This window comes from Novosphingobium resinovorum (genome assembly GCF_027922145.1).
GTDB lineage: Bacteria > Pseudomonadota > Alphaproteobacteria > Sphingomonadales > Sphingomonadaceae > Novosphingobium > Novosphingobium resinovorum.
Window position 1 is genome coordinate 346,030 of sequence record NZ_BSFC01000030.1, and the last position, 57,671, is coordinate 403,700.

41 protein-coding genes and 1 pseudogene (2 of these 42 only partly in view) are annotated in these 57,671 nt (G+C 64.2%); 16 read left to right on the plus strand and 26 right to left on the minus strand.

Features of this window, described 5'->3' with window-relative positions:
- From PKE80_RS19545 to PKE80_RS19570, 6 genes are all read left to right on the plus strand, one after another.
- Positions 1 to 367, plus strand: partial view of a membrane-bound PQQ-dependent dehydrogenase, glucose/quinate/shikimate family gene (locus tag PKE80_RS19545; RefSeq protein ID WP_271183945.1) — the final stretch only. 1,967 nt of this gene lie to the left of the window's left edge; the window shows 367 of its 2,334 coding nt (coding positions 1,968-2,334); its start codon lies off the left edge, out of view; it ends in the stop codon at positions 365 to 367.
- Between the two features lie 273 nt (positions 368 to 640).
- On the plus strand, positions 641 to 1,816 hold the full coding sequence (locus PKE80_RS19550; RefSeq protein ID WP_271183946.1) for a TetR family transcriptional regulator: 1,176 nt from the start codon (positions 641 to 643) through the stop codon (positions 1,814 to 1,816).
- Positions 1,817 to 1,942: 126 nt separating this feature from the next.
- The gene (locus PKE80_RS19555) at positions 1,943 to 4,228 is read left to right on the plus strand and encodes a TonB-dependent receptor (RefSeq protein ID WP_271183947.1); all 2,286 of its coding nucleotides are present in this window, start codon (positions 1,943 to 1,945) and stop codon (positions 4,226 to 4,228) included.
- Positions 4,229 to 4,283: 55 nt separating this feature from the next.
- Entirely contained in the window at positions 4,284 to 5,096 is an 813-nt protein-coding gene (locus tag PKE80_RS19560) for a hypothetical protein (protein ID WP_271183948.1), read from the plus strand.
- A gap of 375 nt (positions 5,097 to 5,471) precedes the next feature.
- Positions 5,472 to 7,031 (plus strand): inorganic phosphate transporter, encoded by a 1,560-nt coding sequence (locus tag PKE80_RS19565; protein WP_271184017.1) that lies wholly within the window; start codon positions 5,472 to 5,474, stop codon positions 7,029 to 7,031.
- Positions 7,031 to 8,017, plus strand: a complete 987-nt coding sequence (locus tag PKE80_RS19570) for a CorA family divalent cation transporter (RefSeq protein WP_271183949.1) — start codon at positions 7,031 to 7,033, stop codon at positions 8,015 to 8,017. Before PKE80_RS19565 ends, PKE80_RS19570 begins: the two co-directional genes overlap by 1 nt.
- 3 nt (positions 8,018 to 8,020) lie before the next feature.
- Here PKE80_RS19570 and ppk2 read toward each other — a convergent pair whose 3' ends face one another.
- Together ppk2 and PKE80_RS19580 are read right to left on the minus strand one after the other, a co-directional pair.
- Positions 8,021 to 8,935 (minus strand): polyphosphate kinase 2, encoded by a 915-nt coding sequence (ppk2, locus tag PKE80_RS19575; protein WP_271183950.1) that lies wholly within the window; start codon positions 8,933 to 8,935, stop codon positions 8,021 to 8,023.
- Positions 8,936 to 9,293: 358 nt separating this feature from the next.
- On the minus strand, positions 9,294 to 10,430 hold the full coding sequence (locus PKE80_RS19580) for a DUF2252 family protein (RefSeq protein WP_271183951.1): 1,137 nt from the start codon (positions 10,428 to 10,430) through the stop codon (positions 9,294 to 9,296).
- Between the two features lie 195 nt (positions 10,431 to 10,625).
- Here PKE80_RS19580 and PKE80_RS19585 point away from each other — a divergent pair, with 195 nt between their 5' ends.
- Entirely contained in the window at positions 10,626 to 12,335 is a 1,710-nt protein-coding gene (locus tag PKE80_RS19585) for a thiamine pyrophosphate-dependent enzyme (protein WP_271184018.1), read from the plus strand.
- Complete coding sequence (locus PKE80_RS19590) at positions 12,332 to 13,984, plus strand: FMN-binding glutamate synthase family protein (RefSeq protein WP_271183952.1); 1,653 nt, start codon at positions 12,332 to 12,334, stop codon at positions 13,982 to 13,984. The genes PKE80_RS19585 and PKE80_RS19590 overlap by 4 nt, the downstream gene beginning before the upstream one ends.
- Positions 13,985 to 14,207: 223 nt before the next feature.
- On the opposite strand, the gene PKE80_RS19595 is transcribed toward PKE80_RS19590, so the two are convergent.
- From PKE80_RS19595 to PKE80_RS19615, 5 genes are all read right to left on the minus strand, one after another.
- Positions 14,208 to 15,083 (minus strand): phytanoyl-CoA dioxygenase family protein, encoded by an 876-nt coding sequence (locus tag PKE80_RS19595; protein ID WP_271183953.1) that lies wholly within the window; start codon positions 15,081 to 15,083, stop codon positions 14,208 to 14,210.
- Positions 15,084 to 15,159: 76 nt separating this feature from the next.
- The gene (locus PKE80_RS19600; protein ID WP_271183954.1) at positions 15,160 to 15,612 is read right to left on the minus strand and encodes a nuclear transport factor 2 family protein; all 453 of its coding nucleotides are present in this window, start codon (positions 15,610 to 15,612) and stop codon (positions 15,160 to 15,162) included.
- 32 nt (positions 15,613 to 15,644) lie between these two features.
- Positions 15,645 to 17,267, minus strand: a complete 1,623-nt coding sequence (locus PKE80_RS19605; protein ID WP_271183955.1) for a GMC family oxidoreductase — start codon at positions 17,265 to 17,267, stop codon at positions 15,645 to 15,647.
- A 28-nt stretch (positions 17,268 to 17,295) separates the two neighbouring features.
- Positions 17,296 to 19,593: a TonB-dependent receptor gene (locus PKE80_RS19610; RefSeq protein WP_271183956.1), complete on the minus strand. Its 2,298-nt coding sequence runs from the start codon at positions 19,591 to 19,593 to the stop codon at positions 17,296 to 17,298.
- Between the two features lie 221 nt (positions 19,594 to 19,814).
- Entirely contained in the window at positions 19,815 to 20,402 is a 588-nt protein-coding gene (locus tag PKE80_RS19615) for a TetR/AcrR family transcriptional regulator (RefSeq protein ID WP_271183957.1), read from the minus strand.
- Positions 20,403 to 20,679: 277 nt separating this feature from the next.
- Between PKE80_RS19615 and PKE80_RS19620 the strand changes: the two are divergent.
- Positions 20,680 to 20,814 (plus strand): annotated as a pseudogene (locus tag PKE80_RS19620) (transposase); the annotation flags it as partial.
- A gap of 469 nt (positions 20,815 to 21,283) precedes the next feature.
- Here PKE80_RS19620 and PKE80_RS19625 read toward each other — a convergent pair.
- Entirely contained in the window at positions 21,284 to 22,120 is an 837-nt protein-coding gene (locus PKE80_RS19625; RefSeq protein WP_271183958.1) for a nitroreductase family protein, read from the minus strand.
- 209 nt (positions 22,121 to 22,329) lie between these two features.
- On the opposite strand from PKE80_RS19625, the gene PKE80_RS19630 reads away from it, so the two are divergent.
- Positions 22,330 to 23,379 carry an NADP(H)-dependent aldo-keto reductase gene (locus tag PKE80_RS19630; RefSeq protein WP_271183959.1) on the plus strand — a complete coding sequence of 350 codons (1,050 nt, stop codon included), beginning with the start codon at positions 22,330 to 22,332 and terminating at the stop codon, positions 23,377 to 23,379.
- Positions 23,380 to 23,521: 142 nt separating this feature from the next.
- Here the strand turns inward: PKE80_RS19630 and PKE80_RS19635 are convergent, their stop codons facing one another.
- Positions 23,522 to 25,069, minus strand: coding sequence for a transferrin-binding protein-like solute binding protein (locus tag PKE80_RS19635; protein ID WP_271183960.1), 1,548 nt, complete (start codon positions 25,067 to 25,069; stop codon positions 23,522 to 23,524).
- Positions 25,070 to 25,322: 253 nt separating this feature from the next.
- Complete coding sequence (locus PKE80_RS19640) at positions 25,323 to 26,633, minus strand: surface lipoprotein assembly modifier (RefSeq protein WP_271183961.1); 1,311 nt, start codon at positions 26,631 to 26,633, stop codon at positions 25,323 to 25,325.
- Positions 26,634 to 27,061: 428 nt separating this feature from the next.
- On the opposite strand from PKE80_RS19640, the gene PKE80_RS19645 reads away from it, so the two are divergent.
- The 3 genes from PKE80_RS19645 (at position 27,062) to PKE80_RS19655 (ending at position 29,846) form a co-directional block, all read left to right on the plus strand.
- Positions 27,062 to 29,140 carry a TonB-dependent siderophore receptor gene (locus PKE80_RS19645; RefSeq protein ID WP_271183962.1) on the plus strand — a complete coding sequence of 693 codons (2,079 nt, stop codon included), beginning with the start codon at positions 27,062 to 27,064 and terminating at the stop codon, positions 29,138 to 29,140.
- 285 nt (positions 29,141 to 29,425) lie between these two features.
- Positions 29,426 to 29,593: a hypothetical protein gene (locus PKE80_RS19650; protein WP_271183963.1), complete on the plus strand. Its 168-nt coding sequence runs from the start codon at positions 29,426 to 29,428 to the stop codon at positions 29,591 to 29,593.
- Positions 29,583 to 29,846, plus strand: a complete 264-nt coding sequence (locus tag PKE80_RS19655) for a CBS domain-containing protein (protein ID WP_271183964.1) — start codon at positions 29,583 to 29,585, stop codon at positions 29,844 to 29,846. Before PKE80_RS19650 ends, PKE80_RS19655 begins: the two co-directional genes overlap by 11 nt.
- Before the next feature lie 686 nt (positions 29,847 to 30,532).
- Here the strand turns inward: PKE80_RS19655 and ligD are convergent.
- From ligD to PKE80_RS19730, 15 genes are all read right to left on the minus strand, one after another.
- Positions 30,533 to 33,079 carry a DNA ligase D gene (gene ligD, locus PKE80_RS19660; RefSeq protein WP_271183965.1) on the minus strand — a complete coding sequence of 849 codons (2,547 nt, stop codon included), beginning with the start codon at positions 33,077 to 33,079 and terminating at the stop codon, positions 30,533 to 30,535.
- The gene (ku, locus tag PKE80_RS19665) at positions 33,051 to 33,932 is read right to left on the minus strand and encodes a non-homologous end joining protein Ku (RefSeq protein WP_271183966.1); all 882 of its coding nucleotides are present in this window, start codon (positions 33,930 to 33,932) and stop codon (positions 33,051 to 33,053) included. The genes ligD and ku overlap by 29 nt, the downstream gene beginning before the upstream one ends.
- Positions 33,933 to 33,964: 32 nt before the next feature.
- Positions 33,965 to 35,011, minus strand: a complete 1,047-nt coding sequence (locus PKE80_RS19670; RefSeq protein WP_271183967.1) for a c-type cytochrome — start codon at positions 35,009 to 35,011, stop codon at positions 33,965 to 33,967.
- Positions 35,008 to 35,598 carry a cytochrome c oxidase assembly protein gene (locus PKE80_RS19675; RefSeq protein ID WP_271183968.1) on the minus strand — a complete coding sequence of 197 codons (591 nt, stop codon included), beginning with the start codon at positions 35,596 to 35,598 and terminating at the stop codon, positions 35,008 to 35,010. Before PKE80_RS19675 ends, PKE80_RS19670 begins: the two co-directional genes overlap by 4 nt.
- Complete coding sequence (locus PKE80_RS19680) at positions 35,595 to 35,972, minus strand: hypothetical protein (RefSeq protein WP_271183969.1); 378 nt, start codon at positions 35,970 to 35,972, stop codon at positions 35,595 to 35,597. The genes PKE80_RS19675 and PKE80_RS19680 overlap by 4 nt, the downstream gene beginning before the upstream one ends.
- Complete coding sequence (gene ctaD / locus PKE80_RS19685; protein ID WP_271183970.1) at positions 35,972 to 38,494, minus strand: cytochrome c oxidase subunit I; 2,523 nt, start codon at positions 38,492 to 38,494, stop codon at positions 35,972 to 35,974. The genes PKE80_RS19680 and ctaD overlap by 1 nt, the downstream gene beginning before the upstream one ends.
- A complete protein-coding gene (gene coxB / locus PKE80_RS19690) occupies positions 38,491 to 39,441 on the minus strand; it encodes a cytochrome c oxidase subunit II (RefSeq protein ID WP_271183971.1) in 951 nt (316 codons plus the stop codon). Before coxB ends, ctaD begins: the two co-directional genes overlap by 4 nt.
- Before the next feature lie 85 nt (positions 39,442 to 39,526).
- Positions 39,527 to 40,831 (minus strand): PQQ-dependent sugar dehydrogenase, encoded by a 1,305-nt coding sequence (locus PKE80_RS19695; protein WP_271183972.1) that lies wholly within the window; start codon positions 40,829 to 40,831, stop codon positions 39,527 to 39,529.
- The gene (locus PKE80_RS19700; RefSeq protein ID WP_271183973.1) at positions 40,828 to 41,217 is read right to left on the minus strand and encodes a DUF2231 domain-containing protein; all 390 of its coding nucleotides are present in this window, start codon (positions 41,215 to 41,217) and stop codon (positions 40,828 to 40,830) included. Before PKE80_RS19700 ends, PKE80_RS19695 begins: the two co-directional genes overlap by 4 nt.
- A gap of 316 nt (positions 41,218 to 41,533) precedes the next feature.
- Positions 41,534 to 42,880, minus strand: a complete 1,347-nt coding sequence (locus PKE80_RS19705; RefSeq protein ID WP_271183974.1) for an MFS transporter — start codon at positions 42,878 to 42,880, stop codon at positions 41,534 to 41,536.
- A 187-nt stretch (positions 42,881 to 43,067) separates the two neighbouring features.
- The gene (locus tag PKE80_RS19710; RefSeq protein WP_271183975.1) at positions 43,068 to 44,366 is read right to left on the minus strand and encodes an APC family permease; all 1,299 of its coding nucleotides are present in this window, start codon (positions 44,364 to 44,366) and stop codon (positions 43,068 to 43,070) included.
- Positions 44,363 to 45,829 carry a S10 family serine carboxypeptidase-like protein gene (locus tag PKE80_RS19715; protein WP_271183976.1) on the minus strand — a complete coding sequence of 489 codons (1,467 nt, stop codon included), beginning with the start codon at positions 45,827 to 45,829 and terminating at the stop codon, positions 44,363 to 44,365. Before PKE80_RS19715 ends, PKE80_RS19710 begins: the two co-directional genes overlap by 4 nt.
- A gap of 2 nt (positions 45,830 to 45,831) precedes the next feature.
- Positions 45,832 to 47,022 (minus strand): pyridoxal phosphate-dependent aminotransferase, encoded by a 1,191-nt coding sequence (locus PKE80_RS19720; RefSeq protein WP_271183977.1) that lies wholly within the window; start codon positions 47,020 to 47,022, stop codon positions 45,832 to 45,834.
- Between the two features lie 78 nt (positions 47,023 to 47,100).
- Positions 47,101 to 50,154 carry a TonB-dependent receptor domain-containing protein gene (locus tag PKE80_RS19725; RefSeq protein ID WP_271183978.1) on the minus strand — a complete coding sequence of 1,018 codons (3,054 nt, stop codon included), beginning with the start codon at positions 50,152 to 50,154 and terminating at the stop codon, positions 47,101 to 47,103.
- Between the two features lie 168 nt (positions 50,155 to 50,322).
- Positions 50,323 to 51,729, minus strand: coding sequence for a S10 family serine carboxypeptidase-like protein (locus PKE80_RS19730; protein ID WP_271183979.1), 1,407 nt, complete (start codon positions 51,727 to 51,729; stop codon positions 50,323 to 50,325).
- Positions 51,730 to 51,906: 177 nt separating this feature from the next.
- Here PKE80_RS19730 and PKE80_RS19735 point away from each other — a divergent pair, with 177 nt between their 5' ends.
- Both PKE80_RS19735 and PKE80_RS19740 read left to right on the plus strand, forming a co-directional pair.
- On the plus strand, positions 51,907 to 53,136 hold the full coding sequence (locus PKE80_RS19735; protein WP_271183980.1) for an aminotransferase class V-fold PLP-dependent enzyme: 1,230 nt from the start codon (positions 51,907 to 51,909) through the stop codon (positions 53,134 to 53,136).
- Between the two features lie 17 nt (positions 53,137 to 53,153).
- Positions 53,154 to 54,656: a S10 family serine carboxypeptidase-like protein gene (locus PKE80_RS19740; RefSeq protein ID WP_271183981.1), complete on the plus strand. Its 1,503-nt coding sequence runs from the start codon at positions 53,154 to 53,156 to the stop codon at positions 54,654 to 54,656.
- Between the two features lie 114 nt (positions 54,657 to 54,770).
- Here PKE80_RS19740 and PKE80_RS19745 read toward each other — a convergent pair whose 3' ends face one another.
- A complete protein-coding gene (locus PKE80_RS19745) occupies positions 54,771 to 56,105 on the minus strand; it encodes a family 1 glycosylhydrolase (RefSeq protein ID WP_271183982.1) in 1,335 nt (444 codons plus the stop codon).
- Positions 56,106 to 56,231: 126 nt separating this feature from the next.
- On the opposite strand from PKE80_RS19745, the gene PKE80_RS19750 reads away from it, so the two are divergent.
- Positions 56,232 to 57,671 carry the 5' portion of a TonB-dependent receptor gene (locus tag PKE80_RS19750; protein ID WP_271183983.1) on the plus strand. 750 nt of this gene lie beyond the right edge of the window, so 1,440 of the gene's 2,190 nt are visible here — the first part of the coding sequence; the start codon lies at positions 56,232 to 56,234; the stop codon falls past the right edge of the window.

Consider the following 57,671-nt stretch of genomic DNA (forward strand, 5'->3'; position numbering starts at 1 on the left):
ATGGGGGAAGCTTGCGGCGGTCGATCTCGCGACTGGCAAGATCGCCTGGAGTCGGACTTTCGGCACGTCTGCGGACACGGCGCCACTCGGCATACCATTGCCCGGCGCATTCAACCTAGGTGGATCGGCTAATACGGCAGGTGGCGTTACCTTCATAGGCGCGGCGATGGACAATTATCTACGAGCATTCGACACGACGACGGGAAGGGAAATCTGGAAGGGGCGTCTCCCAGCGGGCGGGCAAGCCACCCCGATAACTTATGTGTCAAGAAAAACGGGAAAGCAGTATGTAGTGATTGCGGCAGGCGGGCACGCGTACATGCAGACCACATCAGGTGATTCTGTAGTGGCCTTTACTTTGCCATAGTCCATTAGAAGGTAGGTTGGCTGTCTGGTTACGACGCAACTTTGAGACATGGTAAGGGGCGCCATCGCGGATCATGTGTGGTGCCTTGCCACTTCGCTGATGAGGTTCATGACGGTGCAGATATGTAATTAAACGCGAAAACATCATGATGGGGCGCGGCTATTGTATTGAAGATATGACCCGATTTTCGCGTTTGCTGTCCCGAAACAACGTCCGGGTGTCGGCTGGAAAAGGGCGGTAGACTACAGTGTAAATGGCGATATGCCATGTGCTATGGCCTCGGAAAACATATCAAAGTCAGTTGCAAAACAGTTGGAAACGCAGCGCGTTGTCGACGCAGCACGTAGCGTGATCGCTACGAAGGGCATCGCAGGAATGAGCTTGCGCAGCGTCGCAGAAGCCGCTGCTACTTCGGTCGGTTCGATCAGCTATCGCATCGGTGATCGTGCGGCATTGATCGCCGCCGTGCTGGATCGTGAGATCGAACTGGCTGCCGCAGCGCGCATGGAATGGCGGGATCGGATTGGCAATCACGATCCGGTGGCGAGCGGTATCCTGCCGGACCTCATCTGCGAATGGCTGGACCAGGGTGCTGGATCACGGCGTACGTCTGCGATCGTCGTGTGTGAACTGGCCTTGACGGCTGGACGTGAGCCGTACGCGCTACCCGCTATTGCGACGTTGTTCGAAGAGGGGGAGGGACTGTGGCGCGATCTGCTGGCCTCTTCGGCGCAAGGGCAGAGGCTGGCGCGCCTCATCACCCGCTACTGTCTCGATGAACAGGTCTTTTCCATTCTCTTTGCGGATGAGCCGGATTATCGGCTGCTGCGGCATTCAACCGTGAGAGGCATGCTGCGCAGCGGCTCCTTACCTGCTGATCCGGCGGTGACCCGATGGCACATGGCACTGGTCGAGCGGCTGGCGATACCGGCCGCAGCGGCCTTTGATGAAGTGTCGCCCGTCCTGCTCGGCCCCAAGGGCGTCATCGCCGAAAAAATCGCTGATATCATCGTGGAGCAGGGAGTGGGCGCTTTGTCTCACCGCACCGTCGCCCAGGCGACCGGCATCGCGGCGTCCAGCGTGGCGCATCACTTCCCGACGCATCGCGATGTCCTCTTCGCGGGCGTGGAAGCGGTATACCGGCGCTTGCGCAGCCAGATCCACGCCACTGGCGCACGCCTGGGCAATGGCGATATCATCCGTCTGACTCACGAATGCGCACTGTCGGCTCTGGGCGACCCGGCGTTTCGTCCTTTCGCCATCGATATGCGCCGCCGCCGCGCGGAAAACGTCCATGCGCTTTATGCGCAGTGGCTAGGCATCGCGGTGAATTCCGACCGCGCGCGCGTGCAGGCCATGGTCATGGCCTCGATCGGCAATGGCCTGCGGGTATTGGCGGAACGGGCGGAATGGCCTGATATGCGCGACCTGTTAGTCACTTTAGTTTGAGCCGTACATTAGTTTTGAAATTGCATATAATAGCGAAAAAAATACCATACGATTGTCTCAAAAGAGTCATCGGCGAACTCTAGAGGCGCGTCCTGAAGACCCCGGTCAACAGGACGGAACCCTCCCATGTCTGCTATTCAGCGCAAGCGTACGATCCACCTTCTCTCGACGATTCTGGCCAGTGCGGTTGCACCCTGCTGGGCATTCGCTGCGCAGGCCGAGGAAGCCCCCGCTGCGGACGACGCGCTTCCCGAGATCACCGTCACCGCAGAGCGCCGTGCGGAGAGCAGCCAGAAGGTGCCGCTGGCGATCCAGTCGATCGACGGCGAGACCCTGGCCAAGACCGGGTATACGTCGGTCACCGACCTGCAGTACACGATGCCGGGGGTGCAGTACGATCCCACCCAGGGCGCCGCGTTCCAGATTCGCGGTGTCGGCAGCACGTCGTTCGACTTCTCGAACGCCAAGTCGGTTAGCGTCGTCGTCGATGACGTGGTGATGGACGGTCAGCGCGCCAATGGCCTGACCGGCCTCGTTGACATCGACCGCGTCGACGTCCTGATGGGCCCGCAAGGAACACTGTTCGGCAAGAACGCCACCTCGGGCGTCATCGCGGTGAGCACCACGAAGCCCAAGCTGGACGAGTGGTCCCTGCGTGCCAGCGCCAGCTTCGGCGAGCATGACGAGCGTATCCTCAACGCCACCGCCAACGTCCCGCTCGGCCCGATCGCGGCTTTGCGCGTATCCGGCTTCGACCAGGCTTTCGACGGTTTCGGCCGCAATGTGACGTTGAACCGCAAGGTCGGCTCGCAGCACGAGTACGGCGGCCGCGCGCGGCTCTATCTGGAGCCTTCGGACAGCTTCAACCTGATCCTTTCGGGCGACTATGCCTATCACTGGGATAGCAGTGTTCGTACGCCCGTTTCCGGCCAGTCTGCGGCAGTCACCGCGATCCTCAACGAACTGGGCGTCTATCCCGGGCCGCAGAGCGCAGACACGGCGGATTCATCTTTCGGCCAGATCGTCACCGAGGAATGGGGCACTTCCCTGCGGGCCAATGCCAGGCTGGGCGATCACGACCTGACCTCGATCACCGCCTACCGTGCCACCCGCTACGACAACTGGACGCCGGCAAGCCTGACGCCTTACGATCGCTATGCGTATATCCCCTTCAATCTGGGCCAGCTCGATACGGACAAGTTCAGCCAGGAAATCCATCTGGCATCGCCCACCGGCGGCTTCGTGGAATATCTGGTCGGCGCCTTCTATAACCGCCTGCATGCGCGCCAGACGCAGCTGCAGTGGTCCACCGGCGGGCAGCCGCTCTACGACAGTGCAGGTACGCCGCTGCCCACGCTTATCGCGTTGACGGGCGCCATCGGCGAGGACGGCAATACCTCGCTGTTCGACTCGGTGAATGAGACGATGGCCGCCTTCGGCCAGCTCAAGTTCAACTTCACCCCGCGCTTCGCCCTCACGCTGGGCGGCCGTTACACGCACGACAACAATTCGCAGAGCATCGACTACGTCACTATCAACCCCGAGCCGATCGCGGGATACACGCCCGCCTTCACCGCTTCGAGCGCGGCGCCCGCCTACGAATTCGGCCGTGTGAAAGGCGACAATTTCTCGTTCCGCATCGCGCCCACGTATCAGGTGGCGGACAACGTCATGCTCTACGCGACCTATTCGACCGGCTACAAGCCCGCGGGCATCGCCTTCGTCGGCAACAAGTACGCGCCTTATGAGGACGAGACGGTGAAGGCCTGGGAAGCCGGCATAAAGTCCGAATGGTTCGGCCGACGCCTGCGTTTCAACCTCGATGCGTTCCGTTCGGACTTCAAGGACTTCCAGGCGACGATCCTGACGCAGATCCCCGATGGTGCGGGCGGAACGATCAACGCCACCGTGATCGGCAATGCCGGCGGCCTGCGCACCCAGGGTATCGAAGGCAGCCTGGTGGTTCAGCCCATGCGCGGCCTGCAGCTGTCGGGCGCGGTGACCTACACCGACGCCAAGTTCACCAATTACGTCTACAATGCCACGACCAACTACACCGGTTCGCGGCTGACCAATGCGCCGGAATGGTCGGGTACGGCGGCGATCGACTACGATCACGAATTCGGCTCGGGCCTCGGCTTCAAGGCGCATGCGGATTATGCCTATCGCAGCGAATACTGGACCGTCGTGGGCCAGCCCGCCTACTCGCATGTGTCCGGCTATGGTCTGGTGAACGGCCGTCTCAGCTTCACCTTGCCCAACCGCCCGATCGAGGTCGGCGTCTACGCACGCAACCTGTTCGACAAGTACTTCTCGACCGGATGGCAGCAGTACGGCGTGCTTGGCCTGCTCCACTACACCTCGCCCAACGCGCGCCGGACGGTCGGCGGCTTCGTCAACGTCAGCTTCTGAAGCCAGACGGCCGGGCCGGGCGACCGACCCGGCCTTTCAATCACGGGAGACTTTCATGACCACACGCCGCGCGTTGCTGATCGGTGCGCCGACCGGTTTGCTGGCTGCTAAGGGCGCCTTCGCCCCTTCCGCCCTGGGGGCTGCTTTTGGCGGCCCGGGCGTAGGGGGCGACATAGAAGCCCTGGAGCGCCTAATGGTGAAGACGCTGGATGGCGAACTGGGCGACCAGGCGGTTGCACGGCAACTGGCCGCGCATATCACCGAAGCGGGATTTCACTGGGAATATCCGACGTGCCCACTGCGCGAAGCCGACAGCGTGGTCGCCTACAGCTTCGGCTATCGGTCGCAGACCGGAAAGGTCGATCCCAACACCGGACTTTCCGATGGCGCGGAGACGCCGGAGCCGGGGCCGATCAATGCGCTGCTGGCGGAAGCCGTCCATGCCATCGCGCGCGCTCGGCGCGTGCGTGTCTATGCGCAGTGGGAGATCGCGCAGGTCCTGACGCAAAAGCATGGCATGACGGACGTCGTGTCCATCCATCCCACCAAGGGAGCGGACGGCAAGACGATCTACCTGAGCACCGATGGCGTCGCCAAGGCGGCGGTCGCCCACGCTGGTTCCGCGCAGGCGCTGGGCAAGGTCGCCGTCGTGGGGCACCGCGACCATGTGAAGCGCTGCGTGATCGTCTCTCGCGATAATGGCATGAACGCGTCCGTCGCGCGCGAGGTGCCGCTGCCGGTTCAGTACGATCCCCAGTCTGCCCAGCCATGGACGCGCCGCCGCGATGCCTATCTGCTGACCGACCTCGTCGCGCAGTTGTCCATGACGCGCAACCGCGTCATCGCCGAACTCGGCGGCGGCCGTTGACGGGGAGACCTGCCATGCGGTGATTGGGCAGGGCTTTCCGCACGGGCGCCATGCCGCTGCTGGCGCCGCAGGCTGATCGGGGAAGAGGGCGCGGTGCTGTATCGCTTCTCCGTCGACCCGCAGGAAAAGGAGCCGAGCCGTCATTCGCTTTTCAGGTGGCCGTCGCCGGGCCGGCCGGGATCGCTACGAGGGGTGGGTTCAAGATTGCCGCTCCAATGTCCGAACGGCAGTCTCTTTCCCGGTTTCGAAGTTTGTTATGGATCGTTGCGGGTTGCAACACCGATGTCACGAAATCTCCTTAACCAAATCAGGAATTCTGAAGGGGAAAGCTCCGTGAACGCAACTGCTGCGGTCGGCGATTATGCGCGGCCTGAAATGGACAAGGGGCTGGGCGTTGCCGGCCAGCTGGGCTTCGGCGCGGCGATCGTCGCCGCCCTCGTCTATGTCGGCTGCAGTGTCTGGTCGGACGCCAGTGCATCCGGCATGAGCGCGATCGCGCTGTTGCCGTTCCTGCTGCTGTTTCTGGCCCTGCTGATCGCCCTCGGGTTTGAGTTCGTAAACGGCTTTCACGATACGGCCAATGCCGTTGCCACGGTGATCTATACCAACGCCATGCCCGCCAACGTCGCAGTGGTATGGTCAGGGTTCTTCAACTTCCTGGGCGTGCTGCTTTCGACCGGCGCGGTGGCGTTCGGGATCGTATCGCTGCTGCCGGTGGAGTTGATCCTGCAGGTCGGCTCCAGCGCCGGCTTCGCGATGGTCTTCGCGTTACTGATCGCGGCCATCTTGTGGAACCTTGCCACCTGGTGGCTGGGCATCCCTTCGTCCAGCTCGCACACGCTGATCGGCTCGATCATCGGCGTGGGTGTGGCAAATGCGATGATGCACGGCAAGAGCGGCACCGCAGGCGTTGACTGGAGCAAGGCGACCGAGATCGGTCAAGCGCTGCTGGTCTCCCCTTTGATCGGCTTCGGCCTTGCCGCGCTACTTTTCCTTGCGATGAAGGTGCTGGTCCGCAGCGAGGAACTCTATCAGGAACCCAAGGGCGATGCGCCGCCGCCGCTGTGGATTCGCGCGCTGCTGATCTTCACTTGTACCGGTGTCAGCTTCGCGCACGGGTCGAACGACGGCCAGAAGGGGATGGGTCTGATCATGCTGATCCTGATCGGCACCGTGCCCACGGCTTACGCGCTGAACCGCGCCGTGCCGGAAAGCTACACCCGGGAATTCCATGTAGGCGCCGACGCCGCCTATGCCGCGCTTACCGGCGGCAATGCGCCTATCATGCGTCCGGGTGAGGCGCGCCGCGCCGTTACCGCCTATATCGCCGACAAGGCCTACAAGCCCGAAACCGTGCCTGCGCTGGCGGTGCTGGTCAGGAACATCGACCGCCAGGTCGACGAATACGGTTCGCTCGCCAAGGTCCCTGCCGCTGCGACCGAGAACGTGCGCAACGACATGTACCTCGCCTCCGAAGCGATCAAGCGGCTGGGCAAGGATAAGGCCGCAGGCCTCGACGACGGGCGCAAAGGTGCGCTGGACGGGTTCAAGAAGTCGCTCGATGCCGGCACCCGCTTCATTCCCACCTGGGTCAAGGTGGCGGTCGCCTTTGCGCTGGGACTCGGCACGATGGTCGGATGGAAGCGCATCGTCGTGACGGTGGGCGAGAAGATCGGCAAGTCGCACCTTACCTATGCGCAGGGCGCATCTGCCGAACTGGTGGCGATGGGCACGATCTTCGCCGCCGACCACCTTGGCCTGCCGGTCTCGACCACGCACGTCCTCTCTTCCGGCGTGGCGGGGACCATGGCCGCCAACGGGTCCGGCCTGCAGATGGGCACCCTGCGTAACATGCTGATGGCATGGGTGCTGACGCTGCCGGTGTCCATCCTGCTGGCGGGCGGCCTGTACGCGGTATTCTCGATGCTGCTGTGATGGGTGACACCCGGCCTGTCGATTTCAATGCGGGTCCAGGCCTCATATGGGGTCTGGACTTTGCTGCGGACGGGGCTGCTCATGAAGTCGCCCGGTGTGACAGCGCGCACGACGGGCAGTTCCGCTGGTTGCACCTGAGCCTGGCCGATCAGGGCACGCGCACATGGATCGAAAACGCGCCTGGCCTTTCGCCTTCCACCCGTGAATTGTTGCTTTCCTCAGACTCGCACCAGCGCGCGCTGGTGGACGGTGATGCGGTGTGCTGCATCCTGCACGATCTGGAACGCGATTTCGACGTTGGAGATACCGCCCGTGTCGGCGCGCTGCGCGTCATGGTCACGCCGGGATTGATCATTACCGCCCGCCGTCATCCCCTCGGCTCGGCCGACATCGTGCGCCAGCGCATCGACAGCGGCGTGCGTATCGCCGGTCCCGCCAATGCGCTTGATCTGCTCACCAGCGGCCTCAGCCAGAACATCGATGCGGTGATACGCCGGCTTTCAGCCGATGTGCAGTCTGCCGAGGATGACTTTCTCGAGGGACACCGCCCGCCCACCAGCCAGCAACTGCTGGGCATCCGGCGGCGGCTGGCGCAGATCCACCGCATGCTGGAAGGCACCCAGCGGGTCTTCCGCCGTCTGGAGCAGGACGAGGACCTGCCCGAAAGCCTGCTGCCGACAGTGGAGAAGCTCTCGCAGCGATTGCAGGGCCTCGATGCCGATGCCCTGGCGGTACAGGGGCAATTGCGCCTGCTGCGCGATGAACTCGACCTGCAGTCCAGCCAGCGAACCAATCAGAACCTCTACCTGCTTTCCGTCATGACCGCATTGATGCTGCCAGCCACGCTGGTGACGGGCCTGTTCGGCATGAATACCGGAAGCCTTCCGTTCACCGGCCCCTACGGCACCCTTGCGGCCACATTAGTGGCGGCAGGTACCGCGCTGGCCACTTACCTGTTCCTGAGAAGCCGGGGCTTCTTTCGTTGACCCTCAGATGACCTGCGGTACGATCATTTCAGGCGGAACCGGGTTGCGGATATAGTCCGCGTTGCGCACGCGGTCGGGTAGCACCACTTCCGGCCGTGGCACGTCCTCATAGGGAATCTGGTCCAGGAGGTGCGAAATGCAGTTGAGCCGCGCGCGTTTCTTGTCGACGGCTTCCACCACCCACCACGGGGCCTCGGGAATATGCGTGCGTTCCAGCATCGCTTCCTTGGCGCGGGTATAGTCTTCCCAGCGGCGGCGTGATTCCACGTCCATGGGGGAAAGCTTCCACTGCTTGAGCGGGTCGTGGATGCGCATGTTGAAGCGGAACTGCTGCTCCTCGTCGGTGATCGAGAACCAGTATTTCAGCAGAATGATGCCCGAGCGCACGAGCATCCGTTCGAATTCCGGCACCGAGCGGAAGAATTCCTCCACCTCATCCTCGGTGCAGAAGCCCATCACCCGTTCCACCCCGGCGCGGTTGTACCAGCTGCGGTCGAACAGAACGATCTCGCCGGCGCCGGGCAAGTGCTGGACATAGCGCTGGAAATACCATTGCGTGCGCTCGCGCTCGTTCGGCGCAGGCAGCGCCGCGACCCGGCATACGCGCGGATTGAGCCGCTGGGTGATGCGCTTGATCGCGCCGCCCTTTCCGGCCGAATCGCGCCCTTCGAAAACGACGACGACTTTCAGTCCCTTGTGCTGCACCCATTCCTGCAACCGCACCAGTTCGTGCTGCAGGCGGAACAGTTCGCGAAAATAGAGGCGACGTTCGATCTGGGCGCGGTCCGGGTGGTCCGCCATGTCGTCCATCAAGGCTTCGAGTCGGCTTTCGTCGATCTCCATTTCCAGCTCTTCGTCGAAGCTGTCGGCGATCTCGTCCTTGATCCGGTGCATTTCGAAAGCGTCGGTCAGCGACATGCCGGAAATTCCTTTTCACCCAAAGTGACTTTTCGCAATGCAGCGCAGCCTGATCGACGGGAATGACATGGGCGTGACGGGGTGATCCGCTACGGCGCCTAAAGAACCGATCGGGGCAATGAAATTGCCTTGTTGGAGCCATGGTCGATTACGATCGCCGACTTCTCCATTGGCAAGTCGCCCGTGCACTCATTATCCGGGGTGAAGGCCAGAACCGCGCTTGCCAATGCTGTCGATATCGTCGCGGCCCCTGCGGTAATGTCCTGCTGATCGTTACAAGAAGGCGATCTAAGCGCGAAGAATGGCTGGGTTCGAGGCGGAATTGCCCGCTGAAAGCGGGTTCGTGCTGTCTCGATAGTCAATCGTTCAATGCATGCATCCTGCAGTGATCGAGATAGCCTTTTTCATGCCTTCCGGCGAGGTCCACGACTGAGCGCCACAGCCATGACGGGGCATCCAGATTTCTGGAGCGCCCCCTTTGCAAGGTTTGCGCCCAACTGCGACGAGTCTCCGGCTCCATCTGTCGTGCATGCGCCTTGCCCACGACAAAGGCGAGATAGCGCGCCGCCTTGAGCGCCTCACCCCGCGAGAACTGCTCAACGTCGATCTTGAGATCCTGGGGCATGAGTTCGCGCACGAATACCGAGTGTTCATGCAGCCGTGCCGTTGCCATGCGTTCGCCGAGATGCGGCGACAAGGCACGTGCTGCGGCCAGAACCCGTTCGGCCGGATCAGCCGGCATTACGGCGCCGGGTGCGATGGGCGCGACAGGAGCGACGGCCTCCTTTATGTCGACGAGTGCGTGGTCCGTGCCGCGCTTGCCTTCCAGCGCGACGATTGCCGCATACCGCATCAGACCGAGCGAACTGCAGCCCTTCATCCAGTAGGCGGCATCTACCATTTTCGGGGCTCGCTGTTCGTCCTTGCTGTCGAGCGATAGGATCATGCGGCTCACCGGCCGGTGGGTCACGATGTCGCGAAGGCCGGTTGTTTCAACTTTGGTAAGTGGCCAAAAGCGGCGACCAAGAGGAATTTTCGGCTCGACGTCGTCGAGCCGCTCCTTGGCCAGATGCCTCCACTTCCTGCCGGTCGCGCGGCGGCGTACGACGCGGACAATCTCCGGCTCCCGATCTGCGGTTTGCTCCTCGCCATCCGGGTCGACAAAGGCGTCTTCGTAGCCTTCGACCATCTCTTCCATCATGCGCGCGGTGACCACGCCCGGCAGGTCTGATCCGCGCGCTGCGGTAGCAAGCGAAAGGCCCAGCCGGATAAGATCGTGCGCAGGGTTGCCGATCACCGCCTGATCGAGATCGCGAATCTGTATCTCGACCTTGCCGTTGCCGTTCGAGATCGGGCCGAGATTCCCGAGATGGCAGTCGCCGCAGATCCACACCTCCGGCCCCTCGGGAACGATGCGTTCGCCGCCTTCCTCGGCAAGCCAGCGATAAAAGAGTGCCGTATTGCCTCGAACGTAAGCATGGGCAGAACGCGCCATTTTGAGGTCTCGGCGGGCGTGAAGGGTGGTGAGGCGATCTGCCGGTACGACGAATTTCATGAGGACACGAACGAGCAATACCGTGTGAGTGTTCCGAATGCAGACGAAGTCGTGAAAAAGCGCATCAGCGAGCCGGAACAGGCGGTGCCCTGGCGGTTTCTGCCCCTGCCAGAAAGACACATACGGGAAACAAATATGACGACAGTGGCGCAAGTGATCGTGGAGACGCTCCAGGCTGCTGGCGCACGCCGCTGCTACGGCGTTCCAGGTGACACGCTCAATCATGTGACCGACGCGATCCGGACAAGCGACATTCGCTGGGTTCATGTCCGGCATGAGGAGGCGGGAGGCTTTGCGGCCGGGGCGGATGCTATGCTGACGAACGAACTTGCGCTTTGTGCCGGGTCGTGTGGCCCGGGCAGTCTTCACTTCATAAACGGACTATTCGAATCTCACCGCAATCGTGCGCCGGTGGTCCTGATCGCCAGCCAGATCGTGCGGGACGAACTTGGCTTCGATTTTCCGCAGGAAGTCGATTTTCGCGCCATTTACGAAAGCTGCAGCGTCTTCTGCGAGGAAATCCGCACTCCCGAGCAGGCGCGCCGCAAGACCGCAATGGCAGCTCAGGCTGCGTTGGCCAGACGCGGGGTTGCGGTACTGATCGTGCCGGCCGACATTTCCAGCGCTATGGCACCGGACGAGCCCGCCTTCGCTGTCCATCGCGCGAATCCGGTCATCGTGCCCGCCGATCATGAACTGGACCGGATCGCTGCCTTGCTCGAGCGGGGCAAGAAGATCGCGATCTATGGAGGGTCGGGGTGCGAGAAGGCGCATGACGAGGTGGTCGCACTCGCGCACACGTTACAGGCGCCCGTCGCGCACACCTCGCGAGCAAAGGACTTTCTGGAGTACGACAATCCGTTTGACGTCGGGATGACGGGGATTTTCGGCGGTGAGGCGGGCTATCACGCGCTGATGTCGTGCGACACGCTGCTGTTGCTCGGCTGCGATTTCGCGTGGCGTCAGTTCTATCCTCAGAAGGCGACCATCATGCAAGTCGACCTTGACGGGACGCATCTCGGGCGTCGTCACCCGGTCGACGTGGGTGTGGTGGGGGACGTTGCCGCGACGTTGAAGGCACTTCGGGGGCGGCTGAGTGCCCGGTCCGATCGTATTTTTCTCGACGATTGCCTGTCGAGGCGAGAGAAGATGAAAGAACGCCAGGGCAGGCACGCCAGTGTGGGTAAAGGTGCGGCGATCCACCCGCAATATCTCGCCGAAGTCATCTCCCGCGCCGCACCTGCCGACGCCATCTATACGGCCGACGGCGGGTCGCCGATGGTCTGGTGCCTGCGCCACGTCGCTTCGACCGGGAGCAACCGCACGGTCATCAGTCTCAGCCACGGGACGATGGCCAACGCCATGCCGCAGGCGCTGGGTGCCAAGGCGGCATTTCCAGATCGGACGGTGATCTCGCTGTCGGGGGATGGCGGCCTCGCGATGATGCTGGGCGATCTGCTCACCGCTGTGCAGGAGAAACTGCCGATCAAAGTCGCGGTGTTCAACAACAGCGCGCTGGATTTCGTGGAGATCGAGCAGAAAGTCGAAGGCCTGCTCGATGCCTATACCGACCTGCTCAATCCCGATTTCGGCCGCGTCGCCGAAGCCATGGGCCTCTGGGGACGCCGTGTCGAAAAGGCGCAGGATCTGGAGGGTGCGGTGCAGGCGTGGCTCGATGCTCCGGGGCCGGCATTGCTCGACGTCGTCACCGACAGGTTTGAACTGGTCATGCCCCCTAAGATCGAGGCAGGGCAAGTCGCTGGCATGGCGCTCTATTCTGCCAAGGCAGTGCTGGGCGGAAGAGGCAAGGACGTTGCGGGCATGATCCGCAACCTGTTGCCGTGAAGGGCGGTGCAAGCGGATCGGGCGGGCTCGTCGCTGGGCTGACCCGTGATCATGCGCTGTCCCGCAACCTCCTCCTGCTCGTCTCACTGGCCGGAACGCTGGTATCGATCGCCGTCGGCACCCGTTATCCAACCGGGCTATGGATCCTGCCGATAAGCCTGCCGGTCCTGGTGCTTGCACTGGTGGACCTGTTCCAGACAAAGCATTCGCTGCGGCGCAATTACCCCGCCTCGGCGCGGTTCCGCTGGCTGTTCGAATGGCTGCGTCCGTTTCTACGAGCCTACATCGTCGAAAGCGATCTGGATGGACGCCCCTTCAGCCACGACGAGCGAGCCCTCGTCTACGCGCGGGCCAAGGGCGATGTTTCCACCCATCCGTTCGGCACCGAACTCGACGTCTATTCCGACGAGTACGAATGGCTGGCGCACAGCATCGCGCCGTCCCGCCATGCGCCCAAGGATACTAGGGTGCATGTTGGCTCCGAGCAATGTTCGCGACCTTATGAAGCCTCGCGGCTCAACATTTCGGCGATGAGCTTCGGAGCATTGGGCGCCAACGCGATCGAGGCGCTCAATCTTGGTGCGAAGATCGGCGGGTTCTATCACGATACGGGAGAGGGCGGCCTGTCGCCCTATCACCTTAAGCACGGTGGTGATATCGTCTGGGAGGTCGGATCGGGCTATTTTGGCTGTCGGGATGGTGAGGGTCGCTTCGACGGTACGCGTTTTGCGGAACGGGCTGCGCACGAAGCGGTAAAGATGACTGAGATCAAACTGAGCCAAGGCGCAAAGCCCGGGCACGGCGGCCTGCTACCCGGCCCCAAGGTGACGCACGAGATCGCGCAAACCCGTGATGTGCCCGAAGGACAGGACTGCCTCTCGCCGCCGTGGCACAGCGCTTTTTCCACGCCGATTGAACTGATAGAGTTCGCAGGCAGGATGCGTGATCTCTCCGGTGGCAAGCCGGTGGGGATCAAGCTGTGCGTGGGCTATCCGCATGAACTCTTCGCGGTGGTGAAGGCCATGCTGGAAACCGGCATCGTGCTCGACTTCATCGTCATCGACGGTGCCGAAGGTGGAACCGGTGCAGCGCCGACGGAACTTTCTGACCGCGTCGGCATGCCGCTGCGCGAAGGTCTCATCATAGCGCGCAACGCGCTGGTTGGGACCAATCTCAAGGGCAAGGTCAAGCTTGCCGCGTCTGGCAAGGTGAACTCGGGCGCCGGTATCGCTATGAATGCGGCGCTTGGCGCGGATTGGTGCAACGCTGCACGATCCTTCATGTTCTCGCTCGGCTGCGTCCAGTCGATGCGTTGCCATACCGACACTTGTCCCACGGGGGTTGCCACCCAGTCACCCGCGCGACAGCGAGCGCTCGTCATTCCCGAAAAAGCCGAGCGCGTCGCCCGCTTCCAGCGCAGTACGCTGGACGCATTGCATGACATCGTGGTCGCCTGTGGGCTGGACACTCCGGATCAGTTCACACCGGATGGCCTGCGCCAGCGTATCAGCGCAGTAGAGATGCGATCGATGGATGAACTTTACGCCTTCGTCGAATCTGGCGAGTTGCTCGATGGCGCTCGCGATCTCCGCACTGCGCGATGGTGGGCTCAGGCCGATCCCCATTCCTTCCGGAGGAAGGCGTCATAACTACGTCCACCAACGAAAGAATTTGGGAAAATGCATTTCAGGATGACGTGTCTGATCTTGGCGCGCAGTATCGCCACCTTGCTTTGGTCGACCGGCTTTGCTGAACCGCCAGCGAAGCCCGAGTCTTCCATCATCGTAAAGCGAATGCGATTGTGTCAGCGCAAGATAATGATGTCACAGGCGTCTCAAAGTAAGCGCCAAAGCCGGGGCGGCTATACTGCGTTTACGCCAACTGAGTCAGGCCGAATGTGCTGGCCGATGCTCCCAATGGCAGCTTCTTGATGCGGGCGACAAGCTCCTCCTCGTCGTCGCCGATGTTGTTCGCGGTCGGCGAATCCGCGGCGGGAGCCGGTCGGGCCACATGGACCACGTCGTCACCCAGCATGCGCAGCGACAGGCTTCGGCGCGTCGCTCCGGCAGGGGTAGGCCCGCCGCCATGCAGGCAGCTGGGATGGAAGATCAGCACGTCGCCGCGCCGCATGCCGCAGGTCACGATGTCCCAGGCCTCACGATCGGCCTCGACGTCCGGCAGGCGCGGCATTTCCTTTTCGTCGTAGACCGGCAGCGTGTCGTCACTGGGGTCGAAGTAGGACCCGTTGTAGAGCGTCTGGTTGTGCGAGCCTCGGATTACTTCCAGCGCGTTTTCCTGCGCGATGTCCTGCAGCGGAATCCAGAACACGACGAACTTGCTGCCGTCGATGGGATGATAGGGCGTGTCCTGATGCCAGGGCGTGCGGCGCACCGGCTTGTCGATCGCGCCCTGCTTGAAGAACAGCTGATCATGGAAGTACCATACACCGCCTGAGCCGAAGACGTCGCGGGCGATGTCGACGATTGGGGTATCGCGAAACATCTCGGCGAAGGCAGGCTTGGTGCTGGAATCCTCGACCGACTGGATGAAGGTGCCGCCGCTTTCGGCATAGAGGTGCTGTGCAAGCGCGCTGGGGTTGTCGAAATTGCCCTGCCATGCCGCCTCGATCAACGCCATGTCCTCCTCGGAAAACGCGTTCTCCACGATCAGCACGCCGTCGCGGAAGAACCGCTCCGCAAACCCTGCCCGCTCGGCCAGATTCGTCTTCACTTCCGAAACATCCACCATCGATCTTCTCCAGGCTTCCTTTACCGGCTCGCGAGGCGTGCTGCGATCCTCCTGCAGCGCGCCTCGCGGCGTGCCCTCAGTCCTTCTTGTGAACCTGCGTGACCGATTCCGGCATCAGCAGTTGCGGCGCCTCGTAGAAGCGGCTGATCTTCCACGTCCCGTCCGCCTTGCGCAGGTCGAGATCGTAATAGACGTAGACCTGCACATCGATGCCGGTTTTCGAACGCCCCATGCCGTTGATGTAGGCGTAGACCTGCGCCTCGTCGCCGTTCAGCTTCACGACGCGGAAGTTGGAAAGGACATGCATGTGATGCGACATGTCCTGGAAAACCTGGGCGTAGAAATCGCGGATCTGCTCGTGGCCTTCGAAGCGCGGCAGGTGAAGGCCGGTCAGGTCGAGTATCGCGTCCTCGGTAAAGTTGGTCATCATGAAGTCTAGGTCGTCGAGCTTGTCCACGGCCACGCAATAGTTCGTGACGACCTCTTCAAGGGCGTTCTTCTCGATCAGGTATTCGATGCCATCAACCATGTCATTTCTCCGTTGTTCGGCCGAGGGCCGGGTCATTGCGCAAGCAGGATGTCTGCCGCTCGCCAGCCCACCGCCATGGCGGGCGCATTGGTGTTGCCCGAGACCAGCGCGGGCATGATCGAGCAGTCCGCCACGCGGAGGCCGGCGACGCCGCGCACCCGCAGCTGCGGGTCGACTACCGAAGCCGCGTCGCCACCCATGCGACAGGTGCCGGTGCCGTGCAGGCCGCTGGTGGAGAGGCGGCGGAAGCTGTCGAGAATGTCCTCGTCGCTTTGGACGTGATCGCCGGGCAGCAGTTCGGCGCCCATCACTCCGGCAAGGGCGGGCTGGGCCATGAAGCGGCGCATGTAGCGCACGCTCGCGATCGCGGCCTTGCGGTCGTATTCGGTGTCGAGCCAGTTCGGGTGGATCGTCGGCTTGCTCCGTGGGTCGGCGGAGCCCGCATGGACGCTGCCTTCGCTGGTCAGCTGGAGCAGCTGGCCGTAGACCGAGATGCCGGGCTTGCGATCGACCTTGCCCAGCGGAACGGGGTGATTGTCGTCGCTGAGTGCGAAGGCGTAGCCGCCAAGGTACAACTGCAGGTCGGTCCGCCCCTGCGGATGCGCGACATTGCAGAACGCGCCCACTTCCCACGGCCCGTTCGCCATCACGCCGCTGCGGTTGAAGACGTAGCGCAGGACCGATTTGACCAGCCCGATGCCATGGTACTGCTGGCTGATCCCGGCAGGAGCCGTCATGCGGTAGGGCATGGCGTAGGACAAGTGCTCGCGCATCTTCTCGCCCACGTCCGGGCTGTGGACCAGCGAGGCGATACCGGCAGCCTTGAGTCGCGCGCCGTCGCCGATGCCGGAGCGTTCGAGCAGCAGCGGGCTTTCGATCGTGCCGCAGCATACGATGACCTCGCCGCGCACCGCTTCCACCCATTCGGGTCTGCCGTCCTGCTGCAGTCCCACGCCGGTGACGCGGCCGTCCTCGATCACCACCCGACGCGCGAGCGTGTGCAACATATGCCGGAAGTTCGGCCGCTTGCGAGCCCTGGACACGAACACTCGCCCGCCGCTTTCGCGCCGTCCGTTGCGGATGTTGTGGCTGTAGTACCCGATCCGGTCGCCCGCCGTGGCGTTGAGGTCGTCAGTCTCGCTAAGCCCCATGGCCTTGCCTGCCGCAATGATCGCATCGGTCAGGGGATAGCGGATGTCGCCGGGCGTGATCCGCACCGGCCCGCCCGAACCTCTCGTCTCGCTGCCGCCAAGGGTGTGATCCTCCAGCGCCCGGTACGCTGCGGTCATGCTGGCCGCGTTCCAGCCGGTGCAGCCCATGTCCGCCCAGTCGTCGTAGTCGTGCGCTTCGCCCCGGCTCCAGATCATGCCGTTGATCGCGGACGAGCCGCCCAGCCCGCGCCCGCGAATCCAGACTTCAGGCATCTGGCTTTCCGGGTAGCGTAAGTCGGCCATCTGGTAGGCCCAGATATGGTCAGGGCTGTTGACCAGCTTCGCGATACCCTTGGGCATGTCGACCAGCAGCGAGGCATTCTCGCCGCCGGCCTCCACCAGCAGGACACGGTGCGCGGGATTGCGCGACAGCCGTTCGGCCAGCACCGATCCTGCGGAACCCGCGCCGATGATGACGAAATCCCATTGCGAGGACGTCGTCACGTCACGGCTCCTTTTTTCGCGAGATGCTTCACAGGTCGAACTTGAAGGTCACGCCGTACTCGCGCGGCGACGTGTAGGAGACCTGGTTGAACAAACCGGGGTTGTTCGTGACCGCTTCGACGTAGTGATTGTTGGCAAGGTTGCGCACCCAGGCTTCCAGCGTCCAGCGGCCGTCATCGGGCGACCAGCCCAAGGTCGCGTTGACGAAATGCGTCGGCTGGATGCGAACCAGCGGCTGCCCCTGAAGGCCCTGCAGCAGCTTGGTGTCGGTGTACGTATAAAGCACGTTGGCCCGCGCCTCGCCGCCGCCGACGGCGGTTTCATACGTCGCCCCCGCCGATGCCGACCACTTCGGCGAGTTCTGCAGCGGCCGCCCGCTCAGATCGACGATGGCGCCGCTCGGGTCGAGGAAGTCGAACGTCTTGTACTTGGCGTCGAGGTAGGCGAGCGAGCCGGTCAGGGTCAGCCCGTCGACCGGCAGAGCGGTGGCTTCGAGTTCGAAGCCCTTGATCTCGGCCTTGGCGGCGTTGAAGATCGAGGTACCGATCGTCGTGCCGTCGGGCAGGATGTAGTTCTGCGCCACCTGCATGTCGCGGTAGTTGGTGTAGAAGCCCGCCAGATTGAGGCGCAGGCGGCGGTCCAGCAAGTCGGTCTTCACGCCCGCCTCGAAGGTATCGACCTTTTCCGGATTGAACGGGCCGATGTCCGATGCCTGACCTAGCCGTCCGACGAACCCGCCCGACTTGAACCCGCGCGCCCAAGAGGCGTAGATCAGCGTGTCGGGGGTGACCTTGTAGTCGATGCCCAGCTTCCAGCCGACGTTGTCCCACGACTGCTTGCCCCTGGCACGGAAACCGCCGAGCAGGACGTCGCCGCAGCTGCCTTCGTGGGTGCAGTACAGGCCGACCCCGTCGGGATTGTAGTAGTTGTCGGTGCCAGCGACCATCTCGGTCGTCTCGTGCGTGTAACGGATCCCCGCCTGCACGCGCAGCTTGTCGGTCAGGTCCACATACGTCTGCGCGAAGAGCGAACCGGACCAGTTGTCCTGATCCTGCGGCAGATTCTGGCGCAGACCCGGGGCGAAGGCTTCAAGGCGCACGCTGTTGAAGTGGTCGTAGTGCGTCTTCATGTAGAAGCCGCCCGCCTGGAACTTGATCGCGTCGCTGAGGTCGGCAGCGGTGCGCAGTTCCTGGCTGAACTGCCAGCCGCGCGTGCCACGGAAGGTGTCGATGCCGAGGCCGACGACGGCGTCGTTGTCGGTGAATTCCTCCAGATGGAAGCTCTTGTAGCCGGTGATCGCGGTGATGTCGCCGATCGGCGTATTGCTGACGTTGGCGGTCAGCGTGGCGCGGTAGTTGTCCATGTTGCTGAGATCGGGGCCGAAGTCGCGCGCGCTGTAGTACTTCTTGGGCGCGCGGCACGGCGCGGTATCGGAAGCACAGGGGGAGGCGTACATCGGCAGGACCTGGCCCGTCGTCATCGTCCCGGCGGGCACGTAGATGGCGTAGTCCGGTCCCGTCGATCCGTTGACGATGACGGGCGAACCGTTGCGCGAACGCCCGTATTCGCCGCTCAGCGTCACATCCACGTCAGCGGTAGGCGTGTAGCGCAAGTAGGCGCGCAGCACGGTGACGTTGCGGCTGCCCATGTCGGAGCCATCGACGATGTTGGTGTAGAAACCGTCGCGCTGGGTGTGCATCGCGGAAATCTTGCCCGCGAGAATCCCGTCGATCAGGGGGGCATCCACGGCAGCCTTGATGTCCATGCGGCCCCAGTTGCCGTACGTCACCTCACCGCGAACGCCGAAGGTCCCGGTGGGCTGGCGCGTCATCACGTTGACGACGCCGCCGGTGGTGTTGGCGCCGAACAGCGTGCCTTGCGGCCCGCGCAGCACCTCGATCCGGTCAACGTCGAACAGGTCAAGCAGCGCACCCATCGAGAAGTACTGTGGCACGCCGTCCTGCACGATCGACACGGTGTTGCCGGCGAACGGGTCGGGCTCGACCACACCGATGCCGCGGATCGTGAAGACCGCGCTGTTGGGCGTGTTGGTGAAGTTGTTGATCTGGAGGTTGGGGATGGTCCCCTGCAGGCCCTTGAGATCGACCGCCTTGAGGTTTTCGATCGCCTCGCCGGTGACGGCGGTGACCGCGATCGGCACCGACTGGATGTTCTCGGACCGCTTCTGCGCGGTCACGACGATTTCCTGAAGCCCTTCGTGAGGCGTGGTGTTGGCGGAACTGTCTTGCGCGCGAACCGGCACGGCAGTGACCAGGCAGGCGGCAATCGCGCACGCAGCCGTGCGGGTATACAAGAAACTGACCATTTTCTCCCCTCTCCCTAAGGCGCGCTCCCGATTTTCAGGTGCTTTTGCTGCGCCTCAATTCTCCAAGCTTGCCGCCGATATACGGCGGACATTTTTATGTCGTCTTGTTGTACAACGAATTTGCATAAAGAATCGGCGGTCGGCACCTCGCACTTTGGCGAGGCGGCTCACACCGGGAAGCGGTCGCAGCGGCGCTCAGATGGGAGAGGTGAGAAACGCCCTCAGTGGAGCGGGAAAACGCTCTGGAGAAGGTCGCGCAGCGTCTGCTTCTGGCGCTCGGCCGGCCATCCGGCTCGGTCCTGGGATACGAGCGAGGCTATCCCGTTGACCAGGATCTGGATGCGCGTCGCCGCCAGAACGCAGTCGACGGCTTCCGGGAATTGCCCCGCGTCTTGGGCGCTCTTGATCAGGCGCAGGAACAGATGGTGCGCGTTGCTGGTGCCTTCGCGCCATTCGCGCGTCACGTCGGGTTCGGCCGGCGCCATGCCCCAGAAGGCGAACCAGGTGTGCCAGTTGCGCCAGCGCTCTTCTGTGATCGGCAACAGCTCTTCAAGTGTCTCGATCAGGGGGCGGTTGGTGCGAACGGCCTCGTCGATCAGCCCTTCGGCCATCCGCCGCGCGACTTGGTGCGTGAAGACCAGCATCTCCAGCTTGCTGCTGAAGTAATGCGAAACGACGGTGGTGCTGTACCCGACGCGGGATGCGACTTCACGGATCGTGACGGCCTGCACGCCCTGCTCATAAACCAGCTGGTCCACGACCTGCGCGATTTGCAGACGGCGTTCGTCGTGGTCTACTACGCGCGGCATGCCGTATCAGCCAGTTTGCGGTGGACCTGCATGGTCTTGCGCATAGACCAGCGAGAGGTGTCCCGGCAATTGGGACCATTGAGATTTCCAGTCGGAGACTAGGTCGTGACCCCATAAATTGATCGTTGAGGGGAGCCAGAAGGCTCCTCACAAGATTGCCGATGGTAAGCTTCATCCGCACAGCTTGGTTTCGTGACCCCGATGCCGATCCGGTAGATCAGGACTATGATTGCCCTGCCTCTATTCGAGTGAACGCGGATACGGCTTAAGCTGCGCGGAGGTCGATGACCACCGTGTGCTGAACGGGATATTCTGGGTGCTGCGATCTCGCGTGCCGTGGCGCGATTTGCCGGAGCTTTATGGCCCGCGCACCACCTGGTACAACCGCTTCGTGCGATGGACGATCCGTGGTTCGGCAGGCCAAGACCTGGTGCTGCGCTTGCCGGAACGCGAGCACATCGACCTTAGGAGCATCGTGCGGACCTATCTTGCCAATGGCGAGGCGAAGGCGGCACCGGCTTCCGGGGCGATCGACACCTGGTCGCCCTGAGGCAGCTATGTCGGAATAGCCGTGCTGGAAGACAAGAATCGGGTGCTCGTAGGCGGTAGCGAATAATCAAGTGGCGTGAGGTTCTACGCGGCCAAAGATGCGACTATCGCCAATAAGCGCGTGTTGCTCGCAGACTATATCGGCCGGCGTGCGCGTATCCGTGACTTGGGGGGCAGCGGCATCCGGACGAATATGCGAAGGTCCCGTCTAAGGAAACCTGCATCCCCGTTAATGGTGAGGTCCTGCCTGCCCGAAAATAGACGCGGGCCAGCATAAAGGAAAAGGCCGCAGTGAGATCGCTGCGGCCTTTTCCTCCTCGGTGTCCGCCACGTTATTTGAGCGCGAACCCCAGCGCGTTCAGGGCTTCGCGCAGACGGTGCCGACCGTTCAGCGATGCTCCGCTGCGGCTGCGAGCGAGAATGGTCCTGATCCATCCGATCGGGTCCTGCCCTTGTGATCGCTGGAAGGTGCGGGCCACCTCGTCATAGGCGGCAATCGCCGGGCGCTGATCATCGAGTCGATATCGCCCTTGGTGCAGGACCGCGTCCTGTGTAAGGCGCGGCTTGACGGCGGCGGGGCGATCCTCGTCCTCGAACCCAACCACCAGCCCGAACACGACTGCGGCATGGGGCGGCAGGCCGACAAGCTCGGCGACGGCTTCTGGTTCGTTGCGCAAGGCGCCGATATAGACGGTGCCAAGCCCCAGCGATTCTGCAGCAACGACTGCATTCTGCGCGGCCAGGGCAGCATCGACGGCGGCCACCGTCCAGCTTTCCAGGTAGGCTAGGCCCTCTACGGACACTCCCTCGTCGCCGGCGATCAGATGCGCGCGCGCGAGGTCGGCCACCCACAGCAGGATCAACGGGGCGGCGGTGATGTGGGCCTGGCCGCCGGCCAGCCGCGCCAGTTTTTGCCGCTGATGTACATCGCTGACCGCGACCACGCTCCACAACTGCAGGTTGGAAGAACTGGCAGCGGACTGCGCCGCAGCGATTAGCGTGGGTACGGTTCCGTCGGGTAAGGGATCGCTGCGATAAGCGCGCACGCTTCTGTGGGCGACGAGCCGGGCGATCGTATCGTTCCAAAGTATTGGCGGCATGCCGGCACCGCCGTAGCGCACCGCTAATGCTTCGTGTGCGGGGTCACTCCGAGGGTCATCGAGAGCCATGATCATCCTTTCGGTTCGTTGCTGCCGAAAAATATGAACTTTGTGTCTTTCGCGTCGTATGAAATCTGCACATCGTCCTATGAGTTTGGAGAGACAAACATCGCGTCTCGCTCATCTGCTGTTGATACTTGTTCAAGCGGCCGATGTTTGCTTTTCACCGGGCGCATGCGAGCTAAAGAGCGGCATCGATCATGGGATCAAGGACCATCATGCAATACCGCAAACTCGGCCGTACCGACCTTAATGTCAGTCTGATCTGCCTCGGCACGATGACCTGGGGCTCGCAGAACACCGAGGCGGAGGCGCACGCACAGCTCGACTATGCGATCGGCGCGGGGGTCAATTTCCTCGATACCGCCGAAGCCTATCCGGTCACCCCTGTGAGCCGTGAAACGCAAGGACGCACCGAGGAATACATCGGCAGTTGGCTCGCCGCGCGCGGTCGGCGCGACGACGTCATCGTGGCAACCAAGGTCGCAGGCCCATCGCGCGATCCAGTACGTGAGTTTCGCGGTGGCGGCAATCGCCTCGACCGGCGTAACATCCACGCTGCGATCGACGACAGCCTCATGCGGCTGCGAACGGATTACGTCGACTTGTACCAGGTTCACTGGCCGGACCGCTCGGTACCCTCTTTCGGGGTGCGCGGCATCAGTGCCCTCGCCGATGCGCCCGAGACGGTGCCGATCGAGGAGACGCTCGATGCGCTGGCGGAACTGGTGAAGGCTGGCAAGGTGCGCCATTTCGGGGTTTCAAACGAGACGCCCTGGGGTGTTTCGGAATACCTGCGCCTTGCCGCCGAAAAGAAGCTGCCACGCATTGCCTCGATCCAGAACGCCTACAATCTGCTCAACCGCATCTACGAGATCGGGCTTTCGGAATTTTCTCTGCGCGAAGCTATCAGCCTGTTGGCCTATTCCCCCTCGGGTGGCGGCAATCTTACCGGCAAGTATCTGGGCGGCATCGTACCCGCAGGGTCGCGCCGCGATGTAGCCAAGCAATTCGGTCGCTATGACCTGCCGGGACAAGCTCCGGCCAGTGCCCGTTACGTCGCCATCGCGCAGGCTCACGGAATCGATCCAGCGCAGTTCGCGCTGGCGTTCGTCAACAGCCGCCCGTTCGTGACCTCGACGATCATCGGCGCGACGTCGCTCGATCAGCTCAAGTCCGATATCGCCAGCGTGGATGTCACGCTTCCCATTGAGGCAATTGCGGCCATTGATGCCGTGCACCGCGAAAATCCCGATCCTTGCCCGTAACCGCAGGGAATCGGTTCAGGGCATCCGTCTTCTCCAAATCCTCAAATGGTGCTCAAGGTGAGTGAGGCGCGAAGGTCATCACTGATGCTGTGTGTCGGTGAATGCAGATTCAACGGGCTGCAGGGCTACAGAGTGCTCCCCGCTACTTCCGTTTTCCGAAGAATGCGCCGGAGTAAACCGCGTCCGCTGGTCCGCCCGGTGATACCCGGGTGAAGAACTCGAACGCGCCGCCGATTTCTTCTCCTCCGGGGCCATAGAGGCTGCCGCGAATGGACCCGTCACTGTGCCCGGGCGCATCGAACAGCAAGGTGTCGAAAGCGTAGGCGTTGCCTGTCGCGCTGAACGTCATGGAGGGAAGGTTGATGGCCTCGTTTGCCGCCGTCCAGGCCGCTGCGTTGAAAGTGCCATCGACCCTGGCGGCCGCGAAGTCGATCGTGATCGCGGTAGTACCCTTCAAGGTGAGCTGCCCCATGTCGGCAAGGCGTTCGCCAGACCCCAGCACGGTGGCGCTGAAATGCGCGGTCCCCGTGGATGGCAATGTGCCACTGATGGTGCGGGCGCCATAGGAGAACCAGGTGGACAGGCTGTGCCGGACGGCGTCGCCGATGGGGCGGTCTTCGCGCCAGTGCCCGAAGCTGCTGTAGGTCAGCGCGATCTCGGGGTTGCCGGTCCCGGGCTTGAACATCTCGAGCCGATAGGTGTTGTCGCCGTTTCGAACCTCATACACGTCGAAGCGGTTATCGCTTTGCGCGGCGATCCGGTCAGTCGGAAGGAAGGTCACGTTCTGGAAGCGGGGGTCGTTGATGAGGAACATCGGCGTCACGCCGCCAGAGGCGTCGAACTCCACGCTGCCGAAGGTCGCGGGCAGGTAATAGGCTGCGCTGTCCGAAGACGTTGCCCCGGTTCGCTGCGATGCCACCGACGTGCCCTGAAGCGAAGAGTATTTTCGCGCACCCTGGTCAAGTACGGTCAGGCTGGCGTCGATGCCATCGCGCAAGCGGGTGCCGGCGAAGGCGCCCGTGAACGTGGCGTCCGTGCCATCGTTGCCAAGGATGGTCCCGCCGATTTCCGCAGCTCCCGGGCCATAGAGCGCACCGGAAATGGAAGAGCGGTAGGTGCTTCCTTCACGCCCGCCGAAGTTGAAATAGCCGGTGAGCCCGCCGTTTGCACCAAGATATCCTGCACCCTGCCATGTGGAGCAGCAGCTCGAATAATCGACGTCGTTATTATACTCGCCTGCCTGGCCTGACATGGCGAAAAGCCCATGGGCAAAATCGAGCGAAAAAGTGCCGTCACCGATGACGCTTCGCGGGAAGTACCCGGCCGGAGAAGCAACGCCGAACAAGTCGATGTCGTAAGTCGCGCTTCCGCTGACGGGAAGCTGGGCTATCCTGGTCGGAAAGCCGTAGACGAAGACGTCGAACTGGAGATCACTTGCGCTGGTACGGCGCTGCCACAGTCCGAGGGAAACACTCTGTGTGCCGACGCCGATACGCTTCGGATTGAATAATGTGAGGGATTCGCGGCCGCCGTCCAGCTGGCGTGTGAAAAGCGCATCGCCAGCCTCACTGTCACCGAGAGATTGCGCCGTGCCGAACGTCGACGAAACGCCGCTGCCGGACACCGAGTAGGCTTTAGCCGCGGCATCGTAGCGAAAAGTCAGCGGCGCGCTCTGCGCCGACGAGGTCATGACCACATCGCCCTGATCCGTGAGGCGCTGCGCCGTATGCGTGGACGAGGTCGAAAAGTCAGTGGTGCCCGCCCCGGCACCAAGCGCATGCGGGGGAGACGCCGGAGTGGGAGCGGGGCTGGGCGTCGGCGTAGGAGCCGGTGTGCTGTTTACATCGCCGCCGCCGCATGCCGAGAGAGTTAGGCTGAGCGCCGCCAGTGAGGCCGTTGCAAGAAGACGTGCGGTATCTGTCCAAGTCACGAACCTATTCCCCCTAGAATGCCGACGTGACGCCAAATTCGGCGACGACGCGGCGGTAGTCGTAAATCTCGATCGAAGAGTGGTTACGCTCCCATTTGAAGCGGACCAGCGGCGCGAAGCTACCCAGATGCAGCGCCCGCAACGTCGCAGCTATCGAAGCGCTGTAACGATCTTCGACTCGCCGGCTTGGATATAAAAACAGTCGCGCGTCGGCTTCAAGGTGGCTGTAGGCGACAGTCCCCACCAGCGTCGTGCGGCCCAGTTCACGAAACAGGTAGGCGGAGGAACCTCCCATCGCCAGCGAGTAACCCGGGTCGCGCGCGGCTTCCCGGAAGCCGAAGACCTGCACGCCGCCGCCAAAGCGCGCGCTGAAGGCCCGGTCGATATTTGCTGAAAGCGTGAAGTCGTCCGCGGTTTGCAATGCATTGCGACGGTTGCGGACATGGGCCAGGTTCCCATCAATGCGGACCTGCGCTCGTTTTCCCAGCGACCGCTGCCAGCTGACGCCGCCCCCGATCGTCGTGCTGAACAGGTGTCCCCCGTACCAGCGACGCGACGGACCGGCTGAAAAGGTCAGCTGGTTACCGCCCCAAGTGTACTGCGGTCCGGCCTGGATCGCTACGGATATATCGTTGAAGCCCGGCTTTCGGTAAAGCGTCGTGTCGCTCGAAGCACGTACGAGCAGATCGGTGCCGGGTTCGATACCCAGCCGGAAATAGCCCTGTCCCTGCAGGTCGAGACCAACGCCCGACTTTGCGCGCGCGTCGTCGTCGAGCGTGAAATCGCCAATCACGGTGCCCAGGGTATCCGATCGCGTGGCCCGGTTGATGTTGCTGTCGGGAGCAACGGCTACTTCAATCGAGCCGCCCAGAGGCTTTCGCGCATTGAGCGCGCGGGAATAGAAGCGCACGAGCTGTTCCACGGCCGAAGGCAGGCCAGCCGCCTGCGCCGCGCGCAACTCCTTGCGCGCGGCGCCCATGTTACCAAGCATCGTCTGCATGCGTGCCAACTCCAACCGCACACGCGCAGCGCCGGGTTTGTCATCGAGGATGCGACGAAATTCGAGTGCGGCATCGCCATAGCGCTTGAGATCGTCGGCCAGCATCAGGCCCAGGCGAAAGCGTGCCTCTGTGCGAATCTCAAGGTCCGGGTCTTGGGTCAGCGCGCGATAAGCGGTCTCCGCGGTGAAGAAATCACTGCGCTCACGCGCATTATCGGCAAGCGCAAAGACCTGCGCGGCCGAGAGATGGTCAGGCGCGGAAACCGGCGCAGCCAGGCCCTCTTGGTCCTGCGCGCCTACGCTGGTCGCGATGCCCGCCAGCATCACTGCGACCAGCAGTCGACGAATTGAAATGGTACACCCCCGTTTGCGTGATGCTTACCGCGGAGGCGAGAGCCTTGTCCATATTTTCAAGTACGGCCACATCGCGACAGATTTGTATTTCAGGAATTTAATCTGGCTCGCTGGTGCATTGCCTCATCCGCGTTCAATCATCGCGATGTCCCGCTCAACCTGATCGGCGATCAAGCTCAGGCCGGATGCTGTGCTGCGGTAGCGGAATTTTTTCTAATAGGACGGAATTCCATAAATAACATCAACATCATACAGATAATAATAATTGCAATTGACTCGCAAATGCATCATTGATGCTGCGCTGCGACATTTGCAACAAGGGGGCGACAATTCCTACTTTTCGGGTTTCCAGAGCAGCCGTTCTGCTGACTTCCACTCCGTTTCTCTCGATCCCGGCCGTGGCGGCGGAAGGTGACGAGAACGACACAATAATCGTCAATGGCGTCACCGAAGATCGCTACGGTATCTCCTCCACTTCGACGGGCATGAAAATCGATGTGCCTCTCCTGAAGGCGCCTCAGGCGGTCGCTGCCGTCTCGAACGAAGTTATCCTCGAGCAGTCCGCGCAAACCCTTACCGACGTACTGCGCAATGTCAGCGGCATCACCGAGGCGAACACCTTCGGCAACACCGGTGACAACTTCATGATCCGCGGCTTCGAAAGCGGCCAGGGCACCATCCTTCGCGATGGCTACACCAGCGTACAGGTTCGCGCCCTCAACGCCTCGACGGAGCGCGTCGAAGTCCTGAAAGGACCCGCATCACTGCTCTACGGGCGGTTCGAGCCGGGCGGCCTGGTAAACGTGATCACCAAGAAGCCGCTGGATACGCTCCATTACAGCCTCAACACCAATTTCAGCACCCGCGGCCAAAGCCGTCAGGTGGCCGACGTCACTGGACCGCTGGGCGGCGGATTTGCCTTCCGCCTGATCGGCGAGTACGAGGACAGCGACTATTGGCGCCCGCAGGCCCACGACGTGGAGCGCACATATGTCGCGCCCAGCCTGTCGTGGAGTGGCGGCGGCTTCAGTATACAGGCTGCTTACGAATATACCGACAGCACCCAGCCCTTCGATCGGGGCCGCGTCTATTACAACGGCAAGCGGGTGAACGTTCCTTCGACCCGCTATTTCGGAGAGTCCTTCACCACGCTCAAACAGAAGCTGCATGCGGGTAACGTTCTGCTTGCCTACAGGTTTGCGCCTGGCTGGCGCGTGGAAACCAAGTACGCGATGCAGCGCACGTCGGGCTCCGACCTTCAGGTCCGCCCACGCAGCCTGGTCGTTGGGCCAGACGGCCAGTTGACGGGTGAGTTGATCCGCAGCCTCGATGGCAACCGCGACCTCAGCGACGATCGCGATTATGTATCGCTCAACCTACACGGCGACGTCGGTTTCCTGGGCATGCGGCATAAGCTGCTGTTTGGCGCCGATTACGAGAGCTTCCGCAGCCGGCGCGGTTACATGGTCGACTCTCCGGGCCGGGGTGGGTTCAACATCTTCGATCCCGCCTATGGCCTGCTTGATCAGAACTATGCGAACCTGACTGTGACGCCCAATTCGGCTACGATCGACAGCTACAAGACCACCGGCCTCTACTTCCAGGATCTGGTCATGGTCGACGATGCCTGGACGTTCGTGTTCGGCGGCCGCTACGAAACGTTCAAGGACTTCCAGCGCGAAGGGACGCTGGCGAGGCCATCCAACCAGTCGAAGAGCGACACTTTCCTGCCGCGCGTGGGTGTGGTGTTCCAGCCTGGGCAGAATGTCTCGATCTATGCCAGCTATGCTCGCGCGTTCGCACCGAACCCCTCGGTCCCCGCCCAGGGCGATCAGCCAGCGTCCGGTCCCTTCCCGGCGGAAAAAAGCCGCAGCTACGAGATCGGTGTCAAGGGCGAAGTGTTCGACGGAGTGACCGCCACTCTCGCCGCATACGACATCCGCAAGAACAACGTGCTGGAGACCGTCGACATCGGTGACGGCAATTCGATCACCGAGGCACGTGACAAGGTCACCTCACGGGGTATCGAATTCGATCTCGCTGGGGAAATCACCCGGCATCTGAGCGCGATCGCCTCCTACGCCTATACCGATGCCCGTGACCCGCAGAGCACGCTGTCCGATAACGTGGTGAACGTCGCGCGCCATACCGGCAGCTTCTCATTCTCATATCGCCCCGGCGGGGTGCTGGAGGGCGCCTCTCTCGGCGCAGGCGCATTCCATGTCAGCAGGCGGTATGGTGGACTTTCTCAGTCACCCACGGGATCGACGACAGTGCCATTCCACCTGGCGGCCTATACGACCTTCGACCTCAATGCAGGCTATGCCATGAAGCTGCGTTCGGGCCACAGCGCCTATGCGCGCCTGACGCTGCGCAACCTCACCAACCGCAATTACGACCAGTCGTCGGGTAACGCGCTGCGTGTGGTGCCGGGCCAGGCCCGCACCCTGTTTGCGACGATCGGCATGCGCATGTGACACGCGCCGCCTGTGCTCTTGTATAGGCAACGACCTATACGAGAGCACAGGTTGCGAGCATTGAAGGCGGGAAAAGGCCAGATTCTTGCGATATTCTTAAAAAGCCGTTTGGTGGGCGCGTGCCAGATAAAGCGCTTCTACCCCAGGCCTTTTAGACCCTGCACTCCTCAGCCGCGGCGCCAGCCTCGCTTACTGGGGGATACGCTTAAGTACCAAGAAAGGCATGATCTGGTCGTAAACAGCATCATACCGTGTCACTTCTAACTACGGTGCATCTTAGGCCGGGTGGACGAATTTGAGAGAGTATTTGGCGGTGGCGAAATTGCCCGGTGCGGCCGGCATATCCTGCAGGAATACACCGTCGACCAATTCGACTTTCTCCAGGCCGCGCAGTTCATGACACCTGAGCCTGAGGTGTTGCCCGGCAGCATGACCCTCGCCGATGTGCTCTAGAACCGAGGCGCGCCATCGCAGCTATCCGGCGGATGCTACGCTCGCCGACGCACTGTCCGACGCGTCGCAGCCCTGCGGCAGCCCGCATGACCCGTTCAGCCGGATCGCGGATCTCATGGTCGCGACGGGCATCGGTCGCATTCCGATCGTCGCCCCTGAGACGCAGCGGGTCGTCGGCATCCTTACCAGACACGACCTGCTGCAGGTCCGCAACGTGCATCACGGCCTCGAGACCAAACGGGCACGAACATGACCTGAGGTCGTTTTGGTATCGTGGCACTTTGCGCCTTGGCTCGGTTACGCAGTTGAACTCACGATCGGCGAATTTTGATCTGCGATATCAGCCTATACTGCGAAAGGCGTCGTCCGAACCAAGCCGAACGGCTGCGCCAGTCTGATTAAGGCCATACAGTCGGAAGGGCAGGTACCCATAGCTGGTCACTTATCTCTCAAGCTTTTTGTCAAGGACCGCAGCTATCTCCGGTTGGCTTCCTGCAACCGGAAAGTCGCCTATCGGCCGGTTTTGGGCATTCAGAAGTTCTCCCATGGCCGTCAGGGCCACATCCTTGGAGGACTTTGCATTTCCTAGCCGCACCGATCATGCAGCGCACATCAGCATCAAGCAATATGCTCGCCTTGTCGCTGAATGGGTCTTGGGGATTGGCTTCCCCAACGAAGATTACGGGAATCACTTGCTGCGGCTAACGAAGGTGTCGATCACTTACCAAGCGACCGAGAATCTCCGTGTAGTCCAAATTCTTGGACACACGAAGATCGAAAGCACGGTCAGATACCTTGGGGTAGACGTTGAGAACGCCTTGATGTTGATAGACCACCGAAATCTGAGATCGCCTGGCTCCTTGTCGTTCCGAGAAGCGAGGGGCCAGGACCTACACTGTGGTGACCGCGCGTCCAAGTCGGTCAATCCAGCGGCAATTATCAGAAATTTGTCATGCTCTGATTGGCAAATCCCCAGCCGCGAAGTTGCGCGGCGCGCTCTATGAGTGAGTCCGCATCGCCGATCGAAAATGGATGGGCACTTTTCATGCCATCCAGTTCATCCCACTCCACCGGCACCGCGACCGGTGCGCCTTCCCGTGACCGAGCCGAGTAGGGCAGCACTGCGGTCGCCCCGCGCTGGTTGCGCAGCCAGTCGATGAAGATGCGGCCTTTGCGCTTCGCCTTGCTCATTGTCGCGACGTAGCGGTCGGGCTCGGAGAGGCTCATGGCCTCGGCGAAGCGGCGGGCGAAGTCCTTGTGGGTATCCCAGTCATGGCCCCGTCTCAGCGGTACGACGACATGTACGCCCTTACCGCCGGACAGCATGGCGAACGTCACCAGTCCGAGGTCCGCCAGCCGCGCGCGAATGTCCCTGGCGGCGCGCACGCACTCCTTGAAGTCCAGCCCTTCGTCGGGATCGAGATCGAAGATCATTCGATCAGGAAGGTCTACCTCATCGGCTCGTGCCGCCCAGCCGTGGAACTCGATCGTCCCCATCTGCACACAGGCGAGCAGGCCCTCGGCATTGTCGAGATAGAGGTAGTCCTCCATGCCGCCGTCCTTCTCACGGATGGGGACATGATGGACGTGATCGCCGAAGGTGCCGCTGTCATGCTTCTGGAAGAAGCATTTCTTCGCACGGCCCTGCGGACATCGCACTAGGCTGATCGGGCGGTCAGCGGCGAAGGGCAACATGAGCGGGGCGATGGCGGCATAGTAGTCGGCCAGATCTCCCTTGGTTTCGCCGCTTTCGGGGAAGATTACGCGGTCGTGATTGCTGATCTTCACGGCAATTTCCGCCTTGGGCGCGGCCTGCGGTTGCTCGGGTGTCACTGACTTCGCCCTCTTTTCGGTCCTCAGGCCAAGAAAGCTGCCGTGGCGGATGCGGCCGTCACCGGTGAACTCGGCGAAGGCGACCTCCGCCACCAGCTTCGGCGTGACCCAGCTTGCGCCGCGTGCCTCCGCGCGCTCGACTTCGACAGGTGCGGTCTTCCGCGCCAACTGCTCCAGCCGGGCAGCCATATCGACGAGGCTTTCGGCATCGAAGCCGGTGCCGACCTTCCCGCGATAGATGAGCGTCTTCCCCTCGTACTGCCCCAACAGCAACGAGGCGAACGGACGGCCCTTTGCGCTAGACTTCGACCAGCCAACGATCACGAACTCCTGCCGACGGGTACACTTCACTTTGACCCAGTTCCTCGTGCGGCGCCCCAGGTAAGCGGCATCGACGCGCTTGGCGATGATGCCTTCCTGGCCGGCCGCGCACATCGCATCGTAAAGCTTTTCGCCCGCACCGATTACATGGTCGGCGACGAAGACGGGCGGGCGGGCTTCCGAGAGCAGGGCCTCGAGCCGCTCCTTGCGCTCGATATTGGTCATCGTGGCCAGGTCATCGCCTTCGAGTTCGAGGAGATCGAAGGCATGGAATTCCAGGGGTTGGTCTTCGCTCTGGCTACCCTTGCCGCGCTTGAGCACGGCCTGGAGGTTGGAGAAATCGGGATTGCCGTCCGGCCCCCGGGCGATGATCTCTCCGTCGATCAGGCAGGAAGGCAGGTCGAGCGCAGCGATATGCGCGGCGAGGGGGCCGAACTTGTCCGTCCAGTCGAGGCCGCTGCGGGTATGGACGACGGCCTTATCCCCCGCTGCTGCGATCAGCGCGCGGTAGCCGTCGAATTTTATCTCGTGCATCCACAGGTTGCCGGTGGGAATGGTATCGACCAGTGTGGCGAGCTGGACGGGACGGAATTTCGGCGGCTTGCCTTGTGCCTTGCGGGAAGGGCGCGACTTGCGCGCATTGCGGGCCGAGGCCTTCTCCATGACCTGCGCGAAAGCATCGCCCTTCTTGCCTTTCAGCGAATGGGTGCCGCCCCTGTCGGCTTCGATCTCAGCCATGGTGCGGCCGGTGAGCACACTGGTGAGGCCCTGCTCGACGAGGACATCGCCCGTCTGCGCATGGGCATCCTTCACTTTGCGAAGCAGCCAGTTCTCACGCTTCTCGCCGGGCCTGGGCTTCATGCGCACGAGCAGCCATTCGCCCTTCATCCGCTCGCCGTCGAGGGTGAAGTGAAGGTGGCCATCCGCGATGTCCTTCGCGCTCTTGCCCGCGATCGGCGCCCAGGTGCCCCGATCCCAGAGCATCACCGTACCGCCACCGTATTCGCCCTTGGGGATGCCGCCTTCGAATTCTCCGTAGGACAGCGGGTGGTCCTCGGTGCGCACGGCAAGGCGCTTGTCGTCGGGATCGGCGCTCGGCCCCCGGGTCACCGCCCAGGACTTGAGCACGCCATCGACTTCGAGTCGGAAATCCCAGTGCAGTCGCCGCGCCGCGTGCTTCTGGACGATGAAGCCGTTGCCGCCGGTCCTGCCGCTTTTGCCCGCAGGTTCGGTGGTCTTCGCGAAGTCGCGCTTGCGGTTGTATTCGGCGAGGAGGTCGGCGCCAGGATCGCCGGCCTTGCCGCTACGCCCGCTTGCGGGCACGGCTGCCACCCGAGGAAGACGCCTTCTTCGCCGCAGGCTTGCGCGTTGACGAGGCTGACTTACCGCCGGACTTGCCGTCCCCGACCGACTTCTTGAGCGCCGCCATCAGATCGATGACGTTGCCCTTGCCGCTGGTCGGTTCCTCGACGTCCTCCAGAATGCGCTTGTTGCTCTTCGATTTGGCCTTCTTGTCGATCAGGCGGTGGAGCGCATCGACATAGCGGTCGTGGAACTCGGCGGGTTTGAAAGGCGCGGTCTTCTTGTCGATCAGCGTCGTCGCAAGGTCGAGCAGGTCGGCGTCGGGCTTGGCATCCTCGATGTCGCGGAAGTAGCCCTGCGCCTTGTGGACCTCGTCGGCATAGCGCAGCACTTCCATCACGAGGCCGCGCCCGCAGGGCTTGATCGAGACCAGTTGCTCGCGCCCGCGCACCGCCAGCTGGCCAAGGCCGACCTTGCGCGTCTTGCGCAGCGCCTCGCGCAGTACGGTGTAGGCTTCCTCTGCCAGATCGTCGGCCGGGACGACGAAGTAGGGCTTCTCGTAATAAAGCACGTCGATCTCGTCGGCATCGACGAACTGGACAAGCTCCAGCGTCTTGCGGCTCTCGATCTTGACCGCCTCGATCTCCTCCTCGTCGAGGAGCACGTAGCTGCCCTTGGAAATCTCGAAGCCCTTGATGATCTCGTCGCGGTCCACCGGGCCGACGCCGGGCGCGACCTTCTCGTAGCGGATGCGCTTGCCGCTCGGTTCATGGATCTGGTGAAAGGAGATCGCTGCGCCCGACCGCGTCGCCGGATAGACCTCGATCGGGATCGAGACGAGCGCCAGACGGATCTGGCCTTTCCAGTATGCGCGTGCAGGCATGGGCGGTTCCTTCCTCGGCATCACAAGCCGGATCAGGGCATGGTTGTTCCCGTCGCAGTCTGGCCGGTGGGAGCAGCGAGGCTTTCGGCCAGATCATCGAGCGCCTCCTCGGGTATGCGCCGGGCGATTACGGCCATCGGGTCCTGCGGTTTGTGGGCGTCGATGACCGTGTGATCGCCTCGCCACTGGCGTAGGCGTCCGGCCAGGTAACTGGCGCGCTGGCCGGTGATGACAGGGGCGGTCTTGCCAGGGGCATGGCATTGCGCGCAGGCTGGCAGTTGCGTTTCTGGAAGGCCTTTTGTGGCTATGGCGTTCCGGTCTGCAATGGGGCCGTGATGCAGGCCGGGCAGGCGCGCGTAATAGCTGGCCGCAGCTTTCATCTGCGCCTCGTCGAGCCCGGCGGCAGCGGTCTGCATGACCGCGCTGACCCGCTTGCCGGATTTGTAGGCCTGCAGCGCGCGCAGCATGTAGGCGGCATCCTGCCCTGCGAGGATAGGGATGTCGGGCTGGGCGCGGCCTTTGCCGTCGACGTCGTGGCAGCCCGCGCACTGGGGCAGGGGCGCGCCTGAGAGCGGCTGCGTGAGCGCGCGGTATTGCTGCGGTGTCATCGTCGGCAGACGGCGCACGAAGCCGACCATGCGGCGGATTTCATCGTCGCGGTCCCTTCCTGCCCACGCGGGCATGCCGGTGAACTTCACCCCGTGGCGGATGATCCAGAACAGTTCGCGATCGGTGTAGTGGCCCGCCGTCCTGGCAAGGTTCGGCGCTGGCGGTGTCGCGGCCTGCATGACCGGGGAGGGCGCTTCCCCCGGCGCGCCGTGGCATACCTGGCAGGACTGGCGGAAATGCCCTGCCGCGCTGACGAGGCCCGTATCGTCACGGATGACCTTGGGCGTCTGCACGGCGCTGTAGGTGCGCGCGGAATTCTGCATTGTCCAGTGCAGGAACCAGTCAGTGATCTTCCAGTGCCCGGTGGACGCGGCGATGGGTATCAGCCCCGCCGCCGCCACGACCATACCCAGCGCGATGACGGCGCTGAAGGCGAATACTACGCGCCCGATCGTGATCTTCACCATCATGTCGCGGTGCTCCGTTCTTCTCGCAGCAGGGTGGCAAGCAGGCCCAGCCCGCCGATCAGGTAACTGGCACCGCCGATCACCAGCATCACCACGCCGCCAAGTTGCTGGTCGCCGAGCGGATCGAGTCCATGGGCATGGTCCATCCCGTGATAGAGCGGACGCGGCGCAAGGCCGATGAGGACGCCCAGCAGGGTCATATGCATGGACGTAAGCAGCAGGGCGCCGATCCCGCTCGCTCGGGCGGGGGAGTGGATGGCGGCGCTCCACAGCAGGAAACCGGCGGCAAGGAAGCTCGCCTGCTCAATCACGGCGAACAGGGCATGACTATCGGCGGCGCTGCGCAAAGCGGGCAGATGCCAGCCCCACACCGTCAGCAGTTCCAGCAGCATCATGGCCATCGGTGTGACGATCCGCGGCGAGCGCCTTGCCGGATCGGCAATGGTGTCCCGTGCGGCATAGGCCAGCAGCGGCGCGGCCACGGCCACGGCGATCATGTGTCCGGCCATGTGTCCGCTCATGCCCAGCGGCGACAGCGCCCAGCCGATCGGCACCAGAAGCAACCCGATGATCAACGCCGCGCGCTTCACCGGCAATCTCCGATGAAGACGACGGGCAGAGCCGTGAACAGCACGGCCATGAAGCTGAGGCCCGCCAGCAGCAGTGTCGATTTGGCCAGGAACCGCAGGCGGTCGACCTCGGTGCCCTCGTCATGCGGGGGCGGATCGCCGATGGTGCGCTGCTGTTTCCAGGCGACCCAGCCCGACAGCGCGATCACCCCCAGTGCCAGCAAGGTGCCCAGCGTGAACAGCACCGGGAATTTGGCGAAGGCGCCATTCTTGGCGCAGGATATCGCCGCCCACAGGTAGGCGAACAGGAAATGGCCCGCCCAGACCGTGGGCGGTACGATCAGGGTCCAGAGCGTGACTTTCAGTCGCTCATGCCACTTGCGCCGCTCACTCATCACGCGAGCTCCGGAAACAGGCCGATGGTGAGGTACGTGACCGTCACGGTCAGCGCGAGGAAGTGCATGTAGACTGTGACGTTACGGATGTCGGCGTCATGGCTGGGCGTCATCTTTTCGGCAAGGCTGCGGGCCAGAACGTAGGCCAGCATGATCGCGGCGACGCCGCAATGCGCCGTCGTCCAGATCGCCAGCGTCCAGACGATAGCCGGATAGCTGTGCGTCTGCGGGTCCATTCCTGACAGCCAAGGTCCGGCAAGTCCGGCGAAGACGCCCGCCAAGCTGGCGCCGATGCCCAGCAGCACCAGCACGCGGGCAAGCGTGATTTTGCCGCGCGCGTGAGTCTCCCGCGCCGCCATCGTCGCCAGCCAGCTTGCCAACCCTAAGGCCAGCGCCACCATCGGCCACAGCACGCCGGGACCGTCCGCCATCGCCATCGGGGGGAAATCTTCATGCCGGGTCCAGAAGAAGTAGTACCCAAACACCAACCCTGAGAACGCCGTCGCATCGGCCATCATGGTGATGAACATCGCCCACCACCCCGGCGCCGAGTCGCCCGAGATGTAGAGCGGCAGTTCGATGCCGTGGCCGATCGGCTTGCAGGGCTTCTCCGGAATCTCCGCCGTGCCGGTCCACAGCCATGCCAGCACCAGCGCCAGCGTCAGCACGCCCGAGACGAGCGCCGCCCAGTAGAAGTGGTAGGTCGTCAGGATGAACACCCCGCCCAGCGCCACCGCCGTCAGCATCGGCAGCCAGCTTGGCCCGCCGAGGCGGATGACGGAGACCGGCCGGGCGTCCAGAACCGAGGTCACGATCGTCTCGCGGCGGCCTTCCTCGGCGTCGGGCAGGAAGTAGCGGCCTTCGTCCACCTTGCGCACGAAGTCCTCCTGATCCCAGATAGGGTAGCGGCTTTCAATCAGCGGGATCGAGCGGATGCCCCAGTCCTCGTCATCGGGGTGGGCGAGCCATTCCAGCGTGCCCGCCTCCCAAGGATTGCGCGGGGCCTTCTGCCGCCAGGGTGAGCGGCACAGGTCCAGCAAGATCACCGCCACACCCGCCGCGATCACGAACGAGCCGATGGTGGAGGCAAGATTGAGGCCGCCGAGGCCAAGCTCCTTCGGGTAAGTAAAGACGCGGCGGGGCATCCCTTCGAGGCCCGACAGGTGCATCGGGAAGAAGCACACATTCGCGCCGACGAAGATCAGCCAGAACGCGGTGCGTCCCAGCCGGTCGGAAAGCTTTTTGCCGGTGATCAGCGGCCAGTAGTAGTAGAGCCCGGCGAACAGCGGCATCAGAGTGCCGCCGATCAGCACGTAATGCAGGTGGGCGACGACGAAGTAGGTGTCGTGCGCCTGCCAGTCGAACGGGGCGACGGCCACCATCACGCCCGTAAGCCCGCCAATGACGAAGATCGCCAGGCTCCCGGTCGCGTAGAGCAGCGGCGTCGACCACACCACGCGGCCTGCCCACAGGGTCACGATGAACACGAATATCTGCACTGCCGTGGGGATCGCCACCGCCTCAGACGCGGCAGAGAAGAACGCGAGGCTGATCTTGGGCAGCCCGGTCGCGAACATGTGGTGCACCCACAGCCCGAACGAGAGGAACGCGGTGCCCACCGCCGCCAGCACGATCCAGGGATAGCCCAGCAGGTGCCGCCGCGCGAAAGTGGGCACCAGCATCGCGAACAGGGCGATGGAGGGCAGGAAGACGATGTAGACCTCCGGGTGACCGAAGATCCAGAACAGATGCTGCCACAGCAGCGGATCTCCGCCGCGCGATGCGTCAAAGAACGGCCAGTCCAGCAGGCGCTCCATCTCGAACAGCACGTCGCCCGCGATCAGCGGCGGGAAGGCGAACAGGATCATCACCGCGACAACGAGGATGTACCAGGCATAGAGCGGCATCAGGTTGAGCCGCATGCCCGGCGGGCGGCACTTGAGCACGCCGACGATCAGTTCCACGGCGGCGGCTACCGAGGACACCTCGATGAAGGACAGACCCAGCATCCAGATGTCGGCGCCAAGCCCGGAGAGATCGGTGCGCGTCGTCAGCGGCGGGTACATGAACCACCCGCCATCGGGCGCAGCGTCGAAGAAGATCGAGCCGGAAACGAATACGCCGCCGATCAGGAACGACCAGTACCCGAAGGCGGACAGACGCGGAAACGGCAGGTCGCGCGCGCCCAGAAGCTGCGGCAGCAGGATGATCGACACCGCCTCGAACATCGGTACGGCGAAGAGGAACATCATCACCGAGCCGTGCAGCGTGAACAACTGGTTGAACGTCCCTGCGTCCACGAGATCGTTGTCCGGCACTGCGAGCTGCATGCGCATGATGAGCGCGAGCACGCCCGCGAACAGCATGAAACCGAACGCGGTCAGGACGTACCACACGCCGACTTGGTTGTTGTTGGTGTCCGTCCAGCGCAGGAACAGTCCCTTGGGCGGTTCCCAGACCTTGCGGAGCCGCGCTTCCTGCGCCTCGCGCAGCGCGGGGTCGTCCTGATCGTGCAGGCTCATCGTCCCGCCTCCTTCAGCCAGCGGGCGATGGCGAGCGCGTCCGCTTCGGGCATTGCCGAGTAGGAGGGCATGCGGGCGCCGGGCTTGGACCTGTGGGGATCGCGGATGAAAGCGGCGGTGTTCTCCACGGTGGGGGCAAGGATGCCTGCGCCCACCGTAATGCGCTCGCCGAAGCGGGTCAGGTCGGGGCCGATGCTCTCGCCGCCGATCAGGGAATGGCACGCATTGCAGCCGCTGGCCGCGAATAGGGCAGCACCGCGACCTTGCGTGCGGATCGGTGGCTCGCGGCTGACCGCCAGCCATGCGTCGAAGGAGGCAGGCTCCATGGCGATGACGTCGAACGCCATCAGCGCATGGCTGAGGCCGCAGAACTCCGCACAGACGCCGCGATAGGTGCCCGCCTTATCGGCCTTCACGACAAGGCGGTTGGTGCGTCCGGGAATCATGTCCATCTTTCCCGCAAGGCCGGGGATCCAGAAACTGTGGATCACGTCGGTCGCAGTCAGTTCGAACACGACAGTGCGGCCCACCGGGATGCGCACTTCGTTCGCGGAGATCAGGGGCGGCTGGCCTTGCGGCTGGTAGCGCACGCGCCACCAGAACTGCTCGCCCTCGACATGGATGCGCAGGTTCTGCGCCGTCTCGGGCAGTGGGCGCATCGCGGGCAGAGCCCAGACCAGCAGCGCCGTTAGAACCACCGACGGCACGATCGCGCCGAGCCAGAGCACCATGCGCATTCCGCCCGCGTGGTCCAGCCGCCCTTCCGGTGCGCGCACTGCGAGGACGTACACAGCCGCCACGCCTAGTGCGATAACAAGCGCGCCGATCACCAGCACCATGGTCATCGTCAGCGTCGAGCGCGCCTCCAGCCCGAACGGCGCCAAGGCGGACTGGTGGCGGTTGCAGCCCGCTAGCAGCAGTGCGCAGACGACGGTCGATTTACGCAAGCCATTCTTCCCCTGTGTTGCGCAAGGCAACGCATGGAAGGTGCGGGGGTTCGATTGGGTCGCGTTACAAAGGGTTTCTGGCTCTTCAGCGCGCCGCAGAGGGCGTGATGCGCCATACCGTATTGGACAGGTCGTCGGCGACCAGCAGCGCGCGGCGGACCGGATCGTAGGTCACGCCGACCGGACGTCCCCGTGCCTTGCCGTCCGGGCCGATGAAGCCGGTCACGAAATCGCGCGGCTTGCCGGAGGGGCGGCCGTTGGTGAAAGGAATCCAAACGACCTTGTATCCCGCCAACTGGCGACGGTTCCAACTGCCGTGCTCGCCCACGAAGGCGCCGTCGGCATAATTGCCGCCGAAGCCGCCGCCGGTGAGGAACGTCAGGCCGAGTGCGGCGACGTGCGAGCCGAGCGCATAATCGGGGGCGATGGCCTTGCGCACCATCTCGGGCTTCTGCGGGTGGACGCGCGGGTCTACGTGATTGCCGTAGTAGCTGTAAGGCCAGCCGTAGAACGCGCCCGGTTTCACCGAAGTCATGTAATCTGGCACGAGATCTGTGCCGAGTTCGTCACGCTCGTTGACTGCGGCCCACAGCGCCTGTGTCGCCGGATTGATGGCGAGCGCGGTCGGGTTACGGATGCCAGAGGCGTACGTGCGGTGCGCGCCGCTCTCACGGTCGATCTCCCAGACGACGGCGCGCTCTTCCTCAAGCGCCATGCCGCGTTCGCCGACATTGCTGTTGGAGCCTATACCGACATAGAGGCGCGTGCCGTCGGCGCTGGCGGTCAGCGACTTGGTCCAGTGGTGATTGGGATTTGCGGGCAGCTTCGTAACCACCTCGCCGGTGCCGTCGATGCGCGTCGCGCCGTCGCGATAGCGGAAACGCAGCAGGGCGTCCTGATCGGCGACGTAGAGATCGCCATCGACCAGCGCGAGGCCGTAAGGTGCATTAAGGTCGTCGATCAGCACGGTCTGCAATTCGTATCTGCCGTCACCGTCGCGGTCGCGCAGAAGCGTCACGCGGTTGCCTCCTTTGGTGCCGCTCTTGCCGAGGCTCTTGATGTAGCCGGCGATCACGTCCTTGGGGCGCAGCTTGGGCGCGCCGCCGCCGAGACCCTCGGAAACGAGCACATCGCCGTTGGGCAGGACCAGCGTCTGGCGCGGGACTTTGAGGCCCGTCGCGATCGGAGTGATGGTGAAACCCTGTGGGACGCTTGGCATGGCGCCGTTCCAACCTGCGGGCCGCGCGATCTTCATCGGCGGGAGCAGCGTTTCCTTCTGCGCCGGCAGTTGCGGGCGAGCACCGGTCTGGTCGAGTTCGGGCGCCTTGTCGCAGGCGGTAAGGGCGAGCGGGGCGGCAAGCGCCAGCACAGCATGTCGGAGCACGATCATGCGCGCACCTCCCTCGGCACGGTGTAGCCGATCCAGCCGGCAGCCAGCGCCAGCACGATGGAGATCACGGACAGCGCAAGGCCGGTGGTGCCGACCGAACTCCAGCCGTCATGGCTGTGCTGGAATGCGTTGACGAGCCCTGCCACGAACAGAGCGGCCAGAACGATCGCAAGCCAGCGGCTTCCCGCGCGGCGCATGGCCACCCGCGCGAGCGTCCATGCCAGCGACAGACCGGTGAAGACCAGCGCTCCTGCAATCAGCCAAGCGGCGAAGTTCGACCACTGCATCTCGGAACTGTTGAGATAGGTAACATCCGCCGCCAACGCGCAGGGAAACAGCGCCACCGGGAATGCGAGCAGGATGCCGTGAAGAGGATGCAGCGGCATTGAAAAGCTGCGCGGAAAGGCTGCTGGCAAGTCGGGTTCCTTCAGTGCCTCGGGTCAGGACATGGTCTGCAAATGCGCCGGATCGTGATGGGTTGCCAACGATCCGTGGCCCGACCCTTAAGCGGGATAGTGGTGCAGCCGTCCAAAGCGGTGACCGGATGTGAGGTCGTACAGGCGCAGGGGATGTTCCTGTATCAAACAGCGGGCTCGGACCTGAGATCCAAAAACGATAAGTGCTGCAGTGACCTAACTTGACCGAAGAATCCTCATGCGAGGAGTTAGGGGCTCAAGTAATCCCGTCTTTCGGGCACCGTCATCAATTTGATCCCGTGGCAAGGCGACGCTCATCTTCCCGGTCAATGGCAAGCAGCGACGTGCCCTTGCTCTCGGTCATGACGAGCGCGGACAGCAGGCTGATGGCTCCGGCAGCCGCAACATAGAATGCGATCGGCAGCCAGTCGTCGTATTCGCGCAGCAGGGTAGTGCCGATCAGCGGAGCCCACGACCCGGCGAAGATCGCCGTCACCTGATAGCCCAGGGAAACCCCGGAGTAGCGCATCCGCGTGGGGAACATCTCGGCCATGATGGCGGGCTGCGGGGCATACATCAAGGCGTGGACGAACATGCCCCCGAAGATACCCGCGAGCACGATGGCGGTGCTTGCGCTGCCGAACATCGGAAACGCGATGAAAGGCCATGCCATCGTAAGTGCCGCGCCCAGCATGTAGACCGGCTTGCGTCCTATCCGGTCTGCCATGGCGCCGAACAGCGGGATCAGAACGACGTGAAGGATGTGCGCGCAGAACAGCAGGGTCAGGATCTTGGTCGTGTCGACACCAATATGGGCCAGATAGGTGATCGAGAACGTGACGACCATGTAATACAGGATATTCTCGCCTACCCTCAGACCCATCGCCGTGAAGACCCCGCGCGGATAGCGCCGGAAGACTTCGACCAGCCCATAACCCTGATGCGCGCGCTCCTCGGCTTCGGCCTTGGCAGCCTCGAAAATGGGTGAGTCGGCTACCTGGGTTCGGATGTAATACCCGATCCCGACGATCACGGCGGAGAGCCAGAACCCGAAGCGCCAGCCCCACGACAGGAACTGCGCGTCGGACAAAGTCGCCGACAGGATCAGAAGCACGATCGTCGCCAGCAGATTGCCCAGTGGAACGCCAGCCTGAGGGAAACTGCCCCAGAAGGCGCGGCTGTGGTTAGGACTGTGTTCCGCCACCAGCAGTACCGCGCCGCCCCATTCTCCGCCCAGCGCGAACCCCTGCACGAAACGCAGGACGACAAGAAGCACGGGGGCCCAATAGCCGATCGAGCCGAAAGTCGGGAGGCAACCCATCAGGAACGTCGAGCAGCCGATGAGCATAAGGCTGAACTGAAGCAGCGATTTGCGTCCTACCCTATCGCCGATGTGGCCGAATACGATGCCGCCCAACGGACGCGCGATGAAGCCGACCGCATAAGTCGCGAAGGCCGCGATCACGCCATCCAGATCATTGCCGGTGGCCGGGAAGAACAGCTTGCCGAAAATGAGCGTGGCGGCGGTTCCGTACAGGAAAAACTCGTACCATTCGACCACGGTGCCCGCCATGGAGGCGCCCACGACCTTGCGCAGGTAAGGTAAATCGGCCGTTTCTTCGTGCTGCATCATTTCCACATCCCGTTCCCGTCGCGCTCCCGAGCCCGAGCCAAGCTCAGCTGTTTTGGCGTGCGTGAGATATGTTGCAGCGCATTCAAACCAACTCAAGTGGTTAGAATGATCAGGGGCGGCAGAATGTCATCGAGTGGGTGCAAGATGCGGCCAGACCGTGATCCGGCGCATATCGTTGCGATCTCGGTCACCCCGGGACGCGGCGGTGCAGCCAGCGGAACGCTGCGCCCACCAGCACCCAGCCGCCGAGCAGGGCGTAAGGGCGCCAGTCGGCCTCCAGCCCTACCAGTGCGAGCGCCAGCGCGCAGGCGGCTCCGGCATAGGCGAAGGCGCGCATCGTCGGGCGGGCGAATTTGAAGGCGGCGGCCTCGTAAAGATCGTCGTGCCGCTCGACCACGCGGGCTGCGGAGAGGCAGATGCTGGCGTATTTCAGCAGGTTGGGGATGTTGACCGCCAGGAACAGGAAGGTCAGCTCCATCGGCAGCAGCAGCCCCGCGCAGCCGATGGCGAAGACCGCCAGGAGCGCGACATGGGGCGTCTGCCAGCGCGGATGGACCCGGCCCAGCGCGGCGGGCAGCATCCCCGCCGTTCCCATGGCGTAGAGGCTGCGGCTGAACATCGCGAACATCGCGTTGAGCGACTTGCCGATCGAGAGCACCGCCGCCAGCACGATTACCGGGATCGCCGCCGGCCCCATGAACGCCCTGGCCGCATCGAGGATCGGCGCCTCGCTCGATCCCAGTGCCGGAGCACCCAGCACGCCGAGCGCCACGAAGCCCACGGCAAGGTAGAGCAGCGTCGCCGAGCCGATCGACAGGGCGATGCCCAGCGGAATGGCGCGGCGGCTGTCGGCGACTTCGGCGCCTGCCTCGGTCGCGGCCTCGATGCCGAAGAACAGGCCCATCAGCAGCGGCATCGCCGCGATCATGCCGTGCAGGCCGTTGGGGAAAAGGGGTTCGAGGCGGGAGATGTCCACCGCCGTCGCCCCGCCCCAGCCGATGAACACCGCAAACAGGATCAGCATCGCAGCCAGCAGCCACTTCTGCACGGTCGCGGCGATGTGGACGCCGAACAGGTTGGCGAGCAGCGCCAGCACCAGCACCGCGAACATCGTCGGCTTGACCGGCAGCGGCAGGATCATCGAGCCGTAGCGCACGAGGACCAGCGCCAGCACCACCATCGCCCCCATGTTGGCGATGATCCGCGCCCAGGCGATGAAGAAGCCGAGCGCGGGATGCAGGAACCGCGCGGGCCACGCGAAGGAGGCCCCCGATACCGGCAGCGCCGAGCCGAGGAAGGCATAGCTCACCGCGATCAGGTACATCGGCAGCGCCGCGACCAGCACCGAAAGCAGCATCGCCGGACCTGCAATCGCGGTGGCGGGGGCGATGGCGGAAAAGATCGAGACGCCCACCGCCGTGCCGAGGCCCAGCGCTACGACGCCCCACAAGTCGATGCCCTTGGCGAGCTTCTGTTCGTCGCTCACGGCTTGCTGCCAGCGATCACGAAGGCGCGGATGTCGGTGACCAGCTTGCGCCAACTGACGTCGTCGGAATAGGCGACGTGCCCGGCGGGATAGCGGTGGTTGACGAAGCGGTCGTCGGTCAGGTTGGCCTGGGCGAAGAGGTAGTCCGCCGCGCCGACCGTGGTAGTCAGGTCGTAGAGACCGGTGCCGACGAACAGGTGCAGCTTGGGCTCGGCGGCCATCGCGGCTGCGAGGCGGGCCATGAACGGCCAGTCGTTGAACGGGCTGTCGCCCGCACCGTAGGACCATTCTCCGGGGAAGCGGGTAATGACCTTGTAGCGTTCAGGCGCCGCCACGCCGATGCTGGCAAGCTGGCCGATCACCGCCTTGCCGTAGAGATCGGACACGGCGGAGAAGGCGTCGGCGCCGACCATCTCGCCCGCGTTGGCCGGGAGCGGCGCGGTGTAGCGCGCGTCGTAGCGGCCCAGCACCTTGCCCTCGGCGCGCAGCAGTTCGACGCGGAAGCGCTCCTTGGAGATGCGCAGGTCGTGGGCGAGGTAGAAGTCGGCTGGGATGCCGGTGAGGTCGGTCAGCTTGGCGGCGATCTTGGCGCGGGCGGCCTCGTCCAGCCCGCGGCCCTTGTAGAGCGCATCGAGGTAGGCCGGGCCGAAGGCGGTCGCCTCTTCGGCGCTGGCGGCCGGGTCGCAGGGGGCGGGGCGCTTGTGGTGGTAGCAGGCGAGCGCGGCGAGGGTCGGCAGGGAAACCGGATAGGTCACCACGTTGTCGGGCCGCTGCGAGGTCTCGATCATGTTGAGGGCCTGCCCGAATAGCAGCACGCCGCGCACCTTGAGCTTTGCATCCTGCGCCCGCAAAGCATCGACCATCGCGGCGGCGCGGATGGTGCCGTAGCTTTCGCCGAGGATGAACAGCGGCGAGGCGGTGCGGTGGTTCTCGCCGAGCCAGGCGCGGGCGGCCTGCGACACAGCGTCGGCATCGCCCTTCACCGACTGGTAGAACGCGGGGTCGGCATCCTTGCCGATCTCGGAGAAGCCGGTTCCGGGCGGGTCGAGGAAGACGAGGTCGGCCACGTCGAGCAGCGAGGCCGGGTTTGCGGTGACTTCCGCCTCGGCGGGCAGCGGCGCGGCAGGGTTCTGCGGCACATGCGCGCGCATCGGACCGAGCGCGCCCATCTGCAGGTAGGCAGACGCCGCGCCGGGGCCGCCGTTGAAGACGAACAGCACGGGGCGCTCCGCAGTGGCGCCCTTGCGGACATAGGCGACATAACCGGCGGTCGCGTCGCTGCGATCCGGCGTGCTCGCGACCGGATAAGTGCCCGCCTCCGCCGTGAAGGCGAGGCGCTTGCCGCCGACCTTGACGCTTTGTTCGGCGCGGCCTTCGATCCTTGCCGCGACGGTGGGCGCTTCCTGTGCGGTAGCCGAAGTGCTCGCCAGCATCGCCAGCGTGAGGGTCAGCCAAGTGCGCATGTTCAGTTCGTCCCTCTGGCTGCGAGAAGGTCGCGGTAGCGGACCAGCCCGTCGGTCAATGCCTGCAATCCGTAGTCCACGTCGGCCGGGGCACGGGCGAAGCCGATGCGGATGTGCCCGGCGGCGCCGAAGTATTCCCCCGGCGCCACGACCACGCCGCAGCGTTCGGCCAGCCATTCGGAGAAGGCGATCGTGTCGTCAATCCCGGTCAGGCGCGGGAAGGCGATGCAGCCGAAGCGCGGCAGTTTGCCGGAGACGAGGCCCTCGGCGCGCCAGTGCGCATGGTAGCTCTCGATGATCGGGCGGGCCTTGCGCATGATCGCGTCGCGGTAGGCGTCGAACGGCTCGGGCCGCTCCAGCACCAGCGCGGCGGCGGCGTGGGCGAGGTTGGAGACGCCGAACTCGGTCTCGTCCGCCAGCGCGCGGATGCGGCGCATCGGGGCCTCGTCCGCGACGATCCAGCCGCAGCGCAGGGTGCTGAGGCCGTAGGACTTGGTCAGGCTGTCGATCCCGATGATCGCGGGCGAGAGCGACACCGCCGAGGGTGGGCGCACATCGGCATCGACATAGGCGGCGTAGACTTCATCCACGACGACATGAATGCCGCGTGCCTCGGCGATGCGGGCGATGGCCAGCAGCGTGTCCCGATCCACCGCCATGCCGGAAGGGTTGTGCAGGTTGGACAGCACGATCAGCCGCGTCGTCGGAGTGATCCGCGCGGCGATCTCGTCGGGGTCGATGGTGAAGCCATCGCCTTGCCTGGTGAACTGATCGACGCCAAGGCCGTTGGTCCGGGCGATGGTGTGGAACAGGTCGAAGCCGGGCGTCTCGACCAGCACGGATTCGCCGGCGCCGACGAGGGCGCGGTAGATCAGCGAGAGTGCGCCGGTCGCTCCGGTCGCGCAGAGCACACGGTCGGTCGCCACGCCGTAGCGCCGGGCCAGTTGCTCGACGACGTAGGGGTTGCCGTTGAAGGCGCTGGTATAGCGCGAGGTCACCGGCTCGGCGAATTCCTCGACGACGATCCGGCGCAGCAGGTCCACCGGCTCGGGCACGGAGCTGTCGAACAGGCTGACCAGCAGGTTGCGCTCGGAACGCACCGAGCGGATTACCTTGCGGACCCACTGCGAGTACGAGCCGATTCCGGCGTCGTCCGGAATCTGAGGGGGAGAGGAGGGCATCGGCGGGTTCATCGCGGGGATCGTCTGTTTTTCCGTTCGATGCGGGAATGAAACCGCCGCCAGTGCGTCATGCACCGGCGGCGGATTGGGTCACTTCAGCTTGATGCGCGCGCCGACGAAGAAGCGGCGGCCGAGGATGTCGCCATAGGCGATCTGCGGATAGGACGGAGCCTTGTCGGTCAGGTTGTCGATGCCTGCGCGGAAGGTCATGTTCCCGGCCTCGACTTGCGCCGAGATCGAGTGGACGATGTTCGACTTGAGGATCGGGTTCGGCGTCGTCTCGATCGTGGCGTCGTAGGCGGCGCGGGTGCGGCCGAGGTAGTCGAGCTGGTAGCTCACGCGCACCGGTCCCTTGTCCCACACTGCGTTGAACCGGCCGACCCATTCGGGGCTGCGGTACGTGTCATCGGTACGGATGAAGGTGGTGCCCGTTACCGATGTGGTGAGCAGGGTGTTGTGTGTGGCGTTGGCGGTCAGGCGCAGCGAGCCGAGGTCGCTGCCGCCGAACAGATCGCCCGGCGCGAAGGCATAATCGACGGTGTAGGTCTCGCCCCGGTACTTGACCACGCCTGCGTTGAAGGTGGTCGTGGTGCCGGTGACGATGGTGCCGCCGATGCTCGTCGAATCAGGCCCGGCGAGGCGGGTGAAGGCGCTACACACGGATTCCGAAGGGTTCGGATCGTCGAAGCAGGCGGCTGCGAAGTCCTCGGTCGTGAAGGCGGAGAGACCGTCCTTCAGGTCGATCTCGATGCGGTCGACGCTGATCGACAGGCCGGGCACGAAGCGCGGCTGCAGCACGATGCCGTACGTCAGCGTGTCCGAGATCTCGTTGCGCAGGTTCGGGTTGCCTCCGCTGGTGATCGTGGTGCGGTTGAAGTTCTCCGCCGGGCTCTGGAACCGGGCGAGGCGCTCGGCGGCGCTCATGCCCGAGCCCGTGCCGTCGGGATCGACGCCATAGCCCGGGTTTGCCGTGAACAGCGCCAGACAGTTGGCGCGGCGGACCGCCGGGTTGGCGCCCGCGTTGATGCGGTCGGCATCGCAGGGGTCGTAGCCCGCCGAGCCGATCGTGGTGCTGGTGGGTGCGAGCAGCTGGGTGAGGGTGGGCGCACGAAAGTTGCGGCTGCGCGATCCGCGCAGGGTCACGCCGTCGGTGACTTCCCAGCGCAGGCCTGCGTCCCACACGTTTTCGCGGCCCGCGAACGAGTTGTCGACGTAGCGGAAGGCCCCCTTGAATTCGAGCAGCTTGACCAGCGGCAGCGTGAAGTCGCGGCCGATCAGCGGCACGATGACTTCGGCGGAAAGCTCGTCCGTGTTGTAGCCGCCGGACTGCGCGACCTGCTGCGAACCGTCGCCGAACACGCCGTCGAGGTTGGCCTGGAGCGGGCTGAACGCAGCCTTCTCGTCGCGGTGCTCGTAAGCGGCGCTGAACTGCACGTCGCCCATCGGCAGCGAGAACAGCGTGCCGCCCAGCGTGGCGAGCACGTCGATCTGCTCATTGGTCCAGTCGAGTCCGGCGCGGGTGCTGACGTACTTGCGGGCGGCATCGCTGACGGTGCCCGTACCGAAGGGGTTGATCGGCGCGCAGCTCGCATCGTCGTTGGTGGCGTCGGCATCAGCGTTGATCGCGCAGACCGCCTGCCCGCCTGACAGGACCGAGTTGATCGCATTGTTGTAGCGGCTGTTGACGACCTGCCAGCTGCGCTGCCTGCCCTCGACGCGGGCGTAGCTGCCCGAAACCGACCAATAGAAGTTGCGGCTGCCGACGTCGAAGTCACCGTCCAGCGTCAGGGCGCCGCGCCAGGTATCGGTGTTGTAGGTCTGAACCGGGTCGGGGACGAGGTCGTAGAAGTACTTCGACAGGAACAGTGGCGCGCCGTTGGCGAAGCTGGGGCGGGCGGCGATCAGCGCGGCCTTGGCCTCGTCGGTAAGGAAGGCGTTGTTGATCGTGAACGCAATCGGCCCGGCATACGTGCCGCCGTTCAGCACGGTGCGGCTGTTGCCCTGCGGGATCTCGCGGCCCTTGGTGTTGGCGTAGAGGAACTCGGCCGAGAGGGTGATGCGGTCGGTCAGGTCGTAATGGCCGATGGCGTTGGCGGTCAGGCGCTCGACGCCGGTGCGCAGGCCCGCAAGTTCCTGATAAGGGAAGCCCTCGCCGTCAGAGGCGAAGGGGATCCCCTGGATGGTGCCGGGGGCGTAGGGAATGACGCTGCCGTCGCTGCCGAACTGTAGCGCGCTGCCGGCGCCGTTGCGCAGCAAAAAGCTGGGCGGAGGCGCGGGCGCGGTGAAGATCACGCCGTTGCCGTTGAAAGGCCAGAACCCGGCGTTGAAGATTTCCTTGACCGAGGGGATGCCGTCGGTCGGCCCGGTGTCGGCGGAGTTCGACACGGTCAGGCGGCCGAGGTTCGACAGCGGGCGATCCGAGAAGCGCAGCGACGGGCTCTTCGACCAGCCCACGTCGACCGCGAAGTTGCCGCGCCCTTCGGCGAAGTTGAAGCCTGCGGTGCCGCGCAGCGAGTAGGTGCCGTAGTCGCCGCGGTCGGAGATGCCGGTCTGGCCGTCCAGCACGATGCCGGTGAAGTCCTTCTTGAGGATGTAGTTCACCGTGCCCGCGATCGCGTCCGATCCGTAAACTGCCGCGCCGCCGCCCTGATAGACCTCGACGCGCTCGAGCAGGCCGAGCGGGAGAATGTTGGAATCGACCTGTGCGTCGCCGACGCCGTCAGTGCCGCCGATGCCCGAGCTGCTGGTCACCATGCGGCGGCCGTTGAGCAGGGTCAGCGTGCGCCCGGCGCCGAGGCCGAAGAGGTTGGGCGCCTGGATGCCCGATCCGCTCGATGCGCCCGAGCCGTCCGCCTGGTTGAGCGTGGGCACGTTGGACGGCAGGTCGTTGAGGGCATCGGCGACGCTGACATAGCCGCGATCGAGGATCTGCTGCTGGCCTACTTCGAGGACCGGGGCGGCATCGGAATTGAGCGCGCGGCGGATGCGCGATCCGGTGACGACGATGGCTTCACCGGCGCTTTCGGCCCCGGCGCCATCGAACGCGGCGGGGCTCAGGTCCTGCGCGTGGACCGGCGAGCCGAACACGGCGACCGAGAGTGCGGTGGTGGTCAGAAGCGTGCGTGTCTGCCTGCGAAGTGTCATGCCCGAATTCCCCGATATGTCCCTGAAGGCCGCCGCGTTGGCACGGCGTTTCCCTGTCCGTCAGGATAGCGCAGGCGCCGGGATTAGTTTTGCGTTCGCACCGGCCTCGGCGCATCGCTCGCCCATGTTCTGCTGCGATCGCAATTCGGGGCGCAAGATTTATGCGCGTTATCGCAGGAACGCGGCAAGCTCACGCCCGAAGCGCAGGATTTCGCGATCATCCTCATACATCATGTGGCCGCCTTCGTAGCATTTTAGCACGAAGCGCGCGGCGATCGAAGCGGGCAGCGCCGCGACCGTCGCCTGATTGCCCGCGCAGCTGTTGAGGGAATCGAAGCGCCCGGCGGCAACCCAGGTGCGCATCGTCGGCATTGTCTCCATCGCGCGCAGGGTCCAGGGCTGCGAGGGGCTGGGCGGGCCTTCCCCGGCCATGGCGCGGGCGAGGGTTTCCTTCGTGATCGGCGATTGGTCGTACTGCCACTCGCTGCCCGCGTTCGAGGCCGGGGCGTCGATCCCGGCATAGCTGCCCGCGCGGAAGCCGAGCGTGGTGCGGTAGTAGTCGAGCACGAGCGCGTTGTCTGCGGCCTCATCAGGTTCAGGGCCGGAGCGGCGCATGTCGAAGACGTCGAGCGTCTTCTTTTCTCCCGCGAGCAGCGCGGTGCGGAACTGGCGGGGCGAGACCCACAGCGTCTTCCCATCGACGATGGCGGGATCGAGGCCCTGATAGCGCGCCAGCTTAGTGATCACCGCCTCGCGCTTTTGCGGGGACAGCGCATCGGGCGCGGCGAGGGCCGGGGCGTAGACCTGCGTGGCCCATTCGCGCGCTTCGGCCAGCAGTTTCGCGCGTTCGGCACCCGGCGCAAGGCGGCCGAGCGCATGGGCGGTGGCGATGCGGCTGTCGAGCGACAGGGCGCGCATCAGGTTGCGGTCGGGCATGTCGCCGAGCGGGATGCCGCCCGAGATCAGCGCGATGCCCGCGACTGGCGTGCTGCTATCCACCAGCGCCTCGGCCACACCTGCCGCGCGCCATGTGCCGAAGCTCTCGCCCGCGAGGTAGAGCGGTGCGGCAGCGCGGCCGTAGACCTTGCGCCAGTCGCCGACGAACCCGGCGACAGAGGCGATGTCCGCGCGCGTGCCGTAGAAATCGGCGGCATGCTCCGGCGTATCGGCGCGGCTGAAGCCGGTGCCGACCGGGTCTACGAAGACGAGGTCGCTGACCGCGAGTGGGCTCGCCGGATTGTCGGCGAGGCGCCCCCTGGCGATCACGCGGGGGCCGAGCGCATGGAATTGCAGCAGTCGCGAATCCGCGCCGGGGCCGCCGTTCCATACGAAGGTCAGCGGGCGGCGCTGCTTGCGACCCGGCACGATGTAAGCGGTGTAGAAGATTCGACCGCGCTCCTCGCCCTTGAGGTTGCGCACCGGCAGTGTCCCGGCGCAAGCGGCATAATCGATGCCCTTGCCAGCGATCACGGCATGGTGCCGGGTCTCGACGGCGCCCGCCTTGCAGAGCGGCGCTGCGTGCGCAGGCATTGGCAAGGTCATCAGCAGGGCGGGAATGGCAGCCAGTCGCAGCATCGTGGGTCTCCGGATCACGCACCGACGATAGCGGCTGGGCCGAGGCATTTTTATGCGCAGTTGGGGTCTGTTGGACAGGCTGCCGTGCGTCGCTATGGCGCTTCCGGCGCGCAACATCGGCGAATTCTATTCGCGAAGACCGGGTTAGTGTGCATGGCACGGAGCACAGGAGCGCGCATGGAGATCAAGGGAATGACACGGCGCGGCGTTCTGGCGGCGGCGAGTGCCGTGCCGGTGGCGGCCCGCGCGGTTGCCGCAATCAAGCTCACAACATTGCCGGATCGCGCCGCCTTCGCGCCCACCGTCGCGGGCTACCTCGATAGCGGGACGATGCACCCGATCCCGCTCGGAGCGCGGCCGGCGGTGCAGCGTTACCTCGACCAGCGCACGTCCATGGAGGGGCACTACCCGACCGACGAGGTCGAGACGCGCGTGAAGGCCAATTTCGCCCGCCTGATCAACGCCGCACCGGAGGAACTGGCCTTCGTCCAGAGCACTACCGCAGGCGAGCAGCTGGTGATCGAGGCGCTGGACTTCCCGCGCGGCGGAGGGCGCATCGTCACCGACACGCTGCACTTCTTCGGCTCGTTCTATCTTTACGAGGAGCTGGCGAAGCAGGGCGTCGACGTGGCCTGGCTGCGGCCGGAAGGCGGGCGCATCTCCGTCGAGGCCTACGAGCGGGCGATCACGCCGGGCACCCGCCTCGTCGCGCTCTCGCTGGTATCGACCTACAACGGCTTCGAGCACGACCTGAAGCGCATCTGCGAGATCGCCCACGCACGCGGCGCGCTGGTCTATGCGGACATCATCCACGCGGCAGGCACCATCCCCATCGACGTGCGGGCAAGCGGCGTCGATTTCGCCTCCACCGCCAGCTACAAGTGGCTGATGGGGGACTTCGGCCTCGGCTTCCTCTACGCCCGCGCCGACCTGCGCGAGCGGCTGAAGCGCACCCATTTCGGCTACTACCAGCTCTCCGGCTTCGCGCCGCACGTCTACCCCTTCGATCCGCCGGGCGACACGATCGCCGACACCACCCCGCGCGGCGATATGGAAGGGCTGTTCGCGGGCGGCACCCGGTCGCACGCGGTACTGGCGCAGCTCGACTGGTCGCTGGACTACATCCTCGGCCTCGGCGTCGAGCGCATGGTGGCGCACCGTCTGCCGCTGCTGGCGCGCCTGCGCGAAGGGCTGGCGGCGAAGGGCTATGCCATCGTCACCCCGGAAGGATCGCGCACGCCGCTGGTGACCTGCGCGCTGGAAGGCGCCTACGCCAAGTTGTCCGACCCGCTGAACGCCGCGCAAGCGCGCATCACGCTTTCACGCAACCGCTTCCGCGTCTGCCCCTCGGTCTTCACGGACGAGCACGACATCGACCGCCTCCTCGCCGCGCTGCCGCGCGCCTGATCCTGCAGGAAATGCCCATGCTTAACTTTTCCGCCATCGCCGCCATGCTTCTCGCCACTACTTCGGTTGCGGCCCATGCGCAGGACGGGGAGGCGCCGATGTCGCCTGCGTTCCTGCGCGCGATGGAGCCGATGGTTCCGCGCGACACGGCTACCGACCGCGTCGTCGTCACCCGTCATTCCGCGAAGATCGCCGGGCGCAAGCTGGCCTACAAAGCGATCGTCACCGAACTGCCGATGCCGGGAGCGGATGGCGTCCCGGTCGCCGTGGGCGTGAGTTACGCCTACGTCGCCGAGACCAAGGGCGATGCGGCGAAGCGCCCGATCCTGTTCGTCTTCAACGGCGGGCCGGGCGCATCGTCCTCGCCGCTGCACATGCAGGCGCTCGGGCCGCGCCGGATCGTCGGCAAGGGCGATGCGGCACACCTGGAAGATAACCCGCACAGCCTGCTCGATGTCGCCGACCTCGTTTTCATCGACCCGGTGGGTACGGGCGCGAGCATGCCGGTGAAGGACCGCGACGCCAGCGGCTACTGGGGTGTCGGTGGTGATGCGCGAGGCGTCTCGGCGATGATCGAGGCGTGGATCAAGGCCAATGACCGCACGGCGTCTCCCCGCGTGCTGGTTGGCGAAAGCTACGGTACGTCGCGCGCTCTGGCGATCGTCAACGAGGACATGAAGGCGAAGAAGCCGCTGCCCGCGGGCGTAGTGCTGCTGTCGCTGGCGATCGGCGATGCCGATGGTCCGGTGCTGTCCGAGGCTATGCATCTGCCTACGTTCGCGGCGGTCGCATGGTATCATCAGGCGATCGACCGGGGCGGGCGTACTGTGGCGCAGCACTACGCCGAGGCGCTGAACTTCGCGCAGACCGAATATGCCTCCGCCCTCATGCGCGGCCCGGCCTTGCCTTCTGATGAGCGCAGGAAGGTGGCCGAGCGCATGGCGGCGCTGATCGGCATCCCCGCCGATACCATCGAGGCGAAGAACCTGCGCCTCGACAACTACGACTTCATGCTTGCGCTGCTGGCGGACAAGGGGCTGCGCACGGGCCAGCTCGACGGCCGGGCGACCCGCGCCATCGCGGAATCGAAGCTGCGCCCGCCGTTCGACGATCCGTCGATGTCGCTCGGTTCGGGCACCAGCGCCGGGATCGAGGGCTATCTCAAGAACGAACTCGGCTACACCGCACCGAGCCCTTATCGCAGCCTGAACCTGGGCATCAACTTCAAGTGGAACTGGGACAAGGACTACGGCGGCAGCTATCGCGCCATGTCGTTTGCGCCCTATCTCAAGGCGGCCATGGACGCACAGCCGGGTCTGAAGGTCTTTGCGGGCGGTGGGTATTACGACATTACCACCCCGGTCTACGCAGGCCAGTTCGCGCTGGAGCAGGCGGGAGTGCCTGCGGACCGCGTGACTTATGCCCGTTACGCGGCCGGTCATTCGGTTTTCGAGGACGAAGATGGGCTGACTGGGCTGAGTGCTGATCTGCACCGTTTCCTACAGTCTCTCGGTGGTTGACGACTCGTCTTCCGGATCGCTCCATAGGCTTGGCAGCTTAGTATGATGGCGGTCGAAAGCGTACGGAAGCCCGACGAGTAACAGTAGTCGTCGGCCGGATCCGGTGTTCAACGGTCAAAGCGAATTGCGGCTTGCGATCGCGCCCAGCACGCGCGCCGAGGGCTTGGCGGTCCGCGCGAACGTCCTGCGATCGAGCGTATGCAGGCCGAACTGCGGCTTGTAACCGAAGACCCACTCGTAATTGTCCACCAGCGACCAGTGCATGTAGCCGAGCACGGGCACGCCTTCGTCCATCGCGCGCTTGAGTTCGGTCAGCGCGGCGGGGATCAGGCGCGCGCGCTTGGTGTCGTCGGCCGAGTTGATGCCGTGCTCGGTGACGATGACGGGCACGCCGCTGACTTGGTGGGCATGGCGCACCGCGCCCGCGAGCGAGGCCGGATAGACTTCCGATCCCGCGTCGTTGGTCTCAGCGCCTTGCGGTGCGGGCAGGCGGCCCTTGTCGTTCCAGACCGTGCGCTCGTAGTTCTGCACGCCGACGAAGTCGTTGCCGCGCGCAGCCTCCAGCCAGGGCTGGTAGAGCTTCGCGCGCATCGCGTCGCGCAGGCTGCTGCGGCCCACCGCCTGATCGTCGATGATCGCAAGGCTGACGCCCACGGGAAGGTCGCCGCGTACCGCCTTGATCGCTTCGCGTCCGGCCTTGTGGCCCGCGAGGAGGTTCGTCTGAACCACTTGCGGGTCGGCGACATAGAGTGGGTTGCCCGGCAGGAACCGTGCCACGGCATATGCGCGGGCGGCAGCTTCCTGCATGGCCTTGTCGGCGCCGAGCAGTTGCTTGCCGATGTCTCCGGGCAGCACGATGTCGAGCAACCCGCTGAGGTTGGGCTCGTTCAGCGTCGTCGCCTGCCCGATTCCGGCGGCGAGATGGCGCGCGGCCTTGTCGCAGTAGCGGGCGAAGAGCGCGGGCGCCTCGGGATTGGACCAGCCGCCCTGCGCGGCGAACCAGACGGGCGTGGTGAAGTGGTTGAACGTCACCATCGGGTTCAGCCCGCGCTCCCGGCAGCCCTCGATCATCGCCTTGTAGTGGTCGAGCATGGCGATCGAGAACTGGCCCTTCGCCGGTTCGATCCGCGCCCATTCGAGGCTGAAGCGATAGGTGCCCAGCCCGAGCCCCTTCACCAGATCGAGGTCGGTGCGCCACAACGCGAAGCTGTTCGCCGCATCGCCCGATGGCTCGGCGTAGACGGTGGGGCTGGCGTGTTCCATCGCCCAGACGTCGCTGTTCACATTGTTGCCTTCGACCTGATAGGCCGCCGTCGCAGCGCCCCACAGGAAGCCTTTGGGAAACGCCGGATTTACCGGACGCGCGGCCCGGGCGAGGGCGGGCGTTTCCATCATGGCGGCAAGCCCGGATGCGGCGGCGGTCGCCAGAACGGTGCGTCGATCGATCATGCTTGTCTTCCCTCATAGCCTTGACGACCCGCTTGACGACCGATTCTCCATCCACTAATTAGAATGCGTATTCTCGTTTTATAACGGCTTCCCAGAAGGGCAGCCATTCGCATTGGGGAGAGATCTATGAAGCTGAATTTCCTGCTTGTTTCCGTGTCCGCATTCGCTCTGCCGACGATCGCCATGGCGCAGGACGCGGCGAGCGAATCGCAGGATCAGGCCGGCCTCGGGGACATCATCGTTACCGCTAACCGCACCGCTTCCAGCGCGCAGGACACGCCGACCGCGCTCAACGTCTATTCCGGTGACTCGCTGCGCGATGCGGGCATCGCCTCGGTCCGCGATCTCGCCACGATCGACCCCAGCGTGAACATCTCGCCCTCTGCGGGCGCGGCCTATGTCGCGGTGCGCGGCATCGCCTCGACCGACGTGACCGAGATCGGCGATCCGTCGGTCCCGGTCTCGCGCGACGGGTTCTACACCAACCGTTCGTTCTCGCTGAATTCCTCGATGTACGACCTTGCCCGCATCGAAGTGCTCAAGGGGCCGCAGGGCACGCTCAACGGCCGCAACTCGACCGGCGGCCTCGTCAGCATCATCACCAATCGCCCCAAGTTCGAGAACGGCGGCTATGCTTCGGTGGAGGCGGCGAACTTCGGCACCTTCAATGGCGAGATGGGCGCCAACCTGGCCGTCAGCGACACTTTCGCGATCCGCGCCTCGGGCACGTATCTGACACATGACGGCTACCGCAAGATCGACGGCCCCACCACCAGCGGTGACGACGAGGACTTCGCGTCGGGCCGCATTCAGGCGCTGTACGCCTCGGGCGGATTGTCGGCCTGGGTTTCCTACCAGCACGATTCCCGCACGGTGAACGGCGACGCGATCTTGCGTGGTACTCTGGGCGGACCGAAGCCGAGCTTCAGCGATCTCGGCGCGTTCCCCGGCAATTCCGCGCAGAAGACCACGCTCGAAGGCGACCGTGTGCGCTGGGAGCTGGCCTATTCGACCGATAGCAACCTCAACTTCATCTACGCAGGCGGTTTCGACAGCCAGAACTGGGTCAACGTCCTCGACGCGACCGGCCCGGAATACCCGGCCAACCGCCAGTTCCGCCAGAACGAGCGCCCCAAGACCTGGAACCACGAATTCCGGGTGAGCAATGACAGCAGCTCCAGGCTGTTCTTCCAGGCGGGCTACTTCCGGTTCAGCGAGAACAACACGGTCGATTCCGGCCTCTACAACCTCGACATGACCGGCCTGTTTGCGGATGGCGGCCCGCTTGAGGCGCTGGGCCAGCCCGACCAGTACGGCATCAAGTTCGACTACAAGATCCGCACCCGTTCGCAGGCGGTCTTCGCGCAAGTCGATTACGACCTGACCGACCGGCTCGAGATCAGCCTCGGCGGCCGCTACACCTGGGACAAGAAGACCCGCAGCGGGCAGGCTCTGCTGTTCCTGCCCGCGCTGGCCAGCCCCTTCGCACCGGCGCTGCGCCTGACCACGCCCGGAGACGGCAACCTGAGCGACAGTCAGCCGACCTGGCATGCGGGCCTGAACTTC

Bases quoted from the DNA above. Each gene is read 5' to 3' on its own strand.
- ppk2 (WP_271183950.1), bottom strand. From the start codon at position 8,935: ATGTCGCTGACCGACGCTTTCGAAATGCACCGGATCAAGGACGAGATC.
- PKE80_RS19700 (WP_271183973.1), bottom strand. From the start codon at position 41,217: ATGCCGCTGCATCCTCTTCACGGCATCCTGCTCGCATTCCCGGTGGCG.
- ctaD (WP_271183970.1), bottom strand. From the start codon at position 38,494: ATGAGCCTGCACGATCAGGACGACCCCGCGCTGCGCGAGGCGCAGGAA.
- PKE80_RS19550 (WP_271183946.1), top strand. From the start codon at position 641: ATGGCCTCGGAAAACATATCAAAGTCAGTTGCAAAACAGTTGGAAACG.
- PKE80_RS19725 (WP_271183978.1), bottom strand. From the start codon at position 50,154: ATGACACTTCGCAGGCAGACACGCACGCTTCTGACCACCACCGCACTC.
- PKE80_RS19695 (WP_271183972.1), bottom strand. From the start codon at position 40,831: ATGATCGTGCTCCGACATGCTGTGCTGGCGCTTGCCGCCCCGCTCGCC.
- PKE80_RS19740 (WP_271183981.1), top strand. From the start codon at position 53,154: ATGCTTAACTTTTCCGCCATCGCCGCCATGCTTCTCGCCACTACTTCG.
- PKE80_RS19715 (WP_271183976.1), bottom strand. From the start codon at position 45,829: ATGCGCACTTGGCTGACCCTCACGCTGGCGATGCTGGCGAGCACTTCG.
- PKE80_RS19745 (WP_271183982.1), bottom strand. From the start codon at position 56,105: ATGATCGATCGACGCACCGTTCTGGCGACCGCCGCCGCATCCGGGCTT.
- PKE80_RS19555 (WP_271183947.1), top strand. From the start codon at position 1,943: ATGTCTGCTATTCAGCGCAAGCGTACGATCCACCTTCTCTCGACGATT.
- PKE80_RS19655 (WP_271183964.1), top strand. From the start codon at position 29,583: ATGTGCTCTAGAACCGAGGCGCGCCATCGCAGCTATCCGGCGGATGCT.
- PKE80_RS19600 (WP_271183954.1), bottom strand. From the start codon at position 15,612: ATGGTTGATGGCATCGAATACCTGATCGAGAAGAACGCCCTTGAAGAG.
- PKE80_RS19635 (WP_271183960.1), bottom strand. From the start codon at position 25,069: ATGACCTCGTCGGCGCAGAGCGCGCCGCTGACTTTTCGCTACGATGCC.
- ku (WP_271183966.1), bottom strand. From the start codon at position 33,932: ATGCCTGCACGCGCATACTGGAAAGGCCAGATCCGTCTGGCGCTCGTC.
- PKE80_RS19595 (WP_271183953.1), bottom strand. From the start codon at position 15,083: ATGGTGGATGTTTCGGAAGTGAAGACGAATCTGGCCGAGCGGGCAGGG.
- PKE80_RS19720 (WP_271183977.1), bottom strand. From the start codon at position 47,022: ATGAACCCGCCGATGCCCTCCTCTCCCCCTCAGATTCCGGACGACGCC.
- PKE80_RS19730 (WP_271183979.1), bottom strand. From the start codon at position 51,729: ATGCTGCGACTGGCTGCCATTCCCGCCCTGCTGATGACCTTGCCAATG.
- PKE80_RS19630 (WP_271183959.1), top strand. From the start codon at position 22,330: ATGCAATACCGCAAACTCGGCCGTACCGACCTTAATGTCAGTCTGATC.
- PKE80_RS19625 (WP_271183958.1), bottom strand. From the start codon at position 22,120: ATGGCTCTCGATGACCCTCGGAGTGACCCCGCACACGAAGCATTAGCG.
- PKE80_RS19585 (WP_271184018.1), top strand. From the start codon at position 10,626: ATGACGACAGTGGCGCAAGTGATCGTGGAGACGCTCCAGGCTGCTGGC.
- PKE80_RS19640 (WP_271183961.1), bottom strand. From the start codon at position 26,633: ATGCTGGCGGGCATCGCGACCAGCGTAGGCGCGCAGGACCAAGAGGGC.
- PKE80_RS19735 (WP_271183980.1), top strand. From the start codon at position 51,907: ATGGAGATCAAGGGAATGACACGGCGCGGCGTTCTGGCGGCGGCGAGT.
- PKE80_RS19580 (WP_271183951.1), bottom strand. From the start codon at position 10,430: ATGGCGCGTTCTGCCCATGCTTACGTTCGAGGCAATACGGCACTCTTT.
- PKE80_RS19610 (WP_271183956.1), bottom strand. From the start codon at position 19,593: ATGGTCAGTTTCTTGTATACCCGCACGGCTGCGTGCGCGATTGCCGCC.
- PKE80_RS19570 (WP_271183949.1), top strand. From the start codon at position 7,031: ATGGGTGACACCCGGCCTGTCGATTTCAATGCGGGTCCAGGCCTCATA.
- PKE80_RS19615 (WP_271183957.1), bottom strand. From the start codon at position 20,402: ATGCCGCGCGTAGTAGACCACGACGAACGCCGTCTGCAAATCGCGCAG.
- PKE80_RS19670 (WP_271183967.1), bottom strand. From the start codon at position 35,011: ATGATGGTGAAGATCACGATCGGGCGCGTAGTATTCGCCTTCAGCGCC.
- PKE80_RS19680 (WP_271183969.1), bottom strand. From the start codon at position 35,972: ATGAGTGAGCGGCGCAAGTGGCATGAGCGACTGAAAGTCACGCTCTGG.
- PKE80_RS19560 (WP_271183948.1), top strand. From the start codon at position 4,284: ATGACCACACGCCGCGCGTTGCTGATCGGTGCGCCGACCGGTTTGCTG.
- PKE80_RS19705 (WP_271183974.1), bottom strand. From the start codon at position 42,880: ATGATGCAGCACGAAGAAACGGCCGATTTACCTTACCTGCGCAAGGTC.
- PKE80_RS19565 (WP_271184017.1), top strand. From the start codon at position 5,472: ATGGACAAGGGGCTGGGCGTTGCCGGCCAGCTGGGCTTCGGCGCGGCG.